Annotated in this window: 53 protein-coding genes (2 of these 53 running past the window's edge); 32 read left to right on the top strand and 21 right to left on the bottom strand. The window is 70.9% G+C overall.

Translation table 11 applies throughout. The annotated features are described in order from the left end of the window. The 11 genes from uvrA to ACFQU3_RS01270 all read left to right on the top strand — a co-directional run. Nucleotides 1-2,969, top strand: the 3' portion of a protein-coding gene (uvrA, locus tag ACFQU3_RS01320; RefSeq protein ID WP_385905321.1) for an excinuclease ABC subunit UvrA. 169 nt of this gene lie to the left of the window's left edge; only the last 2,969 of its 3,138 coding nucleotides appear in the window; the start codon falls outside the window, past its left edge; its stop codon occupies nucleotides 2,967-2,969. Further along, the gene (locus ACFQU3_RS01315; RefSeq protein WP_385905318.1) at nucleotides 2,966-3,526 is read left to right on the top strand and encodes a Rieske (2Fe-2S) protein; all 561 of its coding nucleotides are present in this window, start codon (nucleotides 2,966-2,968) and stop codon (nucleotides 3,524-3,526) included. Before uvrA ends, ACFQU3_RS01315 begins: the two co-directional genes overlap by 4 nt. 56 nt (nucleotides 3,527-3,582) lie before the next feature. Further along, nucleotides 3,583-5,706 carry an excinuclease ABC subunit UvrC gene (gene uvrC, locus ACFQU3_RS01310; protein WP_385905315.1) on the top strand — a complete coding sequence of 708 codons (2,124 nt, stop codon included), beginning with the start codon at nucleotides 3,583-3,585 and terminating at the stop codon, nucleotides 5,704-5,706. After that, on the top strand, nucleotides 5,703-6,620 hold the full coding sequence (gene rapZ, locus ACFQU3_RS01305) for an RNase adapter RapZ (RefSeq protein ID WP_385905312.1): 918 nt from the start codon (nucleotides 5,703-5,705) through the stop codon (nucleotides 6,618-6,620). Before uvrC ends, rapZ begins: the two co-directional genes overlap by 4 nt. A 14-nt stretch (nucleotides 6,621-6,634) precedes the next feature. After that, on the top strand, nucleotides 6,635-7,603 hold the full coding sequence (yvcK, locus tag ACFQU3_RS01300) for a uridine diphosphate-N-acetylglucosamine-binding protein YvcK (protein WP_385905309.1): 969 nt from the start codon (nucleotides 6,635-6,637) through the stop codon (nucleotides 7,601-7,603). Between the two features lie 56 nt (nucleotides 7,604-7,659). Beyond that, the gene (gene whiA, locus ACFQU3_RS01295; RefSeq protein WP_385905306.1) at nucleotides 7,660-8,640 is read left to right on the top strand and encodes a DNA-binding protein WhiA; all 981 of its coding nucleotides are present in this window, start codon (nucleotides 7,660-7,662) and stop codon (nucleotides 8,638-8,640) included. A gap of 210 nt (nucleotides 8,641-8,850) precedes the next feature. Further along, nucleotides 8,851-9,855, top strand: a complete 1,005-nt coding sequence (gene gap / locus ACFQU3_RS01290; protein ID WP_385905303.1) for a type I glyceraldehyde-3-phosphate dehydrogenase — start codon at nucleotides 8,851-8,853, stop codon at nucleotides 9,853-9,855. Nucleotides 9,856-9,950: 95 nt separating this feature from the next. Beyond that, nucleotides 9,951-11,159 carry a phosphoglycerate kinase gene (locus ACFQU3_RS01285; RefSeq protein WP_385905300.1) on the top strand — a complete coding sequence of 403 codons (1,209 nt, stop codon included), beginning with the start codon at nucleotides 9,951-9,953 and terminating at the stop codon, nucleotides 11,157-11,159. Then, nucleotides 11,159-11,971, top strand: coding sequence for a triose-phosphate isomerase (tpiA, locus tag ACFQU3_RS01280; protein ID WP_385905297.1), 813 nt, complete (start codon nucleotides 11,159-11,161; stop codon nucleotides 11,969-11,971). The genes ACFQU3_RS01285 and tpiA overlap by 1 nt, the downstream gene beginning before the upstream one ends. A 179-nt stretch (nucleotides 11,972-12,150) precedes the next feature. Beyond that, the gene (gene secG / locus ACFQU3_RS01275) at nucleotides 12,151-12,396 is read left to right on the top strand and encodes a preprotein translocase subunit SecG (protein WP_188031918.1); all 246 of its coding nucleotides are present in this window, start codon (nucleotides 12,151-12,153) and stop codon (nucleotides 12,394-12,396) included. 10 nt (nucleotides 12,397-12,406) lie between these two features. Further along, the gene (locus ACFQU3_RS01270; RefSeq protein ID WP_081633871.1) at nucleotides 12,407-12,757 is read left to right on the top strand and encodes an RNA polymerase-binding protein RbpA; all 351 of its coding nucleotides are present in this window, start codon (nucleotides 12,407-12,409) and stop codon (nucleotides 12,755-12,757) included. Nucleotides 12,758-12,842: 85 nt separating this feature from the next. On the opposite strand, the gene pgl is transcribed toward ACFQU3_RS01270, so the two are convergent. From pgl to tkt, 6 genes are read right to left on the bottom strand one after another with little or no spacing between them, the layout of a single operon-like run. Next, the gene (pgl, locus tag ACFQU3_RS01265; RefSeq protein WP_385905380.1) at nucleotides 12,843-13,577 is read right to left on the bottom strand and encodes a 6-phosphogluconolactonase; all 735 of its coding nucleotides are present in this window, start codon (nucleotides 13,575-13,577) and stop codon (nucleotides 12,843-12,845) included. 8 nt (nucleotides 13,578-13,585) lie between these two features. Next, nucleotides 13,586-14,917 (bottom strand): glucose-6-phosphate dehydrogenase assembly protein OpcA, encoded by a 1,332-nt coding sequence (gene opcA, locus ACFQU3_RS01260; RefSeq protein WP_385905293.1) that lies wholly within the window; start codon nucleotides 14,915-14,917, stop codon nucleotides 13,586-13,588. After that, a complete protein-coding gene (gene zwf / locus ACFQU3_RS01255; protein ID WP_385905290.1) occupies nucleotides 14,914-16,455 on the bottom strand; it encodes a glucose-6-phosphate dehydrogenase in 1,542 nt (513 codons plus the stop codon). Before zwf ends, opcA begins: the two co-directional genes overlap by 4 nt. Further along, nucleotides 16,452-18,095 (bottom strand): glucose-6-phosphate isomerase, encoded by a 1,644-nt coding sequence (locus tag ACFQU3_RS01250; RefSeq protein WP_385905287.1) that lies wholly within the window; start codon nucleotides 18,093-18,095, stop codon nucleotides 16,452-16,454. Before ACFQU3_RS01250 ends, zwf begins: the two co-directional genes overlap by 4 nt. After that, nucleotides 18,092-19,204 (bottom strand): transaldolase, encoded by a 1,113-nt coding sequence (gene tal, locus ACFQU3_RS01245; protein ID WP_385905284.1) that lies wholly within the window; start codon nucleotides 19,202-19,204, stop codon nucleotides 18,092-18,094. The genes ACFQU3_RS01250 and tal overlap by 4 nt, the downstream gene beginning before the upstream one ends. Before the next feature lie 2 nt (nucleotides 19,205-19,206). Further along, nucleotides 19,207-21,561 (bottom strand): transketolase, encoded by a 2,355-nt coding sequence (gene tkt / locus ACFQU3_RS01240; RefSeq protein ID WP_385905281.1) that lies wholly within the window; start codon nucleotides 21,559-21,561, stop codon nucleotides 19,207-19,209. Nucleotides 21,562-21,750: 189 nt separating this feature from the next. On the opposite strand from tkt, the gene ACFQU3_RS01235 reads away from it, so the two are divergent. Beyond that, nucleotides 21,751-22,725, top strand: coding sequence for a heme o synthase (locus tag ACFQU3_RS01235; RefSeq protein ID WP_385905278.1), 975 nt, complete (start codon nucleotides 21,751-21,753; stop codon nucleotides 22,723-22,725). 36 nt (nucleotides 22,726-22,761) lie between these two features. Here the strand turns inward: ACFQU3_RS01235 and ACFQU3_RS01230 are convergent, their stop codons facing one another. From ACFQU3_RS01230 to ACFQU3_RS01200, 7 genes are all read right to left on the bottom strand, one after another. Continuing rightward, nucleotides 22,762-23,775 (bottom strand): GNAT family N-acetyltransferase, encoded by a 1,014-nt coding sequence (locus tag ACFQU3_RS01230; protein ID WP_385905275.1) that lies wholly within the window; start codon nucleotides 23,773-23,775, stop codon nucleotides 22,762-22,764. A 9-nt stretch (nucleotides 23,776-23,784) separates the two neighbouring features. Continuing rightward, nucleotides 23,785-24,804, bottom strand: a complete 1,020-nt coding sequence (locus tag ACFQU3_RS01225; RefSeq protein ID WP_385905272.1) for a sensor histidine kinase — start codon at nucleotides 24,802-24,804, stop codon at nucleotides 23,785-23,787. Then, nucleotides 24,801-25,490, bottom strand: coding sequence for a response regulator transcription factor (locus tag ACFQU3_RS01220; RefSeq protein WP_385905270.1), 690 nt, complete (start codon nucleotides 25,488-25,490; stop codon nucleotides 24,801-24,803). The genes ACFQU3_RS01225 and ACFQU3_RS01220 overlap by 4 nt, the downstream gene beginning before the upstream one ends. Before the next feature lie 73 nt (nucleotides 25,491-25,563). After that, complete coding sequence (locus ACFQU3_RS01215) at nucleotides 25,564-26,529, bottom strand: heme A synthase (RefSeq protein ID WP_385905267.1); 966 nt, start codon at nucleotides 26,527-26,529, stop codon at nucleotides 25,564-25,566. A gap of 95 nt (nucleotides 26,530-26,624) precedes the next feature. Beyond that, nucleotides 26,625-27,107, bottom strand: coding sequence for a DUF2231 domain-containing protein (locus ACFQU3_RS01210; RefSeq protein ID WP_385905264.1), 483 nt, complete (start codon nucleotides 27,105-27,107; stop codon nucleotides 26,625-26,627). 65 nt (nucleotides 27,108-27,172) lie between these two features. Further along, nucleotides 27,173-27,943, bottom strand: coding sequence for an ABC transporter permease (locus ACFQU3_RS01205; protein ID WP_385905262.1), 771 nt, complete (start codon nucleotides 27,941-27,943; stop codon nucleotides 27,173-27,175). Beyond that, a complete protein-coding gene (locus tag ACFQU3_RS01200) occupies nucleotides 27,940-28,650 on the bottom strand; it encodes an ABC transporter ATP-binding protein (RefSeq protein WP_385905259.1) in 711 nt (236 codons plus the stop codon). Before ACFQU3_RS01200 ends, ACFQU3_RS01205 begins: the two co-directional genes overlap by 4 nt. A gap of 96 nt (nucleotides 28,651-28,746) precedes the next feature. On the opposite strand from ACFQU3_RS01200, the gene ACFQU3_RS01195 reads away from it, so the two are divergent. From ACFQU3_RS01195 to ACFQU3_RS01150, 10 genes are read left to right on the top strand one after another with little or no spacing between them, the layout of a single operon-like run. Continuing rightward, entirely contained in the window at nucleotides 28,747-29,412 is a 666-nt protein-coding gene (locus tag ACFQU3_RS01195; protein ID WP_385905256.1) for a phosphatidylserine decarboxylase, read from the top strand. Further along, nucleotides 29,409-30,476 (top strand): CDP-alcohol phosphatidyltransferase family protein, encoded by a 1,068-nt coding sequence (locus ACFQU3_RS01190; protein WP_385905253.1) that lies wholly within the window; start codon nucleotides 29,409-29,411, stop codon nucleotides 30,474-30,476. The genes ACFQU3_RS01195 and ACFQU3_RS01190 overlap by 4 nt, the downstream gene beginning before the upstream one ends. A 44-nt stretch (nucleotides 30,477-30,520) precedes the next feature. After that, nucleotides 30,521-31,369, top strand: a complete 849-nt coding sequence (locus ACFQU3_RS01185) for a helix-turn-helix transcriptional regulator (RefSeq protein ID WP_385905250.1) — start codon at nucleotides 30,521-30,523, stop codon at nucleotides 31,367-31,369. Then, entirely contained in the window at nucleotides 31,366-32,787 is a 1,422-nt protein-coding gene (sufB, locus tag ACFQU3_RS01180; protein WP_385905246.1) for a Fe-S cluster assembly protein SufB, read from the top strand. Before ACFQU3_RS01185 ends, sufB begins: the two co-directional genes overlap by 4 nt. Before the next feature lie 8 nt (nucleotides 32,788-32,795). Then, complete coding sequence (gene sufD / locus ACFQU3_RS01175; protein ID WP_385905377.1) at nucleotides 32,796-34,079, top strand: Fe-S cluster assembly protein SufD; 1,284 nt, start codon at nucleotides 32,796-32,798, stop codon at nucleotides 34,077-34,079. Nucleotides 34,080-34,084: 5 nt separating this feature from the next. Continuing rightward, nucleotides 34,085-34,858: a Fe-S cluster assembly ATPase SufC gene (gene sufC, locus ACFQU3_RS01170; RefSeq protein WP_385905243.1), complete on the top strand. Its 774-nt coding sequence runs from the start codon at nucleotides 34,085-34,087 to the stop codon at nucleotides 34,856-34,858. Between the two features lie 5 nt (nucleotides 34,859-34,863). Further along, nucleotides 34,864-36,255: a SufS family cysteine desulfurase gene (locus ACFQU3_RS01165; RefSeq protein WP_385905240.1), complete on the top strand. Its 1,392-nt coding sequence runs from the start codon at nucleotides 34,864-34,866 to the stop codon at nucleotides 36,253-36,255. Then, nucleotides 36,255-36,737, top strand: coding sequence for a Fe-S cluster assembly sulfur transfer protein SufU (gene sufU, locus ACFQU3_RS01160; protein ID WP_385905237.1), 483 nt, complete (start codon nucleotides 36,255-36,257; stop codon nucleotides 36,735-36,737). Before ACFQU3_RS01165 ends, sufU begins: the two co-directional genes overlap by 1 nt. Continuing rightward, entirely contained in the window at nucleotides 36,734-37,060 is a 327-nt protein-coding gene (locus ACFQU3_RS01155) for a metal-sulfur cluster assembly factor (protein ID WP_188031937.1), read from the top strand. Before sufU ends, ACFQU3_RS01155 begins: the two co-directional genes overlap by 4 nt. A gap of 28 nt (nucleotides 37,061-37,088) precedes the next feature. Continuing rightward, nucleotides 37,089-37,712 (top strand): acVLRF1 family peptidyl-tRNA hydrolase, encoded by a 624-nt coding sequence (locus ACFQU3_RS01150; protein ID WP_385905234.1) that lies wholly within the window; start codon nucleotides 37,089-37,091, stop codon nucleotides 37,710-37,712. A 78-nt stretch (nucleotides 37,713-37,790) separates the two neighbouring features. On the opposite strand, the gene ACFQU3_RS01145 is transcribed toward ACFQU3_RS01150, so the two are convergent. The 3 genes from ACFQU3_RS01145 to ACFQU3_RS01135 form a co-directional block, all read right to left on the bottom strand. Further along, nucleotides 37,791-38,753, bottom strand: a complete 963-nt coding sequence (locus ACFQU3_RS01145) for a neutral zinc metallopeptidase (RefSeq protein WP_385905231.1) — start codon at nucleotides 38,751-38,753, stop codon at nucleotides 37,791-37,793. A gap of 106 nt (nucleotides 38,754-38,859) precedes the next feature. Beyond that, nucleotides 38,860-39,861: a helix-turn-helix transcriptional regulator gene (locus tag ACFQU3_RS01140; RefSeq protein ID WP_385905228.1), complete on the bottom strand. Its 1,002-nt coding sequence runs from the start codon at nucleotides 39,859-39,861 to the stop codon at nucleotides 38,860-38,862. Between the two features lie 205 nt (nucleotides 39,862-40,066). Further along, nucleotides 40,067-40,348: a hypothetical protein gene (locus ACFQU3_RS01135; protein ID WP_385905225.1), complete on the bottom strand. Its 282-nt coding sequence runs from the start codon at nucleotides 40,346-40,348 to the stop codon at nucleotides 40,067-40,069. A gap of 222 nt (nucleotides 40,349-40,570) precedes the next feature. Here ACFQU3_RS01135 and ACFQU3_RS01130 point away from each other — a divergent pair, with 222 nt between their 5' ends. The 6 genes from ACFQU3_RS01130 (at nucleotide 40,571) to ACFQU3_RS01105 (ending at nucleotide 45,853) form a co-directional block, all read left to right on the top strand. Next, on the top strand, nucleotides 40,571-41,143 hold the full coding sequence (locus tag ACFQU3_RS01130) for an RNA polymerase sigma factor (protein WP_385905222.1): 573 nt from the start codon (nucleotides 40,571-40,573) through the stop codon (nucleotides 41,141-41,143). A 1-nt stretch (nucleotide 41,144) separates the two neighbouring features. Continuing rightward, on the top strand, nucleotides 41,145-42,014 hold the full coding sequence (locus tag ACFQU3_RS01125) for a hypothetical protein (RefSeq protein WP_385905219.1): 870 nt from the start codon (nucleotides 41,145-41,147) through the stop codon (nucleotides 42,012-42,014). An 85-nt stretch (nucleotides 42,015-42,099) separates the two neighbouring features. After that, a complete protein-coding gene (locus ACFQU3_RS01120) occupies nucleotides 42,100-42,450 on the top strand; it encodes a VOC family protein (protein WP_385905216.1) in 351 nt (116 codons plus the stop codon). A 99-nt stretch (nucleotides 42,451-42,549) separates the two neighbouring features. Beyond that, nucleotides 42,550-43,731: a flavohemoglobin expression-modulating QEGLA motif protein gene (locus tag ACFQU3_RS01115; protein ID WP_385905213.1), complete on the top strand. Its 1,182-nt coding sequence runs from the start codon at nucleotides 42,550-42,552 to the stop codon at nucleotides 43,729-43,731. After that, the gene (locus ACFQU3_RS01110) at nucleotides 43,728-44,726 is read left to right on the top strand and encodes a glutathione synthase (protein ID WP_385905210.1); all 999 of its coding nucleotides are present in this window, start codon (nucleotides 43,728-43,730) and stop codon (nucleotides 44,724-44,726) included. The genes ACFQU3_RS01115 and ACFQU3_RS01110 overlap by 4 nt, the downstream gene beginning before the upstream one ends. 242 nt (nucleotides 44,727-44,968) lie before the next feature. Then, the gene (locus ACFQU3_RS01105; protein ID WP_385905207.1) at nucleotides 44,969-45,853 is read left to right on the top strand and encodes a peptidoglycan DD-metalloendopeptidase family protein; all 885 of its coding nucleotides are present in this window, start codon (nucleotides 44,969-44,971) and stop codon (nucleotides 45,851-45,853) included. A gap of 184 nt (nucleotides 45,854-46,037) precedes the next feature. On the opposite strand, the gene ACFQU3_RS01100 is transcribed toward ACFQU3_RS01105, so the two are convergent. From ACFQU3_RS01100 to ACFQU3_RS01090, 3 genes are all read right to left on the bottom strand, one after another. Then, nucleotides 46,038-47,054, bottom strand: coding sequence for an alanine racemase (locus ACFQU3_RS01100; RefSeq protein ID WP_385905205.1), 1,017 nt, complete (start codon nucleotides 47,052-47,054; stop codon nucleotides 46,038-46,040). A 6-nt stretch (nucleotides 47,055-47,060) separates the two neighbouring features. Continuing rightward, nucleotides 47,061-48,179, bottom strand: coding sequence for a lipid II:glycine glycyltransferase FemX (locus ACFQU3_RS01095; protein ID WP_385905202.1), 1,119 nt, complete (start codon nucleotides 48,177-48,179; stop codon nucleotides 47,061-47,063). 104 nt (nucleotides 48,180-48,283) lie between these two features. Next, on the bottom strand, nucleotides 48,284-50,977 hold the full coding sequence (locus tag ACFQU3_RS01090) for a glucosidase (RefSeq protein WP_385905199.1): 2,694 nt from the start codon (nucleotides 50,975-50,977) through the stop codon (nucleotides 48,284-48,286). A 157-nt stretch (nucleotides 50,978-51,134) separates the two neighbouring features. On the opposite strand from ACFQU3_RS01090, the gene ACFQU3_RS01085 reads away from it, so the two are divergent. The 4 genes from ACFQU3_RS01085 (at nucleotide 51,135) to ACFQU3_RS01070 (ending at nucleotide 55,893) form a co-directional block, all read left to right on the top strand. Next, nucleotides 51,135-52,733 (top strand): ABC-F family ATP-binding cassette domain-containing protein, encoded by a 1,599-nt coding sequence (locus tag ACFQU3_RS01085; RefSeq protein WP_385905196.1) that lies wholly within the window; start codon nucleotides 51,135-51,137, stop codon nucleotides 52,731-52,733. 97 nt (nucleotides 52,734-52,830) lie between these two features. After that, entirely contained in the window at nucleotides 52,831-53,025 is a 195-nt protein-coding gene (locus ACFQU3_RS01080; protein WP_385905193.1) for a hypothetical protein, read from the top strand. Between the two features lie 25 nt (nucleotides 53,026-53,050). After that, a complete protein-coding gene (locus ACFQU3_RS01075) occupies nucleotides 53,051-53,824 on the top strand; it encodes an enoyl-CoA hydratase/isomerase family protein (RefSeq protein ID WP_385905190.1) in 774 nt (257 codons plus the stop codon). A gap of 122 nt (nucleotides 53,825-53,946) precedes the next feature. After that, nucleotides 53,947-55,893, top strand: coding sequence for an ABC transporter ATP-binding protein (locus ACFQU3_RS01070; RefSeq protein ID WP_385905187.1), 1,947 nt, complete (start codon nucleotides 53,947-53,949; stop codon nucleotides 55,891-55,893). A 44-nt stretch (nucleotides 55,894-55,937) separates the two neighbouring features. Here the strand turns inward: ACFQU3_RS01070 and ACFQU3_RS01065 are convergent, their stop codons facing one another. Next, a complete protein-coding gene (locus ACFQU3_RS01065; RefSeq protein ID WP_385905184.1) occupies nucleotides 55,938-56,396 on the bottom strand; it encodes an SRPBCC family protein in 459 nt (152 codons plus the stop codon). Between the two features lie 34 nt (nucleotides 56,397-56,430). Continuing rightward, on the bottom strand, nucleotides 56,431-57,179 hold the 3' portion of the coding sequence (locus ACFQU3_RS01060; protein ID WP_385905181.1) for an SURF1 family protein. Its footprint extends 49 nt past the window's final position; only the last 749 of its 798 coding nucleotides appear in the window; its start codon lies beyond the right edge, outside the window — the gene reads right to left on this strand; it ends in the stop codon at nucleotides 56,431-56,433.

Genomic DNA, 57,179 nt, shown 5'->3' with positions numbered 1-57,179 from the left:
TCGCGGAGGGGCAGCGTCGCTACGTCGAGTCGCTGTCGGCGTACGCCAGGCAGTTCCTCGGGCAGATGGACAAGCCCGACGTCGACTTCATCGAGGGCCTGTCGCCGGCGGTGTCCATCGACCAGAAGTCCACCAACCGCAACCCACGCTCGACCGTCGGCACCATCACCGAGGTCTACGACTACCTCCGACTGCTCTTCGCGCGGGCCGGCAGGCCGCACTGCCCGGTCTGCGGCGAGCCGGTGACGCGACAGTCGCCCCAGCAGATCGTCGACCAGCTCCTCACGCTCGAGGACCGCACCCGCTTCCAGGTCCTCGCCCCGGTCGTGCAGGGCCGCAAGGGCGAGTTCGTCGACCTCTTCGCCGAGCTGCAGACCAAGGGCTTCTCGCGCGCTCGTGTCGACGGCGAGGTCGTCTCCCTCACGGAGCCACCCGCCCTCGAGAAGCAGAAGAAGCACACCATCGAGGTCGTCGTCGACCGCCTCGTCGCCAAGGGCGACGACGCCGGCTCCAAGCGTCGCCTCACCGACTCGGTCGAGACCGCGCTCGGCCTCGCCGGCGGCGTCGTCATCATCGACTTCGTCGACCGTGAGGCCAAGGACAAGGACCGCGAGCGCCGGTTCTCGGAGAAGATGGCCTGCCCCAACAACCACCCGCTCGGGATGGACGAGATCCAGCCGCGGTCCTTCTCGTTCAACTCGCCGTTCGGTGCGTGCCCGACGTGCACCGGCATCGGCACCGAGCTCGAGGTCGACCCCGAGCTCGTCGTGCCCGACGACGACCTGTCGCTCGCGGAGGGCGCGATCCAGCCGTGGGCGCAGGGCTCCGGGTCCGCGGAGTACTTCCAGCGCGTCATGGCGGCGCTCGCCGAGGACATGAAGTTCCCGATGGACGCGCCGTGGCGGGCCCTTCCCGAGCGCGCCAAGGAGGCGCTGCTCCACGGCGAGAACTACAAGGTGCACGTCAGGTACAAGAACCGCTACGGCCGCGACCGGTCCTACACGACGGGCTTCGAGGGCGTCGTGCCCTTCATCAAGCGGCGCCACTCCGAGACCGACTCCGACTGGAGCCGTGACCGCTACGAGGGCTTCATGCGCGAGGTCCCGTGCCCCGTCTGCCGGGGCGCCCGCCTCAAGCCCGAGTCGCTCGCCGTGCTGGTCGGCGGCAAGAACATCTCGGAGGTCTGCGCGCTCGCCATCAGCGAGGCGGCCGGCTTCCTCGACACCGTCGACTTCACGACGCGCGAGCAGCAGATCGCCGAGCGCGTCATCAAGGAGATCGACGCGCGCCTCGGCTTCCTGCTCGACGTCGGCCTCGACTACCTGTCGCTCGACCGCCCCGCGGGCACGCTGTCGGGCGGGGAGGCGCAGCGCATCCGCCTCGCCACCCAGATCGGCTCGGGTCTCGTGGGCGTCCTCTACGTCCTCGACGAGCCGTCGATCGGGCTGCACCAGCGAGACAACCACCGACTCATCGAGACGCTGACCCGCCTGCGCGACCTCGGCAACACGCTCATCGTCGTCGAGCACGACGAGGACACCATCGCGACCGCCGACTGGGTCGTCGACATCGGCCCCGGCGCCGGCGAGCACGGCGGACACGTCGTGCACTCCGGCCCGGTCAAGGGCCTGCTCGAGCACCCCGACTCACTGACCGGCATGTACCTCTCGGGGCGCCGGGAGGTCCCCACACCCGACGTGCGCCGCGGCCACGACGGCCGCCAGATCACGGTCACCGGCGCGCGCGAGAACAACCTCCGGAACGTCTCCGTGAGCTTCCCGCTGGGCAACCTCGTCGCCGTCACGGGCGTCTCCGGCTCCGGCAAGTCGACACTGGTCAACGACATCCTCTACAACGTCCTCGCCAACAAGCTCAACGGCGCGCGGCACGTCCCGGGCCGGCACAAGACCGTCACGGGCCTCGACCAGCTCGACAAGGTCGTGCATGTCGACCAGAGCCCGATCGGACGCACACCCCGATCGAACCCAGCCACCTACACCGGCGTCTTCGACAACATGCGCAAGCTCTTCGCCGAGACGACGGAGGCCAAGATCCGCGGCTACCAGCCGGGCCGGTTCTCCTTCAACGTCAAGGGCGGACGCTGCGACGCCTGCTCCGGAGACGGCACGATCAAGATCGAGATGAACTTCCTGCCCGACGTCTACGTCCCGTGCGAGGTGTGCCACGGTGCCCGCTACAACCGCGAGACGCTGGAGGTGCACTTCAAGGGCAAGACGATCGCCGACGTGCTCGACATGCCGATCGAGGAGGCGGCGACCTTCTTCGAGGCGGTCCCCGCGATCTCGCGCCACCTCAAGACCCTCAACGACGTCGGCCTGGGCTACGTGCGCCTCGGCCAGCCGGCGCCGACCCTCTCCGGTGGTGAGGCGCAGCGCGTCAAGCTCGCGAGCGAGCTGCAGAAGCGATCCACCGGACGCACCATCTACGTCCTCGACGAGCCGACGACCGGACTGCACTTCGAGGACATCCGCAAGCTCCTCGACGTGCTCCAGGGGCTCGTCGACAAGGGCAACACCGTCATCGTCATCGAGCACAACCTCGATGTCATCAAGAACGCCGACTGGATCATCGACCTGGGACCCGAGGGCGGCTCCGGCGGTGGTGCGGTCATCGCCGAGGGGACGCCCGAGGACGTCGCCGCCGTCGAGGCGAGCCACACCGGCCGCTTCCTCCGGCCGATCCTCGAGCGCACCGCCCGCACGACGAGCCGCACGACGAGCCGCACGACGGCGCGCAGCACGACGCGCGGCGGGTCGACGAAGCAGGGCACCGCGGGTTCACAGCGATCTGACGGGCCGAGCACAGGGACGGGTCGCACAGTGACGTCCACGAAGGCGAGCGGTCGCGCACGAGGGGGTGCCACCACCGCCGCCGCGAAGAAGACCACGTCGAGCACGACGGTGAGCAAGACGAGGTCCTCCACCACGACCCGGAAGAGGAACGCATGACCGAGCCCACCCCGTCCAGCACCACGGAGCCGGACGACACCAGCACCTGCGACGCGTCCATCGAGCGCCTCACCGGTCGGGCCGGCTTCGTCGCCGACCGTCGCTCGATCCTGCGGGCCGGTGGCTTCGCGCTCTGCGCGGGCGCCCTCGCCGCGTGCAGCAGCCCGCCGGTCCCGAGTGTCGCTCCGTCCTCCAGCACCGGCGGTTCCTCGTCGGCAGCGACGGGCTCGGCCGGAGCCACCTCGACCAGCGCGGCCACGTCGAGTGCCGCGGCCGGCGGCACCCCGGTCTCGGAGGTTCCGGTCGGCGGAGCCGCGTTCTACCCCGACACGAGCACCATCGTCACGCAGCCGGAGGCCGGCGTCCTCAAGGCCTTCGACATGACGTGCCCGCACCAGCAGAACCCCGTCAGGAGGGTCGAGGACGGCCAGCTCGTGTGCCCGTCGCACGGCAGCCACTTCGACCTCACGACCGGCGCCCGGGTGTCCGGACCGGCCGAGCAGGGACTGACGGCGAAGACGGTCACCGTCACCGGAGACACCTTCACGGTCAGCTGAGGTCGCAGCCCCGGAGGCTGTGCCGGGGCGTCGGTGGCCCGACATAGGGTGGAACCGTGGCGGACCCGACGACCTACCGACCGAAGCCGGGGGAGATCCCCACCGACCCGGGCGTCTACCGGTTCCGCGACTCCCACGGCCGCGTCATCTACGTCGGCAAGGCCAAGTCCCTGCGTCCTCGGCTGTCCTCGTACTTCCAGGACATCACGGCGTTGCACCCGCGCACGGCGACGATGGTCACGACGGCCGCCTCCGTCGAGTGGACGGTCGTGCGCACCGAGGTCGAGGCGCTCCAGCTCGAGTACTCCTGGATCAAGGAGTTCGACCCGCGTTTCAACGTCAAGTACCGCGACGACAAGTCGTACCCGTTCCTCGCCGTGACGATGGGCGAGGAGTTTCCCCGGGCCCAGGTGATGCGCGGCGCGAAGCGCAAGGGCACCCGCTACTTCGGTCCCTACGGCCACGCATGGGCGATCCGCGAGACCCTCGACCTGCTGCTGCGCGTCTTCCCGCTGCGCACGTGTTCCTCCGGTGTCTTCAAGCGTGCTGCCTCGAGCGGCCGCCCGTGTCTGCTGGGCTACATCGACAAGTGCGCCGCGCCGTGCGTCGGCCGGGTCACCGCCGACGAGCACCGCGCCATCGCCGAGGACTTCTGCGACTTCATGGCCGGCAACACCACCCGCTTCGCCAAGCGGCTCGAGACCCGGATGAAGGAGGCCGCGGCGGAGCTGGACTTCGAGCAGGCGGCCCGGCTCCGCGACGACATCGGCGCCCTGACGAAGGCTCTCGAGAAGCAGGCCGTCGTCCTCGGCGACGGCACCGACGCCGACGTCTTCGCCCTCGCCGACGACGACCTCGAGGCCGCCGTCCAGGTCTTCCACGTCCGGGGTGGCCGCATCCGCGGACAGCGCGGCTGGGTCGTCGAGAAGGAGAGCGAGGATCTGCCCTCGCTCGTCGAGCACCTCCTCCAGCAGGTCTACGGCGACGCCGACCGCGATGCGGTGCCGCGCGAGGTCCTCGTCCCGACGGTCCCGACCGACCTCGAGGCCGTCACCGAGTGGCTCACGTCGGTGCGCGGGTCGGCGGTCAGCGTGCGGGTGCCCCAGCGCGGCGACAAGCGGACCCTGATGGAGACCGTGCGACGCAACGCCGAACAGTCCCTCGCCCGGCACAAGGTCGCCCGCGCGGGCGACCTGACACTGCGCAGCCGGGCCCTCCAGGAGCTGCAGGACTACCTCGGCCTCGACGACGCCCCGCTGCGCATCGAGTGCTACGACGTGAGCCACGTGCAGGGCACCAACGTCGTCGCGTCGATGGTCGTCTTCGAGGACGGCCTCGCGCGCAAGAGCGAGTACCGCCGGTTCATCGTGCGCGGCGCCGCCTCCACCGACGACGCCGGCCCCAGCCGCAACGGACGCGGCGAGCTCCCGGCCACGGTCGACGACACCGCGGCGATGCGTGAGGTGCTGACGCGCCGGTTCCGCCGCTACCTCGAGGAGGCCGAGGGCGTGGGTGACCTCGACCTGTCGACCGGTGTCGTCGGCGCGTCCGACGCCGAGGCCGACACGACGGGCGGCCGCGCCGCAGACACCGGTGTGGCAGGCACCCGGGTCTCGGGTGGCGCGATCGACGAGGACGAGGGTCCGTCGTCGTCGGGGCCGATCGACCCGGAGACCGGCCGGCCCCGCCGCTTCGCCTACCCGCCCAGCCTCGTCGTCGTCGACGGCGGTCTGCCGCAGGTCAACGCCGCGCAGGCCGTCCTCGACGAGCTCGGCATCGAGGAGGTCGCACTCGTCGGGCTCGCCAAGCGCCTCGAGGAGGTCTGGCTCCCGCGCGACGACCACCCGGTGATCCTGCCTCGCACCAGCGAGGGCCTCTACCTGCTCCAGCGCCTCCGCGACGAGGCGCACCGCTTCGCCATCACGTTCCACCGCCAGCGCCGTTCGAAGGCGATGACGACATCCCAGCTGGACGGCATACCCGGCCTCGGGGCGAGCCGTCAGAAGGCGCTGCTGCGGCACTTCGGTTCGGTGAAACGCCTTCGGGCTGCGGACGTGACGGACATCATGGCCGTACCCGGCTTCGGCCGGTCGCTTGCCTCGGCGGTCGTCAACCACTTGGCTGAGGGAGCCCCGCAGCAGCCAGCCGTGAACCTCACGACGGGAGAAGTGCTCGAATGACCGCCGACACCGGCCGCACACAGCAGACCCGCTTGGCCGACGCGCCGATCGTCATCGTCACCGGGATGAGCGGTGCCGGCCGCAGCACGACCGCCAACGTCCTCGAGGACCTCGGCTGGCTCGTCGTCGACAACCTGCCGCCGCAGCTGCTGACGCACCTCGCCGAGCTGCGTGACGAGGCGCGCGCACGGCACCCCGAGTCGCACCTCCAGCAGGTGGCGGTCGTCGTCGACGTCAGGTCGCGCGGCTGGTTCGCCCAGCTCGAGGACGCCATCGCTGCCGCGCGAGAGCGCGGGGAGCGACCGAGCCTGCTGTTCCTCGACGCCACCGACGAGGCGCTCGTGCGGCGTTTTGAGAGCGTCCGGCGCCCACACCCGCTCCAGGGCGAGGGACGGTTGCTCGACGGCATCCAGCGCGAGCGTGAGCTGCTGCTCGACCTGCGCTCGTCGGCCGATGTCGTCATCGACAGCTCAGGCCTCAACGTCCACCAGCTGAGCGCCAAGCTGTCCTCGCTCTTCGCCGGTGACCGTGGCGTGCAGCTGCGCATCGCCGTCATGTCGTTCGGCTTCAAGTACGGCCTGCCGCTCGACGCCGACGTCGTCTTCGACATGCGCTTCCTGCCCAACCCGTTCTGGGTGCCGGAGCTGCGCGGGCTGACGGGACGAGACAAGCCCGTCGCCGAGTTCGTCATGAAGCAGCCGGGCGCCGACGAGTTCCTCGACCGTGCCTCCGAGCTGCTCGACACGATGATCGGCGGCTACGTGCGCGAGGGGCGCCGCTACGTGACCGTCGCCGTCGGGTGCACGGGTGGCAAGCACCGCTCGGTCGCCACCGCCGAGGCGCTCAGTGCCCGGCTCGGCGGTCGTCACGGAGTCGACACCTTCGTCGTGCACCGCGACCTGGGGCGGGAGTGACCGGAGCCCCTGTCGTGACCCCTCCCCCCGGGCCCCTCGCCCCACCGCATCACCGCCGCATCGTCGCGCTCGGCGGCGGCCACGGCTTGGCCGCGGCACTGACCGCTCTCCGGCTGCTCACCGACAACGTCACCGCTGTCGTCACGGTCGCCGACGACGGCGGCTCGAGCGGGCGGCTGCGCGAGGACTTCGACGTCCTGCCACCGGGCGACCTGCGGATGGCCCTGTCGGCTCTCTGCGACGACAGCGACTGGGGCCACACCTGGCGTGACGTGCTCCAGCACCGCTTCGCCGGCACCGGCGAGCTGAGGGGCCACGCGCTCGGCAACCTGATGATCGTCTCGATCTGGGAGCTGCTCGGCGACACCGTCGAGGGGCTCGACCTGGTGGGCCGGCTCCTGGGGGCCCGTGGCCGCGTGCTGCCGATGGCCGCCGTGCCGCTCGAGATCGTCGCGGAGATCCGGGGCCATGACCCACAGCGCCCCGACGAGACCGTCGAGGTACGCGGCCAGCACCGCGTCGCGTCGTCGCCAGGCGTCGTGTCCTCGATCGGCATCCTGCCCACCTGTCCCGAACCCTGCCACGAGGCGATGGCGGCCGTCGCCGACGCGGACTGGGTGATGCTCGGGCCCGGCTCGTGGTTCACCTCGGTCATGCCGCACCTGCTCGTCCCCGGCCTCGCCGACGCGCTCGTGGCAACTCCTGCCAAGCGTCTGCTCAACCTCAACCTCGAGGTGAACAAGGGCGAGACGCGTGACTTCCGGGCCGAGGACCACCTCGCCTCGTTCGCGGCCAACGCTCCCGACCTGCGGCTCGACGTCGTGCTCGCCGACCCGAGCGTCGTCCCCGACGGCGCGTCCCTGCGGGCGGCCGCCGCCGACCTGGGCGCCGAGCTCGTCGTCGCGCCGGTGGCGGCGAGGGGAGCCCCGGGAGTGCACGACCCCCTCCGGCTTGCTGCAGCCCTGCGCGACGTCGTCTCCTGATGGCGTCGACGGCCTCCGGCGCGAGGGTGCTTGATCAGGATGGCAGGATGTCGCCCATGGCCATGACAGCGAAGGTGAAGGACGAGCTCTCACGCCTCGAGGTGACCAAACCCTGCTGTCGCAAGGCCGAGGTCTCGACGATGCTCCGCTTCGCCGGTGGCCTGCACATCATCGGCGGCCAGATCGTCGTCGAGGCCGAGCTCGACACGGCCAACGCCGCGCGACGCCTGCGCCGCAACATCGCCGAGGTCTACGGCCACAAGAGCGACGTGCTCGTCCTCGCGGCCGGCGGCCTGCGCCGCGGCTCGCGCTACGTCGTCCGCGTCGTCGAGGACGGCGCGACCCTCGCGCGGCAGACGGGACTCATCGACACCCGCGGCCGGCCTGTGCGTGGCCTGCCCCCCAAGGTGGTCAGTGCCGCGACGTGCGACTCCGAGGCGGCGTGGCGCGGAGCCTTCCTCGCCCACGGCTCGCTGACCGAGCCGGGCCGCTCCTCGGCTCTCGAGGTCACCTGCCCCGGACCCGAGGCGGCCCTCGCCCTCGTCGGTGCGGCGCGTCGTCTCGGCATCCAGGCGAAGGCACGCGAGGTCCGAGGCGTCGACCGGGTCGTCATCCGTGACGGCGACGCCATCGGCGCCATGCTGACGCGGCTCGGGGCGCACGACGCGGTCCTCGCCTGGGAGGAGCGCCGCATGCGCCGGGAGGTGCGCGCGACGGCGAACCGTCTCGCCAACTTCGACGACGCCAACCTGCGCCGCTCCGCTCGCGCGGCGGTCGCGGCCGGGGCCCGCGTCGAGCGCGCCATGGAGCTGCTCGGCGAGGAGATCCCCGACCACCTGCGCGAGGCCGGCCACCTCCGGCTCGAGCACAAGCAGGCGAGCCTCGAGGAGCTCGGCCAGCTGGCCAAGCCACCGATGACGAAGGACGCCGTGGCGGGTCGCATCCGTCGGCTCCTCGCCATGGCCGACAAGCGCGCGGAGGAGCTCGGCGTGGCCGGTACCGACGCGAACCTCACACCCGACATGCTCGAGACCTGAGCACGCCGACTGCCGTCCCGGACCCACACGGAGCCGTCCGCCGCCACGCCTGCGACGTGGCGAGGCGGGCTGAGCGCATGCTCACCAAGCCCTGAGACTGCCGCTTCGCCGCCCGGACCGACGCACTAGGGTGGGCTGTGATCCAGGTCGCAACGGCGCGACCAAGGTCTGACACATCGTCCGACACAGTCTCACCGAAGAGGTACAGCAGTGACCGTTCGCGTTGGAATCAACGGCTTTGGCCGCATCGGCCGCAACTTCTTCCGCGCCGTGCAGGCGTCCGGAGCCGACATCGAGGTCGTGGCCACCAATGACCTCATGGACAACAAGACCCTCTCCCACCTGCTCAAGTACGACTCGATCCTGGGTCGCTTCCCCGGCCAGGTGACGTACGACGAGACGTCGATCACCGTGGACGGCAAGGCGATCCGCGTGTTCGAGGAGCGCGACCCGTCCAAGATCGACTGGGCCGGCGTCGGCGCCGACATCGTCGTCGAGTCCACGGGCTTCTTCACCGACGCGACGAAGGCCAAGGCCCACGTCGACGGCGGCGCCAAGAAGGTCATCATCTCGGCGCCCGCGTCCAACGAGGACATCACGATCGTCATGGGCGTCAACGACGACCAGTACGACGCCGGCGCGCACACGATCATCTCGAACGCCTCGTGCACGACGAACTGCCTCGGCCCGATGGCCAAGGTGCTCCACGAGGAGTTCGGCATCGTCAAGGGCCTCATGACGACGATCCACGCGTACACCCAGGACCAGAACCTCCAGGACGCCCCGCACAAGGACCTTCGTCGCGCCCGGGCCGCCGCCCTCAACATCGTGCCGACCTCGACCGGTGCAGCGAAGGCCATCGGCCTCGTCCTGCCCGAGCTCAAGGGCAAGCTCGACGGCTTCGCGCTGCGCGTGCCGGTCCCGACCGGCTCGGCCACCGACCTCACGTTCGAGGCCGGCCGCGAGACGACGGTCGAGGAGGTCAACGCCGCGGTCAAGGCCGCCGCCGAGGGCCCCCTCAAGGGTGTGCTGGTGTACACCGAGGACGCCATCGTCTCGAAGGACATCGAGACCGACCCCGCGTCGTGCATCTTCGACGCCGGCCTCACGAAGGTCATCGGCAACCAGGTCAAGGTCGTCGGCTGGTACGACAACGAGTGGGGCTACTCCAACCGCCTCGTCGACCTCGTCGAGCTCGTCGGCAAGTCCCTCTGAGCCACCCGGCCACCGCCCTCGGCTGTCATCGACGCCCGGGGCGGTGGCCGTCTCCATGCCCGGCTGACATCCCAACCACTGAAGAGGCATACCGCGTGAAGACCACCAGCGACCTCGGGGACCTGCGCGGCAAGCGCGTCCTCGTCCGGTCCGACCTCAACGTGCCGCTCGACGGCTCGACGATCACCGACGACGGCCGCATCCGCGCCTCCGCCCCGACGATCCAGGGCCTCGCCGACGCCGGCGCCCGCGTCATCGTGTGCGCCCACCTCGGCCGGCCCAAGGGGTCCCCCGAGGCCAAGTACTCCCTCGCACCCGTCGCGAAGCGCCTCGGCGAGGTGCTCGGCTCCGACGTCGTCTTCGCCGAGGACACCGTCGGCGACGACGCCAAGGCCAAGGCCGCGGCTCTCGAGGACGGCCAGGTCCTGCTCCTCGAGAACCTCCGCTTCAACGAGGGCGAGACCGCCAAGACCGACGAGGACCGCGCCGAGTTCGCTGGCGAGCTCGCTTCTCTCGCAGACGTCTTCGTCTCGGACGGCTTCGGTGTCGTGCACCGCAAGCAGGCCTCCGTCTACGACGTCGCCCGGCTGCTGCCGCACGCCACGGGTGGCCTGGTGCAGACCGAGGTCGACGTCCTGCGCCGCCTGACGAAGGACCCCGAGCGGCCGTATGCCGTCGTGCTCGGGGGCGCGAAGGTGTCCGACAAGCTCGGCGTCATCGGCAACCTCCTCGGCACGGCCGACCGCCTCCTCATCGGCGGCGGCATGGTCTTCACGTTCCTCGCGGCCCAGGGTCACGAGGTCGGCAAGAGCCTGCTCGAGGCCGACCAGGTCGACACGGTCAGGGGCTACCTCGACCGCGCCGAGAAGGAGGGCGTCGAGATCGTCCTGCCCGTCGACGTCGTGGCAGCCGACGCCTTCAGCGCCGACGCCCAGCACGACGTCGTCGCAGCCGACGCCATCCCGGCCGACCGGATGGGTCTCGACATCGGGCCCGAGTCGAGCCGTCTGTTCGGCGAGAAGCTCGCCGACTGCCGAACCGTCTTCTGGAACGGCCCCATGGGCGCGTTCGAGATGGAGCCCTACGCCGCAGGTACGAAGGCCCTGGCGCAGGCCCTCGTCGACATCACGAAGGGCGGCGCCCTGACGGTCGTCGGCGGCGGCGACTCCGCGGCTGCCGTGCGGCAGCTCGGCTTCGAGGACTCCGACTTCGGCCACATCTCCACCGGTGGCGGCGCCAGCCTCGAGTACCTCGAGGGCAAGGAGCTGCCCGGACTGACCGTTCTCGAGGAGGGCGACGCCTGATGGCGAAGGACACGAAGCCGGCGGGGCGCATCCCGCTCATGGCCGGCAACTGGAAGATGAACCTCGACCACCTCCAGGCGACGCACCTCGTGCAGAAGCTCGACTGGACCCTGAAGGACGCGAAGCACGACCACACGGCCGTCGAGGTCGCCGTGCTGCCGCCGTTCACCGACCTCCGCTCGGTGCAGACGCTCGTCGAGGGCGACAAGCTCGACCTGAAGTACGGCGCGCAGGACCTCTCGCCGCACACGTCGGGTGCCTACACCGGAGACATCTCCGGTGCGTTCCTCGCCAAGCTCGGCTGCACCTACGTGACGATCGGCCACAGCGAGCGTCGCGAGGGCCACGGCGAGACCGACGAGATCGTCAACGCCAAGGTCAAGGCGGCGTACGCCCACGGCCTGACGCCGATCCTCTGCTGCGGCGAGGCGCTCGACGTGCGCAGGCAGGGCCGTCAGGTCGAGCACGTCGTCGAGCAGCTTCGAGCCGACCTCGACGGCGTCACGAAGGAGCAGGCGGCCTCGATCGTCATCGCGTACGAGCCCATCTGGGCCATCGGCACCGGAGAGGTCGCGACGCCCGACGACGCGCAGGAGGTCTGCGCGGCCATCCGGACGCTCCTCGCCGAGCTGTACAGCGGCGACGTCGCCGACGGCGTTCGCGTGCTCTACGGCGGGAGCGTCAAGGCCGGCAACGTGGCCGCGATCATGGCCCAGGAGGACGTCGACGGCGCCCTCGTCGGTGGCGCGTCGATCGACCCGGCCGAGTTCGCGTCGATCTGTCGCTTCCGCGAGCACCTGACGACGGCCTGACCGTACTCGCGTACGCACCCGAGCACGGCCCATCGGCCGGGCGTGCCCCCACCGGGGCGTTCGGCCGATGGGGCCTCGGGCAGGTATCCTTGCCCGAGCCCCGGAACACACCGGAACCCCGCGGGGGAAGCGGCCGACCGGCCCGAGGCCCCGAGATCCCGACGATTTGGAGTGACCACGTGGATGCGGTTCGCATCGTGCTGCAGGTCCTGCTGGTGCTGTCCAGCATGGTCCTGACCCTGTTCATCCTGCTGCACAAGGGCAAGGGTGGCGGCCTGTCCGACATGTTCGGCGGGGGCATGTCGACCTCCCTCGGTGGCTCGTCCGTCGCCGAGCGCAACCTCGACCGCTTCACCGTGGCCGTGGCCGCGGTCTGGGCGGCATCCATCATCGGTCTGGGCCTGCTGGCCCGCTTCGCGAGCTGAGAGGAACGACATGGCCAGCGGTAACGCCATTCGCGGAAGCCGGGTCGGCGCCGGCCCGATGGGCGAGGCCGAGCGCGGCGACGCCGCGCCCCGCGTCCACATCTCCTACTGGTGCTCCAACGGGCACGAGACGCGTCCGAGCTTCGCCGAGGAGCCCGGCATGGTCCTGCCCGAGACCTGGGACTGCCCGCGCTGCGGCTTCCCGGCCGGTCAGGACAAGGACAACCCGCCCGCTCCACCGAAGGTGGAGCCGTACAAGACGCACCTCGCCTACGTGAAGGAGCGTCGCAGCGACGCCGACGGCGCCGCGATCCTCGACGAGGCCCTGAGCACCTTGCGCGAGCGCGGCCTCATCCAGTGACCTGACAGGTCACCACCGACAACGCCGAGAGGGCCCGGGAGATCATCTCCCGGGCCCTTCCGCGTACCGAGCGTGGGTGCAGCGGTCAGCCGAGGCCGGATGCCGCGTCGGCGTCGACCAGCCAGAGCGTCGCCTCGCTGCCGCGCACCCCGGTGGCCGGCACGTCCCACCGGTCGGCCCCCGGCGCGAGTGCGGCCGCCACGGCGTCGGCCTTGTCGGCCCCGGCGACGAGGAACCACACCTCGCGCGAGCGCTCGAGGCACTCGAAGGTCAGGCTCACCCGGTCCGGCGGCGGCTTCGGGGAGTCGTGCACGGCCATGGCCACGGCGTCCGTCGTGCGCTGCGCAGGGTGGTGGGGGAACAGGGATGCGACGTGACCGTCGGGGCCGACGCCGAGCAGCACGACGTCGAACGCGCCCTGCCCGTGCTCGCGGACGGTGAGGGCGTACGCCTCGGCGCTGGCCTCGGCGCTCTCTGACACGTCGGGTCCGGCGACCCGGTGCACCTTTGCCGGGTCGAGCCCGAGAGCCCTGAGCCCGGCGTCGTCGTTCTGGGTGTCGTTGCGGTCGGGGTCGCCGGCAGGCAGGTAGCGCTCGTCGCCCCACCAGACGCGGACGCGGGTCCAGTCGACCGCGGAGCGTCCCGGAACCTCGGTCACGGACGCGATGATCGCCGAGCCCATCGAGCCGCCGGTGAGGGCGACCTGCGCCTCGGTCGCGCGCGACTGTGCGTCGACGAGCGCCGTGACGAGACGAGCCGCCGCGGCATCCGCCAGGGCCGACTTGTCCGGGTGGACGACGACGCGGGGCTCGGCGATCATCCTGGTCGTCACGTCGTGGCCTTCCGGGCGGAGGCCTTCCTCGTCCCCGCGGTCTTCTTCGCCGCGGTCTTCTTCGCGGCGGTCTTCTTCGCCGTCGCCTTCTTGGTGGTCGCCTTCTTGGTCGTCGCCTTCTTGGTCGCCGTCGTGGTCGGCATGCCGGTGTCGGCGGACGCGCCGGCGGCCGAGACCTTGGAACGGCGTTTGGCCGTCTGCTTCTCGCGCGACGTGCGCTTGCCTGCGAGCTTGCGCACCGTCGCGGCGTGGACCTGGGCGGTCTCTGCGTGCTCGGGGGCCGGTGGCGCCGTGATCATCGCGCTCGCCTCCTGTGCGGACTCGTCACGGCTCAGGCGTGCGGCGAGGCGGCGGGACTCGGCGGGGTCGGGAGCCTTGCCGGCGCGGGCCGCGGCGGCCGCCGTGAGCCGCACCGGCTGGAGCGCATCGAGCCCGTGCAGGAGGGCTTCCTCGTAGGTCTCGTCGGGGTCGAGGCGGCGCAGCTCGTCGGCCAGGCACTCGGGCAGCTCGCGCCGGGGCAGGCTGATCCGACGGTCGGGCTGACCGTTCTGCGAGAGGGTGGCGACCGTGTCGCCGGGGCGCACGAGGTCGATGGGCCCGCTCTTGCGCTCGAGGCGCACCGCGCTGATGCCGGAGCCACGCGGCGTCGACACCCGGTGCACGGGCACCTTGAGCCGGCGGTGGAGCCAGGCCGCGAGCAGGTCGGACGACGGAGAGTCGGGCGCGCCGCTGACCACGGCTCCCGTGATCGGCTCGTAGGGCGGCTGGTCGAGCGCCGCCGCGAGCAGGCCGCGCCAGCGCGTCAGGCGCGTCCACGCCAGGTCGGTGTCTCCCGGCCGGTAGGTCGCCGCGCGCTTCTTGAGCATCAGCCGCGGGCTGCGGTGCTCCGCGGCGTCGGTGATGCGGCGCTGCGCCATGGCCCCGATGGGGTCCCTGCCGACGTCGGCCGGGGCCTCGCCGGGCCACCACGCGACGATGGGGGAGTCGGGCAGCAGGAGCGGTACCACGACACTCGGACCGTGGTTGGCGAGCGCACCGTAGAGCCGCAGCACGACGATCTCGCTCGCTCCCGCGTCGCCGCCGAGCCGGATCTGGGCGTCGAGGCGGTTCTTGCCGCGCCGGTCACCGGCGATGACGACGATGATGCGGCAGGGGTGCTGGCGACTCGCCTGGTTGGCGACGTCGATGGCGTCGCCCGCATCGGTGTCGTCGACGACGACGACCAGCGTCAGCACGCGGCCGAGGGCCATCGCCCCGACCTCGTTGCGCAGCCGGACGAGCGTCTTGCTGATGCCGGTGGTCGTCGTGTCGGTCAGGTCGCGGATCACGGCATCCTCCACGTGCGTCCGTCGCGCTCGAGCATGTGGTCGGCCGACGGCGGTCCCCATGTGCCCGCGGGGTACTGCTCCGGCTTGCCCGACTTGGCCCAGTGCCTCATGAGCGGGTCCAGGATCCGCCAGGACGACTCGACCTCCTCGTGCCGCGGGAAGAGGGGCGGGTCGCCGAGCAGCACGTCGAGGATGAGCCGCTCGTACGCCTCGGGCGAGGCCTCGGTGAACGACGAGCCGTAGCCGAAGTCCATCGTCACGTCGCGCACCTCCATCTGCGCGCCCGGCACCTTGGAGCCGAAGCGGATGGTCACGCCCTCGTCGGGCTGCACCCGGATGACGATGGCGTTCTGACCCAGCTCCTCGGTCGCGGTGTGCTCGAAGGGCAGGTGCGGTGCCCGCTTGAAGACGACCGCGATCTCGGTCACACGCTTGCCGAGCCGCTTGCCGGTGCGCAGGTAGAACGGGACCCCGGCCCAGCGCCGCGTGTCGACCTCGAGGGTGACGGCGGCGAACGTCTCGGTGGTCGACGAGGGGTTGACGCCCTCCTCCTGCAGGTAGCCGACGACCTCCTCGGCACCCTGCCAGCCGGTGGCGTACTGCCCGCGGGCCGCACCCTTGTCGAGGTTGTCCGGCAGGCGCACCGCCGAGAGCACCTTCTCCTTCTCCGCGCGAAGGTCCTTGGCGTCGAAGGAGACCGGCTCCTCCATGGCCGTCAGGGCGAGCAGCTGGAGCAGGTGGTTCTGGATGACGTCGCGCGCGGCGCCGATGCCGTCGTAGTAGCCCGCGCGCCCGGCGATGCCGATGTCCTCGGCCATGGTGATCTGCACGTGGTCGACGTAGTTGGCGTTCCAGACCGGCTCGAAGAACTGGTTCGCGAAGCGGAGGGCGAGGAGGTTCTGGACCGTCTCCTTGCCGAGGTAGTGGTCGATGCGGAACACCGAGTCGGGCGGGAAGACGCTCGCCACGATGTGGTTGAGCTCCTGGGCGCTCTTCAGGTCGTGCCCGAAGGGCTTCTCGATGATCACGCGGCGCCAGCTGTCGCCCTCGGCGCGAGTCAGCCCGCAGCGCTCGAGCTGCTCGCACACGGTGGCGAAGAAGCCGGGCGGGATCGACAGGTAGAAGGCGTGGTTGCCGCCGGTGCCGCGGTCCTCGTCGAGCTCGTCGACCGTCTTGGCGAGCAGGTCGAACGCCGCCGGGTCGTCGAAGGTGCCGGGCACGAACCGGAAGCCCTCGGAGAGGTTGCGCCAGACGTCCTCGCTGAAGGGCGTGCGGGCGTGCTGCTTCACGGCGTCGTGGACGACCTGACCGAAGTCCTGCGCGGCCCAGTCGCGGCGGGCGAAGCCGACGAGCGAGAAGCCCGGCGGCAGGAGCCCGCGGTTGGCGAGGTCGTAGATGGCAGGCATGAGCTTCTTGCGGGCCAGGTCGCCCGTCACGCCGAAGAGCACCAGGCCGCAGGGCCCGGCGATGCGGGGGAGGCGCTTGTCCTCGGCGGTGCGAAGCGGATTGTGTCCGTGGGCGATTCGCGCCGGACTCATCCAGGACCTCCTGCCGCGAGAGCCTTCCGCAGCTGCACGAGGCCCGCGTCGTGGTCGGTGAGGTGCAGCTGGAGCACTGGACGGCCGTGGTCCGCGAGCACGGCCGCGTCGCCACCGGCCTGCGAGGCGATGAAGTCGCCGAACGTGAACTCGCGCCCAGGGATGGCGAGGTCCTCCTTGGGCGTGGCGGTCACCTGGAGGTAGACGCCGAGCGACGGCCCGCCCTTGTGGAACTGCCCGGTCGAGTGGAGGAAGCGCGGTCCCCACCCGAAAGTCACCGGACGCTCGGTGCGCAGGGCCAGCGGCACGCGGCACTCGGCGAGGTCGGCGTCGGCCAGCCGGTCGAGGTAGGCCATGACGGCGACGTAGCCGCGGTCCGGGTCGAGCTGCGCGAAGAGCGCGTCCAGTGCCTCAGGCACGGTGCGGGCATCGCCGAGCCAGGCGCCGGTGCCACCCAGCGCACGGATCTCGACCGCTCCGTCGGTGGCGGCCGGGGCCGCCGCGGAGGCGGTGCCCTGGTCGAGCAGCTCACGCGCGGCCTTCTTGGCGCTCTCGACGTCGGGCTGGTCGAACGGGCTGATGCCGAGCAGTCGGCCGGCCACGGCGGTCGCCACCTCCCACAGCAGCAGCTGCGCACCGAGGGCGCCGCCGACGCGTACCTCTGAGGCCGCGTCGGTGGCGGGGGCGTCGCCGTCGGAGTCGGCTGCGACGAGGCGCGCCACCGTGACGTCGGCAGCAGGCCACTTCACCTCCGGGTCGTCGTCGCCCCCGACGACGACGGGAAGCACGCCGGTGCCGTTCTTGCCCGTGGACTCGGCGATGAGCTGCTCGGCCCAGTCGGCGAACCCGACGATGCCGGAGCCGTTGTCGACGATGACGAGCTTGTCACGCAGCGGGTCGGTGCCGCCCATGGCCGCGCCGAGGCGCAGGCCGGGGTTGGCGTCGTCGTCGGCGGCCAGCACGTCGGCGACCGACTCCGCCTCGTCGAGGAGCGCGTCGACGTCGACGCCGGCGAGACCGCACGGCACCAGGCCGAACGCCGTGAGCGCGGAGTAGCGCCCGCCGACGTTGGGGTCGGCGTTGATGACGCGGTAGCCCTTGTCGCGGGACTCCTTGTCGAGCGGGCTGCCCGGGTCGGTGACGATGACGATGCGCGTGGCCGGGTCGATGCCGGCGTCGGTGAACGCCTGCTCGTAGGCCCGGCGCTGCGAGTCGGTCTCGACGGTGGAGCCCGACTTGCTCGACACGACGACGACGGAGTGCTCGAGGTCGTCCGCAAGGGCGGTGCGCACGTAGTCGGGGTCGGACGAGTCGAGCACCACGAGCGGCTTGCCGGCCGTCGCGCAGATGACCTCCGGCGCGAGCGACGACCCTCCCATGCCGCACAGCACGACGTGGGTCAGCCCCTCTGCGGCCAGCGACTCGCGCAACGCGGCGATCTCACCGACGAGCGGCCGCGAGGAGCGGGGAAGACCCACCCAGGACAGGCGGATCCGCGACTCGGCCTCGGCGTCCGGACCCCACAGCGTGGCGTCCTGGGCGAAGAGCCGGCTGGCGACGGAGTCGTCGACGAGGGCCGGCACGTGCCGACCGATCGCGTCCGCCGCAGCGCCTGATGCGCTGACGGACAGCGAGCTCATGCCGTCACCTTCTCCATCTCCACGGTGACGCCGTCGAGGAGCTCACTCCACGCCTTCTCGAACTTGTCGACACCCTCGACCTCGAGGAGGTCGACCACCTCGTTGTAGGAGACGCCGACACCCTCGAGGTCATCGAGCACCTGGCTCGCCTCGGCGTACCCACCGGTGATGGTGTCGCCGGTGATAGTGCCGTGGTCGGCCGTGGCCTCGAGGGTCTTCTCCGGCATCGTGTTGACGACGCCGGGCGCGACGAGATCGGTCACGTACATCGTGTCGGGGTATGCCGGGTCCTTGACTCCCGTGGACGCCCACAGCGGCCGCTGCTTGTTGGCGCCCTCGTCGGCGAGGCTCGTCCAGCGCGGCGTCGAGAACACCTCCTCGAACGCCTGGTAGGCGAGGCGCGCGTTGGCGATCCCGGCCTTGCCGCGCAGGGCCGAGGCCTCGTCGCTGCCGATGGCGGCGAGGCGCTTGTCGATCTCGGTGTCGACGCGCGAGACGAAGAACGAGGCCACGGAGTGGATGGTCGACAGGTCGTGGCCGTTGGCGTGCGCCTTCTCGAGGCCCTCGAGGTAGGCGTTCATGACGGCGCGGTAGCGCTCGAGCGAGAAGATCAGGGTCACGTTGACGCTGATGCCCTCGGCGATGGTCGCCGTGATGGCCGGCAGGCCGGCCTTGGTGGCGGGGATCTTGATGAGGACGTTCGGGCGGTCCACTGCGGCGTACAGCTGCTTGGCCTGCTCGACCGTCTTGTCGGTCTCGTGGGCGAGATGCGGGTCGACCTCGATCGAGGCGCGGCCGTCGACGCCGCTCGTCGACTCGTAGAGGGGGAGGAACAGGTCGCACGCCTCGCGCACGTCTGCGGTGGTCAGCTCGAAGACGACCTCCTGGACGTCCTTGCCGGCCTTCGTCAGAGCGGCGAGGTCGTCGTTGTAGCGGTCGCCCTTCGACAGGGCCGCCTGGAAGATCGACGGGTTGGACGTGAGACCGACGACGTTGCGCTCCTCGATGAGCTCGGAGATCTTGCCGGTCTCGATGAGGTCGCGGGAGAGGTCGTCGAGCCAGATGGAGACTCCGGCGTCGGACAGGGCCTTGGTGTTCGGGTTGGTCATGCTCACTTCCCCTTGCTCGTTGCGGATGCGGCGGCCTTCTTCGCGGCCGGGACGGCGAGTTCGGCGCCCATGACGTCGGTGGCGGCACTCTGGGCTGCGCGGGCCGGGTTGGTCTCGGTCACGCCGGGGGCCTTCGTCGCGGCGGCCCTGGCGGCCTTGAGAGAGTCCTTGGCGGCCTTGACGACGGCCTCCGTCGTGAGGCCGAACTCGCGGTAGAGCGTCTGGTAGTCGGCCGATGCGCCGAAGTGCTCGACGCTCACGACACGGCCGGCGTCGCCGACGATGTCGTGCCAGCCCATCGAGACACCCGCCTCGACGCTGACCCGGGCGCGGACTGCAGGGGGCAGCACCTTGTCCTGGTAGGAGCGGGTCTGCTTCTCGAACCACTCCCGGCACGGCATCGACACGACGCGGGTCGCGATCTTCGTCTTCTCGAGCCTCTCGGCGGCCTCGACGGCGAGCTGGACCTCGGAGCCGGTGGCGACGATGACGACGTCGGGCTCACCGGCGCGGGACTCCTCGACGAGGACGTAGGCGCCCTTGGCGACGCCGCTGACCTTGCCGTAGACGGAGCGGTCCCACGTCGGGACGGGCTGGCGCGTCAGGCAGAGGGCCGCGGGCCCGTCGGTGCGGCTGAGGATCTGGCCCCACGCTGCCGCCGTCTCGTTGGCGTCGGCGGGGCGGACGACGTCGAGGCCCGGTATGGCGCGCAGCGCGGCGAGGTGCTCGATCGGCTGGTGCGTCGGACCGTCCTCGCCGAGGCCGATCGAGTCGTGGGTCCAGACGTAGGTGACGGGCACCTGCTGGATCGAGGCCAGGCGGACGGCCGGACGCATGTAGTCGGAGAAGACGAGGAACGTGCCGCCGTACGGACGGGTCAGGCCTTCGAGCGCGATCCCGTTGAGGATCATGCCCATGCCGTTCTCGCGGATGCCGAAGTGGAGCGTGCGACCGTAGGGGCCACCCTTCCACTCGCGGGTCTGCTTGCCGCTCGGGACGAAGGACGGCTGGCCCTCCATCGTCGTGTTGTTGGACTCGGCGAGGTCGGCGGAGCCACCCCACAGCTCCGGCATGACGTCGGCGAGGGCGCCGAGGACCTTGCCGGAGGCCGCGCGGGTCGCGATGCCCTTGGCGTCGGCGGGGAACGTCGGGAGAGCCTTGGCGAGGCCCTGGGGCGCCTTGCCGGCCACGACGCGGTCGAGCAGCTCGGCGCGGTCGGGGTTGGCCTTGCGCCACGCGTTGTAGGACTTGTCCCACTCGCGGTGGGCGAGCTTGCCGCGCTTGACGACCTCACGGGCGCGCTTGAGCACCGCCGGCTCGACGGCGAAGGTCTTCTTCGGGTCGAACCCGAGCAGCTCCTTCGTCGCCCCGATCTCGGCGTCGCCGAGGGCCGAGCCGTGCGACTTGCCGGTGTTCTGCTTCGTCGGGGCGGGCCAGGCGATGATCGTGTGGAGCACCACGAGGGTCGGCTTGTCGAGGACCTTGTCACCCGAGCGGATCGCAGCGAGGAGGGCGTCGACGTCCTCGACGTAGGTGGCGCCGTCCGCGTCCTTGCGCCAGTCGACCTCGACGACGTGCCAGCCGTAGGCCTCGAAGCGCGCGGCGACGTCCTCGCTGAAGGCGATGTCGGTGTCGTCCTCGATGGAGATCTGGTTCGCGTCGTAGACGACCGTGAGGTTGCCGAGCTCCTGGTGGCCGGCGAGAGCGCAGGCCTCGTGCGAGACGCCCTCCTGCATGTCGCCGTCGGAGGCGATGACGTAGACGTTGTGGTCGAACGGGCTCGCGCCCGGCTTGGCGTCCGGGTCGAAGAGGCCGCGCTGGCGACGCTGGGCCATGGCCATGCCGACGGCGGAGGCCAGACCCGAGCCCAGCGGGCCGGTCGTGATCTCGACGCCGGGCGTGTGGTGGACCTCGGGGTGGCCCGGGGTCTGGGAGCCCCACGTGCGCAGCGACTTCAGGTCGTCGAGCGAGAGGCCGTAGCCGGAGAGGTACAGCTGGATGTACTGCGTGAGGCTCGAGTGGCCGCACGACAGCACGAAGCGGTCACGACCGAGCCAGTTCGGGTCGGACGGGTCGTGCGTCATGACGTTCTGGTAGAGCAGGTACGCGAGGGGCGCGAGCGACATCGCGGTGCCGGGGTGGCCGTTGCCGACCTTCTGCACGGCGTCTGCAGCCAGCAGGCGCGTCGTGTCGACCGCACGGACGTCGAGGTCGTTCCATCCGGCCTTCGTCGCGACGGGCAGCGGCAGACCCGGGTCACGCTGTGCCAGCTGGCCCTTCGTCTTCGCCGTCCTCGTGCTGCTGGATCGGGTGGGCTTCTTCGCCTTCACGGCGGTGCTGGAAGCAGCGGTGGGCACGGAACGGGTCTCCTTCGGAAAACGTGGATCGCGTACGGGCACGAGCCTAGACCGTGGTTTGTGAGCCATGACACCTCGCCCGAGGAGCGGTATGCACGTCGGGCCGGTGCGGTCCCGGCCGCTGTCGGCGACGGTCTAGACTTGCGTCGCAATGCTCCGTACCCAGCGGGTCGGAGCGACGTACCAGCGGTGAGGATCTCAGTGACAACGGTGGACCCCCGCGCCGACCTCTCGGCGCTGCACGGTCCGGACGGCAGTGGGCTGAAGTTCCTCGTCGGACAGTACGTCTCGCTGATGAAGCCGCGGATCATCGAGCTGCTCCTCATCACGACGATCCCCGTGATGTTCCTCGCCCAGCAGGGTGTCCCGGACCTCTGGCTCATCGTCGCGACCGTCGTCGGAGGCACGCTGTCGGCGGGAGCCGCCAACACCCTCAACTGCTACATCGACCGCGACATCGACGCGGTCATGCACCGCACGAGCCGACGCCCGCTCGTCACGGGGACGGTCAGCCCTCGAGGGGCGCTCGTCTTCGGTGTCGCGCTGGCCATCGGGTCGACCGCGTGGCTGGGCGTGCTCGTCAACTGGCTGAGCGCGTGGCTCGCGCTCGGGGCGCTGCTCTTCTACGTCTTCGGTTACACCCTGCTGCTCAAGCGCCGCACGCGCCAGAACATCGTCTGGGGCGGAGCGGCCGGGTGCATGCCGGTCCTGATCGGCTGGTCGGCCGTCACGGACACGCTCTCGTGGTCGGCGTTCATCCTCTTCATGGTGATCTTCTTCTGGACGCCGCCGCACTACTGGCCGCTCTCGATGCGCTACAAGGACGACTACGCCACGGCCCACGTGCCGATGCTTCCCGTCGTCGAGCGCTTCCTCGTCGTGGCGAGGCAGGTCGTCGCCTACTCGTGGGCCATGGTCCTCACGTCGCTCGCGCTCGTCCCGGTCCAGCAGGTCGGCTGGGTCTACTCCGTCGCGGCCCTCGTGTCGGGTGCGCTCTTCCTCACCGAGGCCCACCGACTCCTCGCCCGTGCCCGGGCCGGTGCGGCCGAGGACGTGCTCAAGCCGATGCGCCTCTTCCACTTCTCCATCACCTACCTGACGATCCTCTTCGTCGGTGTCGCGCTCGACCCCATCTGGCACCTGCCGCTTCCCTTCTTCTCCTGAGGGGTGGCGACGCCGCCTCGCGAGCCCGTGCGGGCTTCAGGCGACGGGCGCCCCGTCCTCCAGGTAGAGGGTGGCGCCGCGGTGGCCGTCCAGCGCCCTGAGCAGCCGTTCGTTGTACGGGGCGACCTGGCCGGCCCAGTCGGTCGGGTCCGTCCAGTGGAGGTCGCGGATCTCCCGCTGCTGCAGGTGCGCCCGCTCGACGACGCGCTCGTCGAGGATGCCGAGGTCGAAGACGAAGACGGTGGCGTCGGTCCACCCGTGCAGTGACGGGAGCCAGTTGACGGCGAGCAGCGCACCGGCGGTCACGGCTAGGTCGAGCTCTTCCCGGAGCTCGCGGACCACGCACGCGGCGGGCGACTCGTTGCGGTCGACGACACCACCCGGCAGGTCCCACTCACGTTTGTAGACGAGCTCGCACAGCAGCACCTGCCCCCTCGTCGACCGGATGACGCCCTGCGCGATGGCTCGCTTCGTGGGCAGTGCCGAGTCGAGCATCGCGGTGAAGCCGTCGCGCGTGTCGGGCCGAGGGTCGTCGCGTCGCCGGCCGAGGACGACGGTGTCCTGCCGTGTGCCGCCGAGCGTGGCGTTGCCGCGCAGCAGGCCCTCGCGTCTCAGACCAGCGCGCAGGGCCGTCCGGAGGGAGGCCCGGTTGTCCGGGTTGACGTGCGCCTCGACGCGTTCGAGCTCGAGCGCGTCGAAGGCCCACTCGACGAGGAGGCGCACGGCCCGCGAAGCGAGCCCCTGGCCGCGGAAGGGCGCGAAGACGGCCCAGGACAGCACCCCGACGCCAAGGTCCAGCACGCGTACGTCCACGGTGCCGGCGGCGCGACCGCGCCACTCGACCAGGAAGGTGACCTTCGAGCGTTCGGCCCACTCCGCAGCCGTCCGCGTGATCCAGTCGCGATGCTGCTCGGCACGGGGCTCGACGGCGGGGACGTCGAACCAGCGGGCGATCTCGGCGTCGTGCAGACCACGTGTGGGCTCGCTGTCGTCGAGGCTCCAGGGCCGCAGCACGAGCTCGCCCTCGCGCAGGGTCGGCTGGTCGGTCACCGCACCAGACTAGGGACGGCCGTCCGCGAGGAGAGGGAGGGTCAGCTCGAAGCGGCAGCCGGTTCCGGCGTTGGCGACGGTGACCTCCCCGCCGTGTGCGCGCGCGATGCCCCGGGCCACGGCGAGGCCGAGCCCGGCGCCGACACCCGCGGCCGGCGTCCGCGCGCTCGTGCCGCGCCAGCCGGGCTCGAAGAGGCGGTCGAGGTCGTCGTCCGGGATGCCGCCACAGCCGTCGGCGACGGCGATGCGGGCGACGTCGGGGCCTGTCGTGAGGGAGATGTCGACCGTGCCGCCGGCGTCGGTGTGGGCCAACGCGTTCGTCACGAGGTTGGCGAGGGCGCGCGAGACCTCGCCGGCGTCGACGGGGGCGGTGACGGCCGCGTCCGGCGCCGCCCCCTCGACACGGACCCCGCGCCGGTCCGCGAGGACACGGGCCGACGCGAGCGCGTCGGAGACGAGGTCGCCGAGGTCGACGGGCATCCGGTCGAGACGCAGGGTGCCGGACTGGAGGCGGGACAGGGCCAGGAGACCGCCGACCATGTCGGACATGCGGTCGGCCTCGGCACGGATCCGCGCGGGGTAGGAGCCGTCGGCGGAGGCGTGCCCGTCCTCGAGGGCCTCGGCCATGGCCCGGATGCCGGCGAGGGGCGTGCGCAGGTCGTGCGAGACCCAGGCCACGAGCTCGCGCCGGTTCTCCTCGACCTGCCGGTCGCGCTGGCGTTCGGCAGCCTGCTCGGCGGCGCGGCGCATGAGCAGCTGGACGCGTCGCGCGATGAGCCACCCGAAGACGGCGGCGATGGGTAGCGAGGTCGCGGTGACGACGAGCACGACGCCCTGGTCGTGCTCGTTGATGAACATCGCCCGCGTCGTGACCACGACCCCGGCCGCGACGCTGAGGATGACGACGAGGGGCGCGACGACCGCGGCCGCGACCAGCGACCGCGCGGCGATGGCCCGCACCGCGACAGCTCCGACAACGCCTACCGCGACTGCCGCCCCCGCGGCCAGGAGCGCCGCCTCGACGATCACGGCTCGCCGTCCCAGCGGTAGCCGACGCCCCAGACGGTCGCGAGGCGGACCGGCTTCGCCGGGTCCGTCTCCACCTTCTCGCGAAGGCGCCGCACGTGGACCGTGACGGTCGACTCGTCGCCGTACTCCCAGCCCCACACCTGCTCCATGAGCTCGCGCCGGGAGAACGCCGTGCCGGGATGGGCCATCAGGTGTGCGAGGAGGTCGAACTCGCGGCTCGTCAGCGCCAGCGGTGCGTTTCCCATCCAGGCCTGGTGCCTCCGCGCGTCGACGCGGAGGTCGCCGTCGACGAGCGGCCCGGTCGGGGGAGCGGCCGGGGTCGGGGCCGAGCGGCGCAGGATGGACTGGATCCGCAGCACGAGCTCACGGCTGCTGAATGGCTTGGTGACGTAGTCGTCGGCGCCGATCTCGAGGCCCAGCACCCGGTCGGACTCCTCGCCCCGCGCCGTGAGCATGACGACGGGCAGGTCGCCGCGCTCGGACCGCATCCGGCGGAACACCTCGAGCCCGTCGAGGCCGGGAAGCGTCAGGTCGAGGACGACGAGGTCGGGGGAGCGCTCACGGGCGGCCTCGACCGCAGCGACGCCGTCGCCCGCCTCGACGACCTCGAGCCCCGCGCGCTCGAGGTAGCCCGCGACGACCTCGCGGACCGTGGGGTCGTCGTCGACGACGAGGACGGTTGGCACGCCTCCAGCCTAGGCAGGCGGCGGGCGGCGCATACCCTGGAACTCCTTGCGATCCGGTGACGTCCGGTGGCGCTCAGACCGGGTGCCGGCGTGTTGCCAGGACGCCGAAGGCCAGGGCGACGACGAGCAGGCTCGCCCCGAGCATGTGGACGAGCACGAGCAGCTCCGGCAGGTTCGTGAAGTACTGCACGTAGCCGACGAGGCCCTGCGCGAGTGTGACGACGAGGACGAGGTCCCAGGCCCGTCGTGCCTCGTCGGTGGTGGCGGTGATCCGCACGGCGACGAGGGTCGCGATGACGAGGCCGCAGAAGAGCATGACGGCGTCGGCGTGCATCCACGACACGAACCGGGGGTCGAAGCCCGTCCGGGCCGGCGTGTCCGCGTCGCCCGAGTGGGGGCCCGACCCGGTGACGACGGTGCCGAGCAGCAGGACGATCCCGCCGACGCCCGCCGTGCCCAGTGCCAGGCGTCGCGCGAGCGGGTGGACGACGAGCTCACCGGGCCCGGACGCGTCGTCGCGCGCGCCCCGCACGAGAGCCGTCGACAGGGCGACGAGGACCATCGACATGAGGAAGTGGAACATCACGGTCCACGGGTTGAGTCCCGTGCGCACCGTGATGCCGCCGACGACGGCCTGGGCCGCGACGCCGGCGAGGACGGCGAGCGCCAGGCGGTGCAGCCGCGGACGCGCCGGCCAACGGATGAGGACGACCACGAGCGAGGCCAGGGCGAGCAGGCCCACGACGCCGGTCAGCGTGCGGTTCCCGAACTCGACGAGATCGTGGAAGCTGCTCTCAGGGGTGCGCACCGGCGTGAACGAGCCGGGCTGGCACTCCGGCCACGTGCTGCACCCGAGCCCGCTGCCGGTCAGGCGCACGATGCCGCCGGTGACGACGATCCCGACCTCACCGACGAGGTTGGCCACGAGCAGCGGGCGGGCCCACCGGGCGGGGGTGGCGGGCAGGCGGCTGGCGACGCGGGGAAGCATGCCGATGGCTGCTCCCCGGTCGGGGTCGGTCACGGATCGCGCGGAGGACACCCCGCAAGGGTATGCCGCGAGCTCGGGCCGTCCCGCATCGCGTCGGGACGTGGGCTGCCGGGGGTTCCGCCTTCCGCCCGCGGAGTCCGTGACCGTCAGCCCAGCCCGTCCCAGACCACGGCAGAGCCCGCGTGGCCGGCCTTGACGACGGTCACGAGGGCGGCCAGCGCCGAGAGGACGACGAGGGTGCCGAAGAGGACGTCGAGGGCGTGCCCCCGCGGCGACTCCTCCTCCGGCGGCCGCGCGAACCACAGCGCGACGAGGGTCAGCACCATGAAGACCAGACAGAAGAGCTTCGCCCGGTCGCCCCACTCGGTGTGCTCGGCGAGGAGGTCGAAGTTCGTCGTGTCCCCGCGGGCCTGGTTGACCCGCCGCTCGAGGGCCGCACCGCTCTCGGCGGCCACGAAGGCGAAGACGCCCGACGCGAGGGCGCCGACCGCCGCCGGCCAGCGCAGCAGCCGGCGCCACCCGGGCCGCACGACGTACGCGATCGCGGTGAACGCCGACAGGGGCACGAGCACCACGACGGCGTGGATGACGAGGGCGTGCATAGGAAGACCGAGGATGTAGTCGAACAACGTCGCCTCCGGGGTCGTGGGTGGGCCGTTGGTGGTCGTCGGGTGATTCGGTCACCCTCGCCGGGTCACTCGTCGAACCGGAAGAGGCGCGCCGCGAGAACGGTGGCCACCGCTCCCCACGCGAGGACGACACCGAGAGCGAGAAGGTTCAGGCTGCCGTCGACGAAGGCCGACCGGAGCCCGTCGGCGAGGCCTGCCGACGGGAGGTACGCGGCCAGCGCACCGAGACCTCCCGGCAGCTCGGTCCGTGGCACGACCACACCGCCGAGGGCGAGAAGCAGCACCCACACGAGGTTGGCGATCGCGAGCACCGCCTCGGCACGCAGGGTCCCGGCGAGCAGGAGGGCCAGAGCCACGAACGCCCACGTCCCCGCGACGACGAAGAGGACGGCATATGCCGTGCCCACGAGGCGGGGCTCCCACCCCAGCGCCAGACCCAGCCCGGCGATGACGGCGACCTGGACGAGCTCCACGGCCACGGTCGCGAGAACCTTCGCTGCGACCAGACCGCCCCGCCCGAGCGGCGTGACGCCCAGGTAGCGCAGGACGGCGTAGCGCCGGTCGAAGCCGGTGGCGATCGCCTGCGCGGTGAAGGCCGCCGAGATGACGCAGAGGGCGATGACTCCCGGCGTCGCCACGTCGATGCGCTCACCGGGTCCGAGTGACGGCGATGAGGTGGCGCTGAGGCCGAAGAGCGCGAGGGCCGGCAGCACGAGCGAGACGAGGAGCTGCTCGCCGTTGCGCAGCAGGCTGCCCACCTCGAAACCTGCCTGTGACAGCACGCGACGGCGTGGCGACGCCGCCCGTGAGGTGGTCGAGGTGGCGGCGGTGCTCACGCGGCTCCCTTGCGGGTCAGGCTGAAGTAGACGTCCTCGAGCGACCGGCCCTGCGTGACGGCCTCGGGCGAACCCTCGGCCACCGTGCGGCCGGCGTTCATGATGACGAGGTGGTCGCCGAGACGCTCGGCCTCCTCGAACGAGTGGGTCGTCACGACGACGGTCGCACCGGCGTCGCGCTGCTCGATGACGAGGTCCCACACGTCGAGACGGCCGTGAGGGTCGAGCCCGGCGGCAGGCTCGTCGAGGAAGAGAACCTCCGGGCGTCCGAGCAGGGCCGCCGCGAGGGCGAGCCGCTGCTTCTGCCCACCCGAGAGGCGGCGCACCGTCGTCGCCGCGAAATCGGTCACTCCCAGCCGCGCGGCCACGCCGTCGGGGTCCACCGGGTCGGCGTAGAGGCGGGCGAGATGGTGCAGGAGTCGCAGCGGCTTCGTGCCGTTGGGCAGCCCGCCCGACTGGAGCATGACCCCGACGCGGGCCCGGTGGTCGGCGCTCGCCTGCCACGGGTCGGCGCCGAGGACCCGGACCGTCCCGCTGTCGGGGCGGCCGAGCCCGACCGCGCACTCGACCGCCGTGGTCTTGCCTGCGCCGTTGGGGCCCAGGACAGCGGTGATGCGCCCCGCGGGGGCCGACCAGCTCAGTCCGTCGAGCGCCGTGACGGGACCGAAGGTGCGGTGAAGGTCGGACAGTGTCACCGCGGCGGTCATGGCCCATGAGTCTAGGCTCGGTCCCGACGACACCGACCGCGACCTCCACCCCGCGGGCGGACCTGCCCCGCCTCGACCCTGACGGAGACCACACCCGTGAAGATCGACCCAGCCGCCAAGCCCTTCACCGCGCTGGCCGCCGTTCCCACGGTGATCGCCGCGCTGGCGCGCCGTCCGCGCACGACCGCCGCCCTCGGCCTGCTCACCGCAGGAGTGACCCTCTTCTTCCGCGACCCCGACCGGACACCGGATCGCACACCGGTCACCGACCCCGACGTCGTCCTCGCGCCGGCCGACGGCATCGTCATGCACGTCGGAGAGCCGCAGGCCGGCATCGCCCCGCCGGGCGAGTGGCAGCAGGTCAGCATCTTCCTGTCGCTGCTCGACGTGCACATGAACCGCTCGCCCTACGGCGGCCGCGTCATCGACGTGACACACACCCCGGGGCGCTTCCTGGCCGCCTACCGCGCCGAGAGCGCCACCAAGAACGAGCGCAGCGAGATCATCGTCGAGCGGGTCGTCGGCGGGCGAGCGCGTCGCGTCATCTACCGCCAGCTCGTCGGCCAGCTCGCGCGCCGCATCGTGACCCGCATCCAGCCGGGCGACGAGATCGCCACCGGCGAGCGGATGGGCCTGATGAAGTTCGGCTCCCGCATGGACGTCTTCGTGCCGCCGGAGGTGCAACTCGAGGTGACGAAGGGCAAGCGGGCCATCGGGGGAGAGACGGTGCTGGGTCGGTTCCCGGCGACGGACCTCTCGTGAGTGGCGAACCGGCGTCCGAGCGAGGTGCTCGTGGCGTCGACCCCGACGCCGACGCGGAACGTCCTCGCCGCCGCGACCGGGTGACCCGGCGCATCAGGCTCGTCTCTGCGACGGGGGCGCGGGTCATCCCGTTCGACCGGCTCAACCCGCGCGTGCGCGCCCGCGCGACGCTGCCCAGCCTCTTCACGCTCGGCAACATGCTGTGCGGCTTCTCGGCCGTGCTGCTCTCGTTCCAGGGCCAGTTCCGCGCGGCTGCCGTGCTCATCGGCATCTCGATCCTGCTCGACATCTGCGACGGCGCCGTGGCCCGTGCCGTGGGGGCGATCACGCCGTTCGGCCTGCAGTTCGACTCGCTCGCCGACCTCATCTCCTTCGGCATCGGTCCCGCCGTGCTCGTCTACACCTGGGCGCTGCCGGCGTACCCGGTGTGGGCGTGGGCCGGTGCGATGTTCTGGCTCGCCTGCGCGGCCTACCGTCTCGCTCGGTTCAACGTGACGATCGACCCGCTCGCCGACAAGCGCTACTTCGTCGGGCTCGCGAGCCCGGGTGCGGCCGGCGTCGTCATCGCGACGGTGATGGCGATCGGCGAGCCGCTCCTCGACTGGGACCCGCTCCTGCCCATCGTCGCGGGGGTGCTGCCCGCCGCGCTGATGGCGTCGTCGTTCCGCTTCCGGTCCTTCCGCGACCTGCTCTCGCCGCGACACCTCCGGATCAGCGTGCCGCTCGCGGTCCTCGTCCTGCTCGGTCTCGTCCTCGCCCCGGGTCCGACCGGCCTGGCGCTCGCCTACGGCTATGTCCTGACCAGCCCGCTCGGGTGGGTCACGGCTCCGCTGCGGCGCCGGTGGTTCGGGCCCGACGCCGTCGCCCCGCCGCGCACCAGGCTGCCGTCGGTGATCATGCCGCCGCAGCCCGACCCGCAGGTGGACGGCGTGGATGACGGCGACGACGTGGACGACGACGTGGACGACGACGATGACGACGCCTTCGAGGTCGACGACGTGGACGACAGCGACGACACGGACGGCGACTGCTCTGGGGGGCCTGACGGTCCCGCGAGCCGGTAAGGCGTACCTAACTGGAGTGTCGTGGGTAATTACGTCACAATGGTGTGGTGTTTATCGGAGAGCCCGCCCAGCGTGAGGCGAAGGACGGCGAGCACGTCTCGCCGCTCGAGTCGCGCACGCGCTCGCGGGTGCTCCACATGGTCTCTGCCGACGGGCCCATCACGGCCGCCGAGCTCGGCCGTCACCTCGACCTGACCCCGGCCGCGGTACGCCGCCACCTCGACGCGCTCGTCGAGCAGGGCACCGTCGTGCCGCACGAGCCCACCAGTGGCCGCCGTGGCCGCGGACGTCCTGCCCGCGCCTACGTCGTCTCCGACGCCGGGCACAACGCCCTCGAGGCCGACTACGACTCGCTGGCGGTCGAGGTCCTGCGCTACCTCGAGACCAACGCGGGTGCCGACGCGGTCAGCGACTTCGCCCGCACCCGGGTGGCCGCCCTCGAGGCGCGGTATGCCGCCCGGCTCGAGGCGGCGGGCGACGACCCCGCCGCTCGCACCGAGGCCCTCGTCGAGGCGCTCAGCGAGGACGGCTTCGCCGCCACGGCCCGCCCCGTCGGTGCCGGCGGCCTGACCGGCGTGCAGCTGTGCCAGGGCCACTGTCCGGTGCAGCACGTCGCCACCGAGTTCCCGGCCTTCTGCGAGGCCGAGACCGACGCGTTCTCCCGGCTTCTCGGGGTGCACGTCCAGCGTCTGGCGACCCTCGCGGGCGGGCACCACGTCTGCACGACGTTCGTCCCGACGGGTGGAATCACGACACGCACCCGGAAGACCCCGGCCGCCGCAGGTGTTGTCGCCGACGACGACCAGACCCAGATCACGCCGGTCACGACCGCCGGCACCCGTACGACCGCACGGACCGACACGCTCACGCACGTCAAGGAAGGTTCCTCATGATCACCCACATCGAAGAGCTGAACCCCGGCCTCAAGGGCATCGGCACCTATGAGTACGGCTGGGCAGACAGCGACGTGGCCGGCTCGTCAGCGCGCCGTGGGCTCAACGAGGACGTCGTGCGCGACATCTCGGCCCGCAAGAGCGAGCCCGAGTGGATGACGAAGCTGCGCCTCAAGAGCCTCAGCCTCTTCGGCAAGAAGCCGATGCCCTCGTGGGGCTCGGACCTGACCGGCATCGACTTCCAGAACATCAAGTACTTCGTGAAGTCGACCGAGAAGCAGGCGGCCACGTGGGACGACCTGCCCGAGGACATCAAGAACACCTACGACCGGCTGGGCATCCCGGAGGCCGAGAAGCAGCGTCTCGTCTCCGGCGTCGCCGCGCAGTACGAGTCCGAGGTCGTCTACCACCAGATCCGTGAGGACCTCGAGCAGCAGGGCGTCATCTTCCTCGACACCGACACGGCGCTCAAGGAGCACGAGGACATCTTCCGCGAGCACTTCGCGACGGTGATCCCCGCCGGCGACAACAAGTTCTCCGCCCTCAACACCGCAGTGTGGTCCGGTGGCTCGTTCATCTACGTGCCCAAGGGCGTCCACGTCGACATCCCGCTCCAGGCGTACTTCCGGATCAACACCGAGAACATGGGCCAGTTCGAGCGGACGCTGATCATCGCCGACGAGGGCTCCTACGTGCACTACGTCGAGGGCTGCACCGCGCCGATCTACAAGTCGGACTCGCTGCACTCGGCCGTCGTCGAGATCATCGTCAAGAAGAACGCCCGCGTGCGCTACACCACGATCCAGAACTGGTCCAACAACGTCTACAACCTCGTCACCAAGCGCGCCACCTGCGAGGAGGGCGCGACGATGGAGTGGATCGACGGCAACATCGGCTCGAAGGTGACGATGAAGTACCCGGCCGTGTTCCTGATGGGCGAGCACGCCAAGGGCGAGACGCTCTCGATCGCCTTCGCGGGCGAGGGGCAGCACCAGGACACCGGTTCCAAGATGGTCCACGCCGCTCCCAACACGAAGAGCTCGATCATCAGCAAGTCCGTGGCTCGCGGTGGCGGTCGCGCCTCCTACCGCGGTCTCGTCCAGGTGCTCGAGGGCGCCTCGCACTCGGCCTCGACCGTGCGCTGCGACGCCTTGCTCGTCGACACCATCAGCCGCTCCGACACCTACCCGTACGTCGACATCCGCGAGGACGACGTCTCGATGGGTCACGAGGCCACGGTCTCCAAGGTGTCCGAGGACCAGCTCTTCTACCTCATGTCCCGCGGCATGGCCGAGGACGAGGCGATGGCCATGATCGTGCGCGGCTTCATCGAGCCGATCGCGCGCGAGCTGCCCATGGAGTACGCCCTCGAGCTCAACCGCCTCATCGAACTGCAGATGGAAGGAGCCGTCGGCTGATGAGCCTTCTGGCTGACACGACCACCGACACCACCGACACCCAGCAGAGCGAGACCACGGTGCACGACGCTGTCACGACCGCCGCCGTCCCCGGTACGACGGCGCACACCGACTCGGCCGCGGCCTTCGTGCCGAGCCAGTCGCGTGCCGAGCGCACGGCGTCCTTCGACGTCGCCGCCTTCCCGCTGCCCTCGGGTCGCGAGGAGGACTGGCGCTTCACGCCGGTCAAGAAGCTCGCCGGCCTGCTCGCCGAAGGGGCGACGGGCCGCCTCGAGGTGGGCAGCCAGCTGCCCGACGGGGTCACGACCTCGACGATCACGGCCCAGCAGGCTCAGGACCTCGGCATCCTCCCGCCCCAGGACCGTGCCGCGGTCGTCGCGGGCGCGGCTGCCGACGGCGCGCTGCTGCTCGACATCCCGGCGGAGGCCGAGCTCGACGCGCCGGTGCGCCTCTCGCTGGTGGGCACGGGCGGGGAGCCCGTCCACGGCCACCTGGTCGTGCGCACGGGGCGCTTCTCCAAGGCGACCGTCGTCGTCGAGCACACCGGCTCCGCCCGCTACTCACAGCTCGTCTCCGTCGTTACCGGCGACGGGTCCGACCTGACGCTCGTGTCGGTGCAGCGCTGGGACGACGACGCCCAGCACCTGGCCCAGCACGACGCCCTCGTCGGCCGCGACGCCCGCTACAAGCACCTCGCGGTGTCGCTGGGCGGCCAGGTCGTGCGCGTCAACGCCAACGTGCGCTACGCGGGCCCCGGCGGTGACGCGACCCTGCTCGGTGTGTACTTCGCCGACGCCGGTCAGCACCTAGAGCACCGCTCGTACATCGACCACAACACGGCACACTGCAAGAGCCGGGCCACCTACAAGGGCGCCCTCCAGGGCGAGACCGCCCGCACCGTGTGGGTCGGCGACGTGCTCATCCGTGCCGCGGCCGAGGGCACCGACACCTACGAGCTCAACCGCAACCTCGTGCTGACCGACGGCGCCCGCGCCGACTCGGTGCCGAACCTCGAGATCGAGACCGGCGAGATCAAGGGCGCCGGGCACGCTTCCGCCACGGGCCGTTTCGACGACCTGCAGCTGTTCTACCTGCAGTCGCGCGGCATCAACGAGGACGAGGCCAAGCGCCTCGTCGTGCGTGGCTTCTTCGCCGACATCATCCGTGAGATCCCGCTCGGAGACCTCCGCGACGAGATCACCGCGGCCATCGAGGAGGAGCTCGCGTCGACGGCATACGCCGCTCCCACCCAGCAGACCCCCAGCACTGTCAGCACGAACAAGGAGAACTGACCCACATGAGCACGCTCGAGATCAAGGGACTGACGGTCTCGGTCGAGACCGAGGACGGCCCCAAGGAGATCCTGCGCGGGGTCGACCTCACCGTGAAGTCGGGGGAGACCCACGCCATCATGGGGCCCAACGGCTCCGGCAAGTCGACGCTGGCCTACAGCATCGCCGGCCACCCGAAGTACACCATCACCGGTGGCACCGTCTCGCTCGACGGCGAGGACGTCCTCGCCATGACCGTCGACGAGCGTGCCCGCGCCGGCCTCTTCCTCGCGATGCAGTACCCCGTCGAGGTCCCCGGCGTCACGGTGAGCAACTTCCTGCGCACCGCCAAGACCGCGATCGACGGCGAAGCCCCCAAGCTCCGTACCTGGGTCAAGGACGTCAAGGAGGCCATGGGCAACCTGCGCATGGACCCCGCGTTCGCCGAGCGCAACGTCAACGAGGGCTTCTCCGGTGGCGAGAAGAAGCGCCACGAGATCCTCCAGATGGAGCTGCTGAAGCCGAAGGTGGCCATCCTCGACGAGACCGACTCCGGCCTCGACGTCGACGCCCTCAAGATCGTCTCCGAGGGCGTCAACCGCGCCAAGGGCGCGAGCGACCTCGGCGTCCTGCTCATCACGCACTACACGCGCATCCTGCGCTACATCAAGCCCGACTTCGTCCACGTCTTCGTCGACGGCAAGATCGTCGAGGAGGGTGGCCCCGAGCTGGCCGACCGCCTCGAGGACGAGGGCTACGACCGCTACCTCACCGCGGCTCCCGCGGTGGTGGAGGCCTGAGCCGGATGACTGACGTCCTGCCGTTCACGGATGGGGAGCTCGCCGCGATCCGCGGCGACTTCCCCATCCTCGCGCGCACCGTGCGCGACGGCAGGCCGCTCGTCTACCTCGACTCGGGGGCGACGTCGCACAAGCCGACCGCCGTCCTCGATGCCGAGCGCGCCTTCTACGAGCAGCGCAACGCCGCCGTGCACCGTGGCGCGCACCAGCTCGCCGAGGAGGCGACCGACGAGTTCGAGTCAGCTCGGGCCACCGTCGCATCGTTCATCGGCGCGCCGTCCGACGAGGTGGTCTTCACCAAGAACGCCACCGAGGCGCTCAACCTCGTCGCGTACGCGTTCTCCAACGCGGGGCCGACCGACGACGCCAAGGACGAGCGCTTCGTGCTGGGTCCCGGCGACGAGATCCTCGTCACCGAGATGGAGCACCACGCCAACCTCGTGCCCTGGCAGGAGCTCGCCCGTCGCACGGGTGCGGCCCTGCGCTGGGTGCCGGTCGGCGCGGACGGCGCGCTCGACCTGTCCGGTCTCGGCGACGTGCTCACCGAGCGGACGAAGGTCTTCGCCTTCACGCACGTCTCCAACGTGCTCGGCACGGTCAACCCCGTGACCGAGCTCGCGGAGCGGGCCCACGCCGTCGGCGCCCTGGCAGTCGTCGACGCGTGCCAGTCGGTGCCGCACCTGCCCGTCGACGTCACGACGCTCGGCGCCGACTTCATCGCCTTCAGCGGCCACAAGATGTACGGCCCGATGGGAGTCGGCGTCCTCTGGGGCCGTAGCGCGCTGCTCGAGGTCATGCCGCCGTTCCTCACGGGTGGCTCGATGATCGAGCTCGTGACGATGGAGCGCTCCACCTACGCGCCGGCGCCGCAGAAGTTCGAGGCCGGCGTGCCCAACGCCGCGCAGGCCGTGGGCCTCGCCGCCGCCGTGCGCTGGATCGAGGCCATCGGCATCGACCGTGTCCACGCCCACGAGGCCGCCCTCGTGGACCTGCTCCAGCGCGGGCTCGCCGAGCGCCCCTGGGTACGCGTCGTCGGCCCCGCCGTCGGCACACCCCGCGGCGGCGCGGTGGCCTTCGTCGTCGACGGTGTGCACGCGCACGACGTCGGCCAGGTGCTCGACGATGCCGGCGTGGCCGTACGCGTGGGGCACCACTGCGCGTGGCCACTCCACCGAGCGCTCGGGGCCACCGCCACCACCCGCGCGTCGTTCGCGGTGCACAACACCGTCGCCGACGTGCAGGCCCTGCTCGCCGCGCTCGACCGCGTACCCGGGATCTTCGGGATCGACGTGGACGACACCGACCCGGACGCCGAGCTCGAGACCCGCCATGACGCGCGCGCCCTGCGCGGCGAGCACAGCGCCCAGGCCGACGAGAGCGAGAGGGAGGCGAGCTGATGGATCTCTACCAGGAGCTCATCCTCGAGCACTCCAAGCGCCCACACCATGCGGGGCTGCGTGAGCCGTTCGACGCCGAGGTGCACCACATCAACCCGACCTGCGGCGACGAGGTCACGCTCCGCGTCGACGTGACGGGCACCGGCCGTGACGCCGTCGTCACCGACGTGTCGTACCAGGCGCAGGGATGCTCGATCTCCGTCGCCAGCTCGTCGGTGCTGGCCGAGGAGGTCATCGGCCACCCGGTCGCAGAGGCCCTCGAGACGTTCGAGGCGATGCGCGCGATGCTCACCTCCAAGGGCACGGTCAAGGGCGACGAGGAGCTCATCGGTGACGGCGTCGCCTTCGCCGGCGTGTCCAAGTACCCCGCCCGGGTCAAGTGCGCATTGCTCGGCTGGACCGCCTTCACCGATGCCCTCGCCCGCGCCGGCGTCGACATCTCCACCACGAGTTCCGCGTCCCCGCAAGGAGTTTCGTCATGACCCAGACCACCACCCCGCCCAACGTCGCTGACGTCGAGGAGGCGCTCCGCGACGTCGTCGACCCCGAGCTCGGCATCAACGTCGTCGACCTCGGCCTCGTCTACGGCATCACGGTCGACGCGCAGTCCCACGCGGTCATCGACATGACGCTCACGTCGGCGGCGTGCCCGCTCACCGACGTCATCGAGGACCAGACCGCGCAGGCCCTGGAGGGCCTCGTCACGACGCACCGCATCAACTGGGTGTGGATGCCGCCGTGGGGTCCCGACAAGATCACCGAGGACGGCCGCGAACAGCTGCGCGCCCTCGGGTTCAACCTCTGAGCCCCACCCCGCTCCCAGGCCCGCGCCGGTGACCACGCGCGTCATCGAGGTCGATCCCGAGCGGTTCGACCGCTGGATGGCCGGGTTCGCGGAGCGCCATGGCCCCTACGACGCCGCCGAGGAGATCACTCCCGGCGGCGTCGTCGTGTCGGCGCGCGCGGCGGACGGATCCACCGTCGTGGCAACGCCTTTCACGTTCGACCCCCTTGGTGTCGTCCTCGTGAGGCGGGGCGGGTATGCCGTGGGGCTGGCGCGCGGAGGTGCGTTCACCGAGTCGAAGGTCGGCACCCGGCACGTGCAGTCGCGCACCGCCGCAGGCGGCTGGTCGCAGCAGCGGTTCGCGCGGCGACGAGGCAAGCAGGCGGACGAGCTCGTCGACGCCGTCGTGGGCCACGCCCGACGGGTGCTCCTCGGCGACGACGAGTCACCGCCCGCGGGAGCGGACGGCATACCCAAGGGGCTCGTCGTCGGTGGTGACCGCGCGCTCGTGCGCGAGGTGCTCGCGGCAGGTGCGCTGCGCGCGCTGGTACGGCTGGCGACACGAGAGCTCTACGACCTCCCCGACCCCAGGCGCGACGTGCTGGAGACCGCGCTGCGGCGCGGCCGAGCCGTGCGCCTCGAGCTCACCGAGTCCACCCCGACGAGCACGTAGTCCCTCGAGTGGGCACTTCCACCCGCCGGAAACGCGGGTGAAAGTGCCCACTCGACAATGGAGCTCGGGCGTTGTAGGTCAGCTGACTCTGTCGACCCCGAAGGTGTTGCACTGGTTGATGTCACCGGTGCGGTAACCCTGGGTGAACCAGCTCATGCGGGCCTCGGCCGAGCCGTGCGTCCAGTTCTCGGGCGTCACCCGGCCCTGCATCTTCTCCTGGATGCGGTCGTCGCCCACGGCGCTCGCGGCCGAGAGGGCGGACTTGATGTCGTCCTCGGTGATCTCCTTGAGCAGGGGCGTGCCGCTCGCGTCGGTCGTCTCGGTGGCGTGCTTGACCCACGTGCCGGCGAGGCAGTCTGCCATGAGCTCGATGCGGACGGCGCCGGAGTTGGGGCCCTGCGGGTCCTGCTGCGCGCGGTTCAGGACGCCGAGGAGGTTCTGGATGTGGTGGCCGTACTCGTGCGCGATGACGTACTCCTTGGCCAGCTGGCCGCCGTCGGCCCCGAACTTGCTCTGGAGCTCCTGGAAGAAGCTCGCGTCGACGTAGACCTTGGAGTCGAGCGGGCAGTAGAACGGGCCGACCTGCGAGTTCGCGGTGCCGCACCCGGACTGGGTCTGGCCCTGGTACACGACCGTCTTGGCCATCTCGTAGTTCATCTGGTACTTCGGCAGCGTCTTCTGCCAGTAGTCCTGGACGCTGTTGACCGTGGCGATGACGAGGCACACGTCGTTCTTGTTGGCGTCGGCGCCGGTCTTGCACTGCGAGAAGGCGGCCTCGTCGACCTGACCGGCCGCGCCGACCTGGTCGCTCTCGAGCTGCTGCGAGGGCAGGCCGCCGCTGGAGCTGCCGGAGTCGCCACCGCCGAGGATGTTCCCTCCACCGAAGATGAGCATGAGCACGAGCAGGATGAGGCCGCCGATGCCGCCTCCGACCTGGATGCCCCCCGGGAAGCCGCCGCCGCCCCCACCACCCCCGAAGCCGCCGCTGCCGCCGCTCTCGACCTGGGAGGTGTCGAGCTGGGCGTTCTCGTTGAAGCTCATGTCACCGCTCCTGTGGCTCGGGGCCGGGGACGCCCCCGGTCCAGTGGGATCAGCGTAGTGCGCGGGAGCGCGTGTCCGGCTGCTGCCCGGTGCGGCAGCGTCGGTGTCATACCCGTTCGAGCTGGCGTGACTCGCGGGGCGCCGAGGAGGCGGGCGACACGGCGCGGGCCGCGTCGAGCAGCTGCCGCCCCAGTTCCGCCACGGCATCACGCAGGGCGTCGGAGCCCAGGACCTCGAACGTCAGCGGCGAGGCCGCGAGCTGTCGGGCGTACCACTCCGGACTGTCGGTGGTGGCCCGCAGCCGTATGCCGCCCTCGACCTCTTCGAGGTGTCCGAGGCTGCGAGGCAGCCAGCGTTGCGCGTCCTCGAGTCCGGTGCGCAGGAGGACGTCGACGTCGTGCCGCCATCCCTGCGACAGGTGGTCCTCGAGGACGCGCAGGGCGTCGAGGTCGGCCGGGGGAGTGAACGTCGTCGACGAGGTGAAGACCGAGACGACGCGGTCGACGCGGAGAGCACGCAGGGCCTGGCTGCGGTGCGACCAGCACAGCAGGTACCAGCGGCTGTGCCGGAGCACGACGGCCCAGGGGTCGACCTCCATAGGACGCTCCGTCTCGGGGCCGCGCCGGTAGACGAGGTGGACGAGGCGCGATGCGGTGCAGGCCTCGACGAGCTGGGCGGTCACCGAGGGGTCGACGCGGCGGCCCTCCTGCGGCGGCGGCCCGGTGGTACGGCGGACCCTGCGCACGGGCTCGGCCACCGGTTGGGGCAGGACCCTCAGGATCTTCGTCAGCGCTGCCCCGACGAGCTCGGTCGGGTCGGCCGCGTCGCGGTGGCCTTCGAGCACGGCCATCACGAGCCCGAGTGCCTCGGCGGCGGTGAACATCAGGGGAGGCAGGCGCAGGCCGCGTCCGACGCGGTAGCCGCCCTGGGGTCCCGTCGTCGACTCGATCGGGAGCTCGGCCTCGCGCAGGATCGCGACGTAGCGTCGCGCGGCCCGCTCGGTCACGCCGAGGTGCTCACCGAGTCGCTGGGCCGTGATGCCGGGACTGTTCTGGATCACCTCGAGCGCGAGGAGCGCTCGCGCCGTGGGGCTCGTGTCGTGCCGCATGCCGTTGCCCGTCCCTCCCGGACGTGGATCGTCCGCAACGACCGTAGCGCGGCGCGGGTGCCGGCGGGCCCCGGGCTACTCGGGAGCGACCTCGCGCACGGCCTCGATCTCCACCGCGAAGCCCAGGGGCAGGGCCGCGGCGCCCACAGCGGGCGGTGCCGGGCTGGGCGTGATCCCGAGGATGCGTCCAGCCCGCACCGTGTGGTCAGCAGTTCGTCGCCGGGTTGTCGTCCAGGGATGCCAGAACCTGCCCGAGCTCGCCGGGCCCGGAGAGCCCGAAGAGCCTGGCGACGTTGCCGATGCCCAGCCGGGGCTCGTCGAAAGAGCTCGCGTGGGAACCGAGCCCACCCTCGGTGGTCGCTGCCTGGGACGAGACGACGCCCCAGCAGCTGCTCCCGCTCGAGGCCGACGCCTGCGCGGGGGACGTGAGGGCCATGGTGGCCGCCACAGCCAGGGCGCCTGCGATGCTGACGCTTCGAATGCGCATGTGAACCTCCTTGGTGATGGCGGTCGGAGTGGCCGCCATCTGGGTGTTCGAGGCCCGCACCAGATCGGATGCCTCAGCGGGCGCGCGTCCTCGACCACCGCTGCTGCGGGCCACCGTGTGGCTGTTTGGTCGTCGACGATGCGTGGGTCGCATCGCTGCCGCCAGCTGCAAGAAATGCGCAAGTCGGCCACACGCCCGACACCGCCGGTCCACACTGACCCAGTGATCGGCGCGGAGTTCGGAACCGTCCTCGCTGGCGCACAGAAGGGGGACGAGGCCGCGTTCGCACGGTTGTGGCGCGACCTCAACCCGTCGTTGCTGCGCTACCTGGGTCTCGGGGGAGACGCCGCTGAGGAGGTGGCCGCGGAGACGTGGCTCACCGTAGTCAGGGGACTGAGCACCTTCCGGGGTGACGAGTCTGCTTGGCGTGCCTGGGTCTTCACGACCGCGCGTCGGCGTGCCGTCGATGCTGCGCGACGCCGGGTCCGCGATGCGAGGGTCGGCAGTCGGGCGGTCGAGTGGGTGCTTCCAGCGGCACCCGACTGCGCCGACCTGGTCGTCGACGCCGACACGACGCAGGCCGCGATCCAGGTCGTGCGGCGGCTCCCTCCGCTGCAGGCCGAGGTCGTGCTCCTACGCGTGGTCGCGGGGCTGTCGGTCCACGAGGTCGCCGACGTGCTCGGTCGCACGCCGGGCGCCGTCCGCGTCGCGGCGCATCGCGGACTGCGCACGCTTGAGGTGCTGGTGGCCGAGACGGGTGTAACGCTGGGCGACGCCCAAGCGCTTCGTCAATGACATGAGCAGACTCTGGCCGAACGACAGGAACCGGTGGCGCACGCGTGACGCCAGCCGGCGTCCTTCGGGCACCCCGGGCGAGCCGGGCCGTGACCCGATGCTCAGCCCCGCGCTCGCCCAGGTGGTCAGGCAGCTGACCGCCGAGCCGACGGACCACGAGCTCACCGGTCTCCCAGCTGCGCTGGCGGCGTTCCGCGCCCATGTCGTGCCCAGTCCAACCCGACCCCGGAGGCGCACGATGTTCTCGATGCTTGCAGGCGCAAAGATCGGAGCCACCCTCGGCGGAGTTGCCGCCGGGCTCGGAGGTGTCGCCACCGTGGTGCTCATCTCGGCCAACGTGCCGAGCGGCACCGAACCACCGATGGCTCCGGCGCAGTCCCGCCCCGCTGCCGTCGGCACGTCGACGCCCGGCACGCCTCAGGGACCAGACGCGAACGGGCCGGCCAAGCACGGACTGTGCACGGCGTGGAAGGCGCGGCCCGGCGGGCCCGGCAGGTCGGAGCAGTCCGTCGCCTTCACGAACCTCGCCAAGGCGGCAGGCGGCGCGAGCAAGATCGCGGCCTTCTGCGCCGACGTGGCCGCGCCCGGAGCCAAGGGCGGGTCTGCAGGCCAGGGCAACGGGAAGCCGACCGACAAGCCGACCGACAAGCCGACCGACAAGCCGACCGACAAGGCCACCGACAAGCCCAGGTCGAAACCGACCGACAAGGCCACTGGGAAGCCGACTGACAAGCCCACCGTCAAGCCGACCGGGGAGCCCACCGTCAAGCCGTCGGTCGCTCCGAAGACCACGCCGTCCCTCCCTCCGACCGGAACGCCTACGCCCACCGCCACGGAGTCCACCGGGCCGAGCCCGTCAGCAACGGGCTGACGCGACCACGACCCGCCCTCCCGCCCACGCCGGTATGCCGTCCGTCACCCGTGCACGCAGCGCCGGGGGAGACGAGAATGGTCGGGTGCGGATCGAGTTCACCCTGGACTGCTGCGACCTGCAACGAACTGCACAGTTCTGGCAGGCCGCCCTGGCCCTGGACGTGGAAGGTGAGCTGGACGGGCGCTTCATCGCGCTGGGCCGTCAGGGTGTCACGCTCACGCTTCAGCAGGTCCCCGAAGGCAAGACGGTGAAGAACCGGATGCATCTCGACCTGCTCGTGGAGGACCTGCTCGAGGAGGTCCATCGCCTCGAGCAGCTCGGGGCGACACGTGTGACTCCGCTCGCCCGAGAGGAGTTCGGCCAGACGTGGTTCGTGCTCGCGGACCCCGACGGGAACGAGTTCTGTGTTGCGCGAGAACCGACGCAGACCTGACCGTGTTCAGCACGTCGCGCCCGCCGGCCGCACGATCGCGCCCGGTCCAGCGCCCCGAGAGTGGAAGGCTTCTCATGGGCGGATGGGTATGTCCGACAGGTGGTATCACCAACCGAACAGCTTGCGCCCGCGCTGAGTGTCGATGCCCGCCTGACCGAGATCGAGCGCAGGGTAGACCTGCTGCTCAACCTCACCCCGGTCAACGCGGCAGAGGCCTGGACAGACTTCGAACGCAGCGACTTCGGGACGGCCCCCACGCTGCGCCTACGACCGCTGGAGTTCGAGCCGGACCTGGTGCGACGTGAGCTCTACAGCCTCGAGATCGAGAACGTCACCGACCCTGCGCTGCACACACTCTTCCGCGCGAAGCGAGACGAGATAGCGCGACAGATCACGGCCTTGGAGGATCGTGACACGTCGCGGTTCGTGTTCGGGTCGCTGCAGCTCTACGGAGGGATCACCCCCTCCTTGGCGTGCGCTGCGGAGGACCTGCTCGAGGCCGTCCCAGCCCCGGCACCCAGCACCCAGAGCGTCACGGCCGGGGCATTCGCGGAGGCGGCTCGTGGGGAGTTCGACCGATACCGTGCCGTGTATCGAGACTTCCCGGCTCACATCGAGGTGCGCGACGACATCTCCGAGCTGATGGTGTCGTTCGGCCGGCTGCTCATCCCGGAATCTGCCGCCTTCAGGGCGGACCGCGTCGAGCCCTTGCTGCATCACGAGATCGGCACCCACGTCGTGACGTACCAGAACGGCGCCCGACAACCGCTGACGCTGCTGACGATCGGACTGCCCGGCTACGACGAGACCCAGGAGGGCCTTGCCGTGCTGGCCGAGTACCTGACCGGAGGGCTGGACCCGCGGCGTCTGCGCGTCCTCGCGGCAAGGGTCGTAGCCATTGGCAAGATGCTCGACGGCGCCGAGTTCCTGGAGATCTTCGAGTCGCTGCGTGGCGACTACGGGATGCCGACGAGGACCGCGTGGTCCATCGCCATCCGGGTCGTCGTCGGGGGCGGCTCCGTGAAGGACGCGATCTACCTGCGCGGCATCACGCGCCTGCTCGAAGCCCTCGCTGAAGGCAGCAGCCTGGAGGTCCTCTTCGTCGGCAAGCTCGCGTTGGACCACATTCCCTTGGTCCAGGACCTGCTCGAGCGGGAGGTCCTCGAAGCACCGTGGGTCCGCCCACGCTGGCTGGACGTGCCCGGTGCCCGGGAACGGCTGGACAGACTGCGCGCGGGCGTGTCGGTGACGGACCTGTACGAAGGAGCTGCGTCGACATGAGACTTGCCTTCTTCGTCAACGACGTGGCCACCGAGGTCGACGAGTACACGACGACGCGGCTGGCCAGAGCCGCGGCCCAGGGCGGGCACGAGGTTTGGTACGTCGGGGTCGGAGACGTCGAGCTCGGGGAGAGTGATGGGCAGCTCGTGGGTCGGGCTCGTGCCGCAGAGCTCGGCAGGGACGACACGCTCGAGGGCTTCATGGAGCGCATCAAGGCGCGCGACTCCCAACGGATCGTCATGGACGACCTCGATGCCCTGTTCCTGCGAAACGACTCGATCGAGGACCTGCAGCAGCGGCCGTGGGCAAGTCCGATGGGTGTGGTCTGCGGCCAGATGCTCAAGGCCAGAGGTGTCGTGGTGGTGAACGACCCCATGTCCCTCATACGCGCAACGAGCAAGCTCTACCTCGAGGAGTTCCCCGAGAAGATCCGGCCGAGGTCCCTCGTGACACGCGACCCGGATGCCATCGAGCGGTTCGTCGGCACGGTCGGCCACTGCGTCGTCAAGCCGCTGTACGGCGCCAAAGGTCGCAACGTCTTCATGATCGAGGGCAAGGGGGAGACGAACCTCGCGCAGATGACGGAGGCGGTGCTGCAGGACGGCTACGCGATCGTCCAGGAGTTCGTCGACGGCGGTGAGGACGGTGATGCCCGGATCTTCCTGCTCGAGGGACAGCCCCTCGAGCGCGACGGGAAGCTGGCCGCCTTCCGGCGCGTACCCACGGGCAACGACCCCCGGGCCAACATCAGCACGGGCGGGCGCTCGGTCCCCCTCGACATCGGTGACATGGAGCTCGGCGTCATCGAAGCGATGAGCGAGAAGCTCGTGGCAGATGGCATGTTCCTCGTCGGCATCGACGTGATCGGCGACAAGGTGGTGGAGATCAACGCCGAGAGCCCGGGCGGGATGCAGAGCGTCGAAAGGCTCTACGGCATCGACGTCTGCCCAACCGTCATCGAGGGCCTGGAGCGCCGCACCAGCTCGAGGTCCTGACCCACAGCGGTGCCCGCCCGGCATCGGTCGGCACGGTCGCGGGGCGCGCTGTCGAGAGCCCGGGTGCTCAGGCGGCCCGCGCGCCGGGCTCTAGCGTGCGTGATGGGCGAACAGCGCTCGTCGGGGGCTTTCCCCCGGTCGAGGAGGAGGGTCTCTGCCGCGAGGAAGCTCTCGCGCGAGGTCCCCGGATGGTCCGTCTGCAAGGTCAAGAGTTCATGCGTTGTGACAGAAGGGGATCCGTCATGTTCAGAAGAATCGCCACCAGTCTGGTCGCCGCAGTCGGCCTGGCCGCCGCAGTCGTCGCCGTCGCGCCGACTGCCAGCGCAACGGCTCGTAACGGTGTGTGCGAGTCGGGCGAGTTCTGCCTCTACTACAACAGCGACCATCTCGGCTCACGCGTCGACCTGGTCAATTCGCAGCGCGACTACGGCAGCGGGGCCGGCTGCATCACGTTCGTCAGCAGCGGCGCAGGCCAGGGCCAGTGCGTCAAGAACAACACGGCCTCGGTGTGGAACCGCACGAGCAAGCCGGTCTTCGTCTTCTTCAACAGTGACTTCGGCGGGGTGTACGACCAGATCCCCTCCGGCGCAAAGGTCAACCTCAACGCCAACGTCAAGAACGAGAACGCCTCCCAGATCATCGGGGACGCCTCCCTCCGTTTCCCGCTGAGCACCACCCAGGCCCACGTCAAGAGCCGCTCGCCCCTCACGTGGTGCTGGGACAGCAAGGTCAACTGTCACCACGACTACAACGCCGCGGACATCTTCGCCAACACCGGGACCCCGGTGATCTCGCCCGTCGCCGGCACCGTGAAGACCGTCAACGTGCGCTCGAGCGGTGTCGGGAGCACCGTGACCGTCAAGGACTCCTTCGGCCGCCTGTGGTACTTCGCCCACATGCACCACAGCCCGGCACCCGTCGTCGTGGTGGGGCAGTCGGTGAGCAAGGGCCAGCGGATCGGCACCGTCGGTACGTCCGCGCACGCCCTCGGCACGCAGCCGCACCTGCACATCGACATGCGCGTCGGCGTCGACGACCGCGTCTCGTGCAGCGGTGCCGCATGCGCGAGCTTCGGCTTCGTCAACAACCAGCCTCTCCTTCGGACGGCGTTCCTGGCGATCCCGTGAGCTGACCTGCTCGAGGGCGCCGCATCCTCAGACGAGCGGCAGGTGCCGGCAGACGTGCCGGCACCTGCCGCTCGCGCTCGGCGGGCATCCACCGAGTGCCGACACGGTGCGATGGAAGGCACAGCGCGGCGCATGCGCACGGAGCGACGCACCCTGAGGCAGTGGAGATCTCGGCGGCCCCGTCTCAGGAGAGGACGACGGCGTCCGGGGTCGTCGTCGTGAGGCGCATGCGCACCGTGACCTCGTCGCCGATCCGCGGGGGAGCGATGCCGGAAGCCAGAGCCAGGATGCTGCACTGCATGTGTGGCGGCTCCGCGAACCGGGGCATGACGCCCGACACGGTGAACGGCGATCGCACCCGGTGCGCCGCCTCCAGCACGCCCTCCGCCACCGCGATCGCGCGCAGGCGCGCCGTCGCCGCGGACGAGGGGCTCTCCATCGCGACCCCGTGCGACGTGCCACCGCTGACCACCACGATGTGCCCGGCCCCGACGGCGCGTTGGCGGTAGCCGACCCGGACACCCCGCGAGACGGGACGAACGTCGAGCACGTGCGCCCGTACCTCGTAGGACCCCTTGTCGGCGTACCAGAGGTCGGTGCCGATGCGCGGCCGGAACTCGTGTTCGGGGTAGCGCGCGGCGAGGGTCTCCAGCTCCGCAGCCGACACGTGCGACACGAACCACGTCCGCACCCCGGGCACCGCCGCGATGAACGTCGAGATCTCCTCGACGTGGCCCGTCCCCAGGGGCAGGTGCAGGGTCACGCCAACCGCGTCCGCGGCCCCCGCGAGCGCGGCCACGTCGATGGCAGGCGTGCCGTACCGGTTCATCGACGTCAGCCCCTCGACGACCACCGTCGCCGAGGCGTTGAGCGACCGCAGGGCCGCCAGATCGGCCGTGGTCGTCACCGTGTGGACGACCCGCTGGTTCGCGAGGTCCGGCAGGTCGGCGTGGATCACCGACCGGAACGGCTCCATGACGAGCACCTCGCCGCCGAACGCAGCAAGCGCCGAAGGCACCTCCGCGTACGTCCCGACGGCGATCATGGGCACCGACAGCCGGGCCGCCTCGGCGCACAGCAGGTCACGGCCGAAGCCGTAGCCGTTGCCCTTGACGACAGGCACGATGCCCGGGTGCTCGGCGACGAACCGGTCGTGGCCCGCGCGCCACTGCTCGCCGTCCACGTGGAGGACGAAGGACACGTGATCTCACCGCCGCTTCATGTAGAGGTCGAAAGCCTTGTACAGCAAGCGATTCAGGGGAAGATCCCATTCGCCCGCCAGCCGCACCGCCTCGCCGCCGGTCCCCACCTTGAAGCGGATGAGCCCGATGTGGGGGTTCTCGGTGTCGACGGTGTTGGTGATGCCGCGCAGGTCGTACACCGTGGCGCCCGCCGCGAGCGAGTCGCGCATCATCCGCCACTGGATCGCGGTCGACCCCTGCAGCTCCCGCTTCGCCGCCGTCGATGCGCCGTAGGAGTACCACGCGTGCTCGCCGACCCGGATCCAGATGGTCGCGGCGAGGACGTCGTCCTCGTGCACGGCGAGGTAGAGGCGGATCCGCTCGGGATCCTCGCCCGACAGGGCTGCATACATCTGTTGGAAGTACTCGAGCCCCCGTGGCGTGAACCGGTCGCGCGCCGCCGTCTCGACATAGACGCGGTGGAACGCCGGCAGGTCGGCCGCGTCGCCGGTGCGGACCTCGACGCCGTTCTTCGTGGTCTTCTTGATGTTGCGGCGCCACAGCTGGTTCATGCCGGCCAGCACGTCGGCCTCGGAGCGCCCCGCGAGCGGCACCTGGAAGACGTACTCCGGCTGTCCCGCGGCGAACCCGTCGTCGGGGCTGAGGTGCCGGAACCCGAGACGCCGCAGCTGGGCGACGACGGCCTGGCCGACCGGTTCCACCACGTCGGGCGTCGCCTCGTCGTACCGCCGCACCGTCGGGTCGCCGATCGCCTCCTTGATCGTGGCCGCGCCCCAGCGGTGCGTCGCGACGGGTGGGCCGAGACGCAGGGCGAAGGCACCCTTGGCCTTGAGGTGGTCGCGCAGGGCGCGAAGCAGCTCGACGAGGCGGGGCGAGGACCAGTCGATGCACGGGCCCTCGGGCACGTACGCGAGGGACCGGCGAACGCGCGGCAGCGACCGGTGCAGCACGAGCGCGGCGCCGACCATCCGCTCGCCCTCGAACCAGCCCACCGACTCGGCGCGCCACTCCTTCTTCACGTCGGCCCAGGCCGGCGTCTGCAGGAAGCTCGCCGACGGCTGGGTCCGCAGCCACGCGAGGTGCTCGGCTGCGGTGATGTCACGAACGGAGATGGGCGCGTTCACGGTCGCTCACGCTACCCGAGCGCGAGCCGGCCCCCGGCACGCCGCGCCCCTGCCGGACAGGGCGCCACCGGGCATACGCGACACCACGGCGAATGCCGGGTCGCTCAGGCCCAGCCCATGCTGCGGGGGTCGGGAGGCAGCCGCGGGTTGAGCAGATGCGCGACGAGGGCGGTCCACCCGGTCTGGTGCGTGGCGCCGAGCCCCTCGCCGGTGTCGCCGTCGAAGTACTCGGAGAACGTCGGGTGCTGCGACCACAGCGGGTCGGCGGAGGACTCGATGCGCTTGCCGTCGGACGGCCGCCGCCCCTCGACGGGCCGGAAGAGCGCCGTCAGCCCTCCGTCGATGACATCGGCCGCCTGGTCGAGCGTGCACCAGTTGCCGGAGCCGGTCGGGACCTCGATGGTGAAGTCGTCGCCGAAGTAGCGGCCGTAGGTGCGCAGCTTGTCGGCGAGCAGCACGTTGACGGGGAACCACACGGGACCACGCCAGTTCGAGTTGCCGCCGAACATGCCGGTGCGCGACTCGCCGGGTTCGTACTCGATCGACACGGTCTCGTGACCGACTCGGGCCGTGATGCCCTGGCGCTGGGCCGCCGACAGCGATCGGATGCCGTACGGCGACAGGAACTCCTCGCTGTCGAACATCCGCTCGAGGATGCGCCGCAGCCGCTTCGGCGGCACGAGGGTCAGCAGCATCTTGCCGTCCGGGCGCGCGAGCAGCGGCTTGACGAGCTCGGGCCGGCGCTCCTGGAGCCAACGGAAGCGTCGCGTCACGTCGGGGCACTCGTCGACGACCCACGACGGGATCTCCGTCGCGCCGAGGAGCGGCAGCAGGCCGACCATCGAGCGCACCCGCATGTGCGGCGCACGGCCGTCGGGCTGCACGAGCACGTCGTAGTAGAAGCCGTCCTCCTCGTGCCAGAGGCTCTTGTCGCTCGAGCCGAAGTGCCGCATCGCCTGCGCGATCGACAGGAAGTGCTCGAGGAACTTCGTCGCGACGTCGTCCCACGCCTTGTCGGTGCGTGCGAGCTCGAGGGCGATCTTGAGCATCTGCTGGCAGTAGAACGCCATCCAGCTCGTCGCGTCGCTCTGCTCGAGCCGGAATCCGGGTGGCAGGGGAGCGGACCGGTTGAACAGGCCGATGTTGTCCATGCCGAGGAAGCCGCCCTCGAAGAGGTTCGAGCCGTTGGCGTCCTTGCGGTTGACCCACCACGCGAAGTTGAGCAGCAGCTTCGTGAAGACCCGCACGAGGAACTCGCGGTCGCGGTAGCCGTCGATCCGGTAGACGTGCCAGGCCGCCCACGCATGCACGGGCGGGTTGACGTCGCCGAACTCCCACTCGTACGCGGGCAGCTGGCCGTTCGGGGCCATGGCCCACTCGCGGCACATCAGGAGCAGCTGCTCCTTGGCGAACTCCGGGTCGACGTGCGCCAGCGGCAGGCAGTGGAAGGCGAGGTCCCAGGCCGCGAACCACGGGTACTCCCACTCGTCGGGCATCGAGATGACGTCGGCGAGGGCGAGGTGCTTCCAGTGCTCGTTGCGGCCTCTCTTGCGTGACTCCGGCGTCGCGGGGCCCACGGGGTCGCCCTCTAGCCACTGGCGCACGTCGTAGCGGTAGAGCTGCTTGCCCCACAGGAGCCCGGCGTACGCCCGGCGCGCGACGTGCCGGTCCGTCTCGGCAATCGAGGCGTCGATGACGTGGCCGTAGAACTCGTCCGCCTCCGTGGCGCGCGTCGCGAGGAGCTCCTCGAACGCGTCCCCGAACCACGTCAGGTGCGGGTCACCGGTGGCGAGCCGAAGGTCGACGGTGACGGTCTCGCCGGGCTCGACGGCGTCCCAGCGGTACCAGAACGAGCACTTGCTGCCGTATCCGCCCGGGTTGACGGCCTTCGTGCGGCCCTGCACGACACGCTCGTTGATGGAGTCCTTCGGGTAGAGCGACTTGTTGGCGAGGGCCTGCTCCCCGAAGAGGTGCTTCGCGTTGGTCTCGTTGTCGCAGAAGAGCGCCGTCGGCGTGCCGGACGCGGCGAGCACGTAGCGCCCGAGGAAGCCGTGCGTCACCTCGGCGGCCCGGAAGCCACGCGGCGGCCGGCCGTTGCGACGGATCTCCCGCAGCTCCGTGACCCGTGGGTCGACGCCCCACGACCACGTGTTGCGCAGCCAGATCGTCGGCAGGACGTGGAGCGGCGCGGCCTCGGGCCCGTGGTTCGTCGCGGTGATCCGGATGCACATGTCGTCGGGGCCGGCCTTGGCGTAGGTCACCAGGACGTCGAAGAACTCGTTGCGGTCGAGGATGCCGGTGTCGGCGAGCTCGAACTCCCGCTCGTCACGGGTGCGCTCCCGGTTCTCGCGGCGCAGCTGCTCGTAGGGGAACTCCGACTGCGGGTAGCGGTACAGCCACTGCATCCACGAGTGGGTCGGCGTGCCGTCGAGGGTCCACCAGTACTCCTTGGCGTCCTCTCCGTGGTTGCCCTCCTCGTTCGTCAGGCCGAAGAGGCGCTCCTTGAGGATCGGGTCCCTGCCGTTCCACAGCGCGACGGCGAAGTTGAGGAAGCCGAACCGGTCGCTGATGCCGCCGAGGCCGTCCTCGCCCCAGCGGTACGCGCGCGAGACCGCCTGGTCGAACGGGAACTCCGACCAGGCGTTGCCCTGCGCGGAGTAGTCCTCGCGCACCGTGCCCCACTGCCGGCCCGACAGGTAGGGGCCCCAGAGGCGCCACGGTGCGTCGTGGCCGGATGACTCGGCGAGCCGAGCGTGCTCCGCGCTCAGCGGCTCACCCGGTTGGAGGGGGCTGTTCATGGGGCCCATGCTGGGGCATGGATGTGTCCGCGTCGTTACGCATCTTGCCCCTCGGCCGTCGTCGCTGGTCAACCCGTCGAGAGCACTCCTTCGCGGCTTCTAGACTGGTGGGGTTGTCCGGCCGCTGACGTACTGCGGCACCGAAGGAGGAAATGCCGTGATCGTCGCCACCGGGATCGAGCTGCGCGCAGGAGCGCGACTGCTGGTCGAGGACGCAAGCTTCCGCATCGACTCGGGAGACCGCATCGGCCTCGTCGGCCGCAACGGCGCCGGCAAGACGACCCTGACGAAGGTGCTCGCCGGCGAGGGCATCCCCGCGGCGGGCACGGTCACGCGTACGGGCGCCGTCGGCTACCTGCCCCAGGACCCCCGCACCGACGACCTCGAGATCCTCGCCCGGGATCGCATCCTCTCGGCCCGCGGTCTCGACACGATCGTCCGCGAGCGCTCCGAGGCCGAGGCCCGCATGGGCAGCGACGACGAGAAGGTGCGCGACAAGGCCATGCGCAAGTACGCGCGGCTCGAGGTCGAGTTCGAGGCGCAGGGCGGGTATGCCGCCGAGTCCGAGGCCGCGTCGATCGCGAGCGCCCTCGGGCTGGACGAGCGCATCCTGTCGCAGCCGCTGGGCACGCTGTCCGGCGGTCAGCGCCGCCGGGTCGAGCTGTCGCGGATCCTCTTCTCCGGGAACGAGACCCTGCTGCTCGACGAGCCGACCAACCACCTCGACGCCGACTCGATCGTCTGGCTGCGGGAGTACCTCCGCTCCTACAAGGGCGGGCTCATCGTCATCAGCCACGACGCCGAGATGCTCGACGCCGTCGTCAACAAGGTCTACCACCTCGACGCGAACCGGTCGGCGCTCGACGTCTACAACGTCAACTGGAAGACGTACCTCCAGTCTCGCGAGACGGACGAGCGTCGGCGCCGCCGGGAGCTGCAGAACGCGCAGAAGAAGGCGAGTGCCCTGCTCGCCCAGGCCGACAAGATGCGCGCGAAGGCGACCAAGGCCACCGCGGCCCAGAACATGGCCAAGCGCGCCGAGAGGCTCCTTGCCGGTGTCGAGGGTGAGCGGGTCCAGGACAAGGTCGCCAAGCTCCGGTTCCCGAAGCCCGCCGCGTGCGGCAAGACGCCACTGCGCGCCTCGGGGCTGTCCCGGTCGTACGGCTCGCTCGAGGTCTTCACCGACGTCGACCTCGCGATCGACCGCGGGAGCAAGGTCGTGGTCCTCGGGCTCAACGGTGCAGGCAAGACGACGCTGCTGCGGATGCTCGCTGGCGTCGACGCCCCCGACACGGGTGAGGTCGAGCCTGGCCATGGCCTGCGGCTCGGGTACTACGCCCAGGAGCACGAGAACCTCGACGTCGACCGTACGGTGCTCGAGAACATGAAGTCGGCTGCGCCCGACCTCGGCGAGACCGACGTGCGCAAGGTGCTCGGCTCGTTCCTCTTCTCCGGCGACGACGTGCTGAAGCCCGCCGGTGTCCTCTCCGGTGGCGAGAAGACCCGTCTGTCGTTGGCGATGCTCGTCGTGTCCTCGGCCAACGTGCTCCTGCTCGACGAGCCGACGAACAACCTCGACCCCGCCTCACGCGCCGAGATCCTCGGGGCGCTCGCGACGTACGAGGGTGCGGTGGTGCTCGTCACGCACGACGAGGGGGCCGTCGACGCCCTCGAGCCCGAGCGCATCCTGCTGCTGCCCGACGGTGTGGAGGACCTCTGGGGCCCGGACTACAAGGACCTGATCACGCTGGCGTGACGACTCCGCTGATGGCAACGGTCGCATAAGCCCACGTTTTGGGTCACATGATGGAAAGTTATTGAATCAGGCGGGGTGTTTCGGCACACTGTGTGTCATGCCGACCGACCACCACCTGCGTTGCCCGTTCTGCTCGGGCGACGACGTGACGCCGTTCCCGGACCCGACCTCCGCGTGGTCGTGCCTGGACTGTGCACGCGTGTTCCGGGTGGAGCTCGTGCAGCCGGCCTCGGTCAGCGGCTGGGGGATCCTGGGGGTCGTCCTCCCGGCGCGCACGGCCGCTGCGGCCTGAGGTGACCGGTCGGTAACCTGCGTCCATGACGCATCCCCACCTGAGAGTCGAGACCGACGGACCTGTCCGCACCATCACGCTCGACCACCCGGAGAAGCGCAACGCGCAGACTCCGTCGCTGTGGGCGGCACTCGCCGACGAGGCGCGCTCTGTGCCCGAGGACGTACGCGTCGTCGTCCTCCGCGGGGCGGGTGACGCCTTCTCGGCCGGCATCGACACCGCGATGTTCACGCCCGACGGCGTGCCGGGGGAGGAGAGCATGGCGCAGCTCGCCGGAGGTGGCCCGGAGGCGATCCAGCGTGCCATCGCGTCCTACCAGGAGGGTTTCACCAGCTGGGGCGGGTGTCCCGCGGTCGTCGTCGCCGAGGTGCACGGGTATGCCATCGGAGCGGGCTTCCAGCTCGCGCTCGCCGCAGACCTGCGCCTCGCCGCGCTGGACGCGTGGTTCGCGATGCGCGAGACCGGCCTGGGGCTCGTGCCCGACCTCGGCGGCACCGGCCCGCTCGTCCACCTCGTCGGCTACGCCCGGGCGCTCGAGATCTGCGCCACCGGCCGCAAGGTGTCCGCGCCAGAGGCGCTCAGCATCGGCCTGGTCGGGTCGCTCGCGCCGGCTGCCGACCTCCGGGAGGCGACGGGCTCGCTCGTCGAGGCGCTGCTCGCTGCGCCCGCTCCAGCGTTGCGCGCGCTCAAGCCGCTCCTGCGAGGCGCCCTCGAGGGTGACCGTGAGGCCCAGCTCCGGCGTGAGCGCGAGGCCCAGACGGGCCTGCTTCAGGCGATGCTGGGCGGGTTCGGCGCCTGAGGTGCCACCCGGCATACGGAGCCGGGCAACCGTGCCCGACGAGGCGCCGGGAATCGCTGTCACCACCGCGCGGTTGGATGGAGGGAGGACAGGAGGTCTGGACTGTGGGTATGCAACCGTGGATGGCAATGCGGTCGATGTCGCGCGACTCCTCCGTGGCCGACCAGAGCCTCCGACCGGGCACGCGCCGTCGGGTCCTGATGTACGCCGCGCCGTACAAGAAGGCGATCGTCGTCTTCCTCGCCGTCGTCGTCCTCGACTCGGTGCTCGTGGTCACCGTGCCGCTGCTGCTCAAGAGCCTCGTGGACGACGGAGTCATCCCCAAGGACTCGTCGGTCGTCGTGCGGCTCGCCCTGCTCGTGGCCGTGATCGCACTGCTCGACGCGCTCCTCACGGTCGTGTCGCGGTGGTACTCCTCGCGCATCGGCGAGGGCCTCATCAACGACCTGCGCACCCAGGTGTTCGCGCACGTCCTGCGCCAGCCGATCGCCTTCTTCACTCGCGCCCAGACGGGGTCGCTCGTGTCGCGGCTCAACAGCGATGTCGTCGGCGCGCAGCAGGCCTTCACGTCGGTGCTGTCCAACGTCGTGTCCAACATCGTCTCCGTCGTGCTCGTCGTCGGCGCCATGCTCGCCCTGTCCTGGCAGCTGACCCTCGGCTCGCTGCTGCTCGTGCCGCTCTTCCTCGTCCCGGCCAAGCTCATGGGCCGTCGGCTGGCCGAGCTGGCGCACCGGCAGATGACGCTCAACGCCGACATGGGCACCCGCATGACCGAGCGTTTCAACGTCGCGGGTGCCCTGCTCGTCAAGCTCTTCGGCACCCCTGCGCGCGAGGAGGCCGAGTACGCCGAGCGTGCCGGCCGCGTCCGCGACATCGGCGTCCAGATCGCCCTCAACCGCACGGTGTTCATGACCGCCCTGACCGTCGTCGCCGCCCTCGCCACCGCCATGGTCTACGGCTTCGGTGGCGTCATGGCCGTCAGCGGCAGTCTCTCCGTCGGCACGCTCCTCGCGCTGGCCGCCCTGCTCGCCCGGCTCTACGGCCCGCTCACCTCGCTGTCCAACGTGCGCGTCGACATCATGACCGCCCTCATCTCCTTCGAGCGGGTCTTCGAGGTGCTCGACCTCGAGCCCCTGGTCAAGGAGCGTCCGGGCGCCGTCGCCCTCCCGCGCGGACCGCTCGGCGTCGAGCTCGACCATGTCTCGTTCCGCTACCCCTCCGCCGACGAGGTGTCGCTCGCATCGCTCGAGTCCGTCGCCTCAGGCGACCGCCGCGGGAGCGGAGTCGTGCTCCACGACATCTCGGTCAGCGTTCCCGCCGGCCACCTGGTGGCGCTCGTCGGCCCCTCGGGCGCCGGCAAGACGACGCTGACCGCCCTCGTGTCACGGCTCTACGACCCGAGCGAGGGAGCCGTGCGCATCGGCGGCGTCGACCTGCGCGACGCGACGATGACGACGCTGCGGGCCCGAGTCGGCGTCGTCACCCAGGAGGCACACCTCTTCCACGACACGATCCGCGCCAACCTGCTCTACGCCCGTCCCGACGCCACCGACGACCAGATCGACGCGGCCCTGCGCGCGGCCCAGATCAGCGACCTCGTCGACGAGCTGCCCGAGGGCCTCGACACCGTCGTCGGCGACCGTGGGCACCGGCTGAGCGGCGGCGAGAAGCAGCGCATCGCCATCGCGCGACTGCTGCTGAAGGCTCCCGACGTCGTCGTGCTCGACGAGGCCACCGCCCACCTCGACTCGGAGTCCGAGGTCGCGGTCCAGCGGGCGCTCGACGCCGCGCTCGAGGGGCGCACGTCCATCGTCATCGCGCACCGCCTGTCGACGATCCGCCAGGCCGACCTCATCGTGGTGCTCGACCATGGTCGCGTCGTCGAGACAGGCCGCCACGCCGAGCTGCTCGCTGCCGGCGGGCTCTACGCGGACCTCCACGCGACCCAGTTCGACGAGCAGGCGATCGAGCGAGGTGCCAACGGGGCTCTCGCCGATCCACGCCACGCCACGGAGCGCCGCGACGATGTCGACCCGGGCGTCACCGCGACCGCGCTCGACCACGTCTGAGCGCGTGGGTCGGATCGCGCCGGTCGCAACCGGTGGGGTGAAGCTCAGCGGTCCGACTCGAGCTCGGCCTTGAGCCAGGCGTTCCGCTGCCGGATGAGCTGCCGAAGGTAGCGGTCGAGGACAAGTCGTTCGGCGAGGGTCCCGAGCGGTCCGAGGGGCGCCCGGTAGCGCACGGTGTCGACCAGGAGCGTGCCGCCGTCAGGTGTGGCCGTGAACGTGTGCTCGTGCCACCAGCGGCCGAAGGGACCCCGGACCTGTTCGTCGACGAACCGTCGGGGCCGGTCATGCTCGGCGATGACCGACGTCATCCGAAACGGGATCCCGAAGTGCCGGGCCTGCCACGTCACCGTGTCGCCGAGCTGCATGGTGCCGGTCGTGACCCCGGCGATCGGACGCTCGGACGACGTGAGCATGGACGCGGCGTGCGCGTCGACGGACAGGGACAGCTCGAAGGACGCGTCGGGCGCCGCCGCGACGAGCGTCTCGATCCTGAACGTCGGCACGGGCCGAGCCTAGGGGCCTAGGGCTCGTCTGCGCTCAGACGTCCTCCTCGTCCCAGATACGTACCTTCTTGGCTCTCGCGGGGGCTGCCGCGCCGTTTGCCGGTGCGGTCAGGGCCTGCAGCTCGCGCCGCATCGCGATGATCACGAAGATGAGGCCACCCGGCAGGAAGAGCCACCACTGGTACGCGTACGCCTGGTGTGGTCCGAGATCCTCCTCGGGCCGGGGGAGCGTGCGGAGCGGGTGCGCGCCCGCAGTGACGGGGGGCTGCTGTGCCCCAAGCACGACGTACGCGTCCACCTCGCTGAGCCCGGGCACCTGGGCCCGCGCATCGTCGACGTTGGTGCTCGCCAGCTGCGGCCGGGGCAGGTCCCGTCCGAGGCTCACCTCGCCCGTGCGGAGCCAGCCGGTCAGCCGGACCTGTCCCTGGGGCGGCGGGTCGACGGCCGGCACGGTCTCGGCGTCGTCGGCGTTGGGCACCCAGCCGCGGTCGACCAGCAGCGTCAGGTCGTCCGTCTGGAACGGCGACAGAACCTCGAAGCCGACCGTCTGGTCGAGCGTGCGGTTGCGCACGAGCAGGTCGGGGCCGACCGCATACGTGCCGGTGAGGGTGACCCGGGTCCACTGCTGCTCAGCAGCCAGGGGAGCGTCGACGAGTCGTGGGCTGAGGGGCACGGGTGCTGCGTCGTAGTTGCGTGCGATGGCCTCGACCTTCGTGCGCTGTTCGACGTGGCGGTGCCACTGCCACAGGCCGAGGTAGAAGCAGGCCACCGCGAAGAGGACCG

Source organism: Terrabacter sp. GCM10028922, from assembly GCF_042666095.1.
Classification (GTDB): domain Bacteria; phylum Actinomycetota; class Actinomycetes; order Actinomycetales; family Dermatophilaceae; genus Terrabacter.
This window is presented reverse-complemented; position numbering and strand designations above follow the sequence as displayed.

Bases quoted from the DNA above. Each gene is read 5' to 3' on its own strand.
- ACFQU3_RS01315 (WP_385905318.1), top strand. From the start codon at position 2,966: ATGACCGAGCCCACCCCGTCCAGCACCACGGAGCCGGACGACACCAGC.
- rapZ (WP_385905312.1), top strand. From the start codon at position 5,703: ATGACCGCCGACACCGGCCGCACACAGCAGACCCGCTTGGCCGACGCG.
- whiA (WP_385905306.1), top strand. From the start codon at position 7,660: ATGGCCATGACAGCGAAGGTGAAGGACGAGCTCTCACGCCTCGAGGTG.
- tpiA (WP_385905297.1), top strand. From the start codon at position 11,159: ATGGCGAAGGACACGAAGCCGGCGGGGCGCATCCCGCTCATGGCCGGC.
- ACFQU3_RS01270 (WP_081633871.1), top strand. From the start codon at position 12,407: ATGGCCAGCGGTAACGCCATTCGCGGAAGCCGGGTCGGCGCCGGCCCG.
- pgl (WP_385905380.1), bottom strand. From the start codon at position 13,577: ATGATCGCCGAGCCCCGCGTCGTCGTCCACCCGGACAAGTCGGCCCTG.
- zwf (WP_385905290.1), bottom strand. From the start codon at position 16,455: ATGAGTCCGGCGCGAATCGCCCACGGACACAATCCGCTTCGCACCGCC.
- ACFQU3_RS01250 (WP_385905287.1), bottom strand. From the start codon at position 18,095: ATGAGCTCGCTGTCCGTCAGCGCATCAGGCGCTGCGGCGGACGCGATC.
- tal (WP_385905284.1), bottom strand. From the start codon at position 19,204: ATGACCAACCCGAACACCAAGGCCCTGTCCGACGCCGGAGTCTCCATC.
- ACFQU3_RS01200 (WP_385905259.1), bottom strand. From the start codon at position 28,650: ATGACCGCCGCGGTGACACTGTCCGACCTTCACCGCACCTTCGGTCCC.
- sufB (WP_385905246.1), top strand. From the start codon at position 31,366: ATGATCACCCACATCGAAGAGCTGAACCCCGGCCTCAAGGGCATCGGC.
- sufC (WP_385905243.1), top strand. From the start codon at position 34,085: ATGAGCACGCTCGAGATCAAGGGACTGACGGTCTCGGTCGAGACCGAG.
- ACFQU3_RS01165 (WP_385905240.1), top strand. From the start codon at position 34,864: ATGACTGACGTCCTGCCGTTCACGGATGGGGAGCTCGCCGCGATCCGC.
- sufU (WP_385905237.1), top strand. From the start codon at position 36,255: ATGGATCTCTACCAGGAGCTCATCCTCGAGCACTCCAAGCGCCCACAC.
- ACFQU3_RS01155 (WP_188031937.1), top strand. From the start codon at position 36,734: ATGACCCAGACCACCACCCCGCCCAACGTCGCTGACGTCGAGGAGGCG.
- ACFQU3_RS01145 (WP_385905231.1), bottom strand. From the start codon at position 38,753: ATGAGCTTCAACGAGAACGCCCAGCTCGACACCTCCCAGGTCGAGAGC.
- ACFQU3_RS01140 (WP_385905228.1), bottom strand. From the start codon at position 39,861: ATGCGGCACGACACGAGCCCCACGGCGCGAGCGCTCCTCGCGCTCGAG.
- ACFQU3_RS01135 (WP_385905225.1), bottom strand. From the start codon at position 40,348: ATGCGCATTCGAAGCGTCAGCATCGCAGGCGCCCTGGCTGTGGCGGCC.
- ACFQU3_RS01125 (WP_385905219.1), top strand. From the start codon at position 41,145: ATGAGCAGACTCTGGCCGAACGACAGGAACCGGTGGCGCACGCGTGAC.
- ACFQU3_RS01110 (WP_385905210.1), top strand. From the start codon at position 43,728: ATGAGACTTGCCTTCTTCGTCAACGACGTGGCCACCGAGGTCGACGAG.
- ACFQU3_RS01105 (WP_385905207.1), top strand. From the start codon at position 44,969: ATGTTCAGAAGAATCGCCACCAGTCTGGTCGCCGCAGTCGGCCTGGCC.
- ACFQU3_RS01090 (WP_385905199.1), bottom strand. From the start codon at position 50,977: ATGAACAGCCCCCTCCAACCGGGTGAGCCGCTGAGCGCGGAGCACGCT.
- ACFQU3_RS01080 (WP_385905193.1), top strand. From the start codon at position 52,831: ATGCCGACCGACCACCACCTGCGTTGCCCGTTCTGCTCGGGCGACGAC.
- ACFQU3_RS01075 (WP_385905190.1), top strand. From the start codon at position 53,051: ATGACGCATCCCCACCTGAGAGTCGAGACCGACGGACCTGTCCGCACC.
- ACFQU3_RS01070 (WP_385905187.1), top strand. From the start codon at position 53,947: ATGGCAATGCGGTCGATGTCGCGCGACTCCTCCGTGGCCGACCAGAGC.